Genomic DNA, 57,671 nt, shown 5'->3' with positions numbered 1-57,671 from the left:
GACCACACCGCCGACGAGCACCTTGTCGGCGAGACCCGGGACGGATGCGGGCACGGTGCCGCGCACGAGGTCGAGGCCGATCGCCTCGATCGGAGCCGCGGCGAGAACCGCGAGGTTGGCGTCGAGGGCCGCGTACGGGGCCGCGACGAAGATCGCCGGGCGCTCCGCGAGACCGCCGAGGACCGCGTATGCGCTCTCCGCGGCCGCGCCGAGCGCTGCCACGGACGCCGGCAGCGACTCGCTCACGAGCGCCGGCTCATCGAGCTGCACCCACTCCGCGCCGGCGGCCTCGAGTGCGCCGAGCACCTCGGCGTAGACCGCGACGAGGTCGTCCAGGCGCGACAGCGGGTCGAAGCCCTCCGGTGCCTCGTCGGCGGCCTTGGCGAGGGCGAGGAACGTGACGGGTCCCACGAGCACGGGGCGGGTGCGGAAGCCGGCCTCCGCCGCCTCCTGCACCTGGCGCACGATGCGGTCGCTGGACAGCGAGAAGACGGTGTCCGGTCCGATCTCCGGCACGAGGTAGTGGTAGTTCGTGTCGAACCACTTCGTCATCTCGAGCGGCGCGCGCTCGCCCTCGCCACGGGCGACGGTGAAGTAAGCTGGCAGGCCGATCGTGCCGTCGGCGGACCGCAGGTCCTCGAAGCGGGCGGGGATCGCACCCACGGTGACCGCGGCATCGAGCACCTGGTCGTAGTACGAGAACGACTCGGGGATCGCCGAGTCGGAGCGGCCGAGGCCCTGCGCAGCGAGACGCTCGCGCGTCGTCGCGCGCAGCTCGGCCGCGGTGCGCTCGAGCTCGGCCTCGTCGATCCGTCCGGCCCAGAACGCCTCGACGGCCTTCTTGAGCTCACGGCGACGGCCGATGCGCGGGTAGCCCAGGACGGTGCCCTCGGGGAATGCGGTCATGACGGTCCTCTCTGACGGAAGGGGGGAAGGATGCGGCCTAGTGCGCGCCGCTGGTCTCTGCGAACTGGAGGGCGCCGCCCGTGGGGGACGTCGCCCCGCCTTCGGGGAGGACCCCGGCGGCGGTGAGCACGTCCAGCACGGTGCGGTGCTGGTTGAACGCGTACAGGTGGATCCCCGGCGCCCCGCCGTCCACGAGCTCCCGAACGAGCTCCGCCGCGTGCGCGACGCCGATCTCGGTGCGGCCCTCGGCGGTCGGCTCGACCTCGAGGTCGATGGACAGCTCAGCGGGAAGCTCCTCGCCGCTGAGCTCCAGCACGCGGCGCAGGCGCGCGGGCGACGTGATGGGCATGATGCCGGGAAGGATCGGGATCGTGACGCCCGCACGACGTGCGCGCTCGACGAAGGCGAAGTAGTCGTCAGGGTGGAAGAACAGCTGCGTGATCGCGAGCGTCGCCCCCGCGGCCTGCTTGGCCAGCAGCGCGTCGATGTCCTGATTGCGGTACGTCGAGCGCGGATGCCCGTTGGGGTACGCCGCGACGGCGATGTTCACCTTCCGGCGGGGCGTCACCTGAACGGCTCCGGGAACGCCCGGGATCGGCCGCTCCTGGTAGGGCGCCCGCTCGGCCTGCGCCCTGTCGATGAGCTGAACCAGCTGCGCCGAGCTCTCCAGGTCGCCGAGGAACGGCTGGCTCTCATCCAGCGGCGGGTCACCGCGCAGGGCGAGGAAGCTGAGGATCCCTGCGTCGAGGAACTCCCGGATCAGCCGGGAGGCTCCGGCATACGTGTTGCCGACGCAGGTGAGGTGCGCGAGCGGCTCGACGGAGGTGTGCTCGCGGATGTAGCGCAGCACGTCGAGCGAGCGACCGCCGACGGATCCGCCAGCGCCGTAGGTCACGGAGATGAACCGCGGTGCGGCCGATGCGAGCTGCTGGATCGTCTCGTGCAGCGCCTCGATCGGCGCCGTGGTGCGCGGCGGATACAGCTCGAAGGAGATCGGGACGCGCGGAACGACGGCCCCGGCGGGGGCGAACGGCGGCGCGTCGAAGGACATCTCTCTCCTGGGTCGGGGCGGTCACCCCACGCTAGGCGGCGCCGCCACGCGACGCATGCTGTGTTTCGTCATGTGTCGGCGCTCCGGAAAGCCCGGCACGCAGCGCCGCACGAGACGGTGCCGGCCGGGTCTCCTAGGCTCGAATCATGACGACTCCGCACGGATCCTGGCCCTCCCCGCTGTCCGCGGCCGACCTCGCCGTCGCCGGCACGAAGATCGACGGAGCCTGCTACGCCGCGGGCGGGATCTGGTGGAGCGAATCGGTGCCGCAGGAGCGCGGGCGCATGCGGGTGATGCGCCGCGACGGCGCCGGTGCCGTGCGCGAGGTGCTGCGCGCGCCGTGGAGTGCTCGCTCCCGCGTGCACGAGTACGGGGGCGGCGCGTGGACGACGGTCGCCGAGGACGGCACGCTCCTCTTCGTCGACGGCGAGGACCAGCGCGTGCACCGGCTGGATCCCGACGCTGACGCACCCGTGCCGCTCACCGCGCCGGGTCCGCGCTACGGCGGTCTCAGGGTGCAGCAGGGGCGCCTGTTCGCCGTGCGCGAGGATCTGCGCGCCGCACCGCACCAGCGCGCGATCGTGGAGATCCCTCTCGACGGTTCCGCGGCGGCGGACGACGCCGCCGTCACCACGGTCCTCGGCGGCGACGGCTTCTTCGCCCACCCGGCGCTCTCCCCCGACGGGACCCGGCTCGCGCTCGTGACGTGGGGCGTGCGGCGGATGCCGTGGGAGGCGTCCGAAGCGCTCGTCGTGGATCTGGTGACGGGATCGCGGACCCCGATGCTGGGCCGCGCCGCGCTGCAGCCCGAGTGGCTCACCGACGATGAGCTGCTGTTCAGCCATGACGCGACCGGACGATGGAACCTGTACCGCGCGACGCCCGGCGGCGCACCCGCGACCGTCTCCCCCGCCGACGCCGACACCGGCGGCGGACTGTGGGTGCTCGGCCAGCGCTGGTTCCGCGTGCTCGAGGACGGCAGGATCCTGGCCGTCCGCACGAACGGATCCGACGCTCTCGTGCTCATCGAGCGGGACGGTACAGAGCGCGAACTGGCGGTCCCGTTCGACGGCGACCTCAGTCTGGAGGATGCACACGGATCCCTGGTGCTGATCACCGGACAGGGACGACGGGTCACGCCGGGGCTGTGGGAGCTGGACATCGACGCGGGCGTCGCGCGCGCGATCCGCGGCGGCGATCCCGTCGACTCCGCGTGGGTGCCCGGCGCGCGCCCGGTGAGCTTCGACGGACCGCACGGCCCCGTGCACGCGTTCGACCACGCCCCGGCGAACCCGGATGCCGACGCGGATCCGCAGGCGCTGCCGCCCTACGTCGTGCACGTGCACGGCGGCCCGACGGCCCATTCCTCGGGCGCGCAGGCGGGATGGATCACGTACTTCACGAGTCGCGGCATCGGCGTGCTCGAGGTGAACTACGGCGGATCCACCGGCTACGGCCGCGCCTACCGCGAGCGGCTGGACGGCGAGTGGGGCATCGTCGACGTGGACGACGTGCTGGCCGCGGCGCAGGGGCTCGCGGATGCCGGTCTCGCGGATCCGACCCGCATCGCGATCCGCGGAGGATCCGCCGGCGGCTGGACCGTGCTGTCCGCCCTCGTCCGCGGAGGGATGTTCGCGGCCGGTCTCGACCGGTACGGCGTCGTGGACCTGCGGCTGCTCGCCGAGGAGACGCACGACTTCGAGCGCTACTACCTCGACGGCCTCGTGGGACCGCTGCCCGAGGCCGAGCAGACGTACATCGACCGCTCGCCGCTCACCCACGCGGACCGCATCGACGTGCCGGTGCTGATCCTGCAGGGCGCCGACGACGCGGTCGTTCCGCCGTCGCAGTCGGAGGCGATCCGCGACGCGCTCGCCGCGCGCGGAGTGCCGCACGAGTACGTGCTGTTCCCGGGCGAGGGACACGGATTCCGGCAGGCGGACACGATCATCGCGGCTGCCGAGGCGGAGCTGCGGTTCCTGGGCTCAGCCTTCGGATTCGACCCCGTGCCTTAGGCGGCGGGTCACTCCCCGAGGCGGTTGCGCGAACGCATCGCGCGCTCCGCCTCGCGGGTGTCCTGACGCTCGCGCAGGGCCTGTCGCTTGTCGTACTCGCGCTTGCCCTTCGCGAGGGCGATCTCGACCTTGGCGCGCCCATCGGAGAAGTACAGCCGCAGCGGGATGAGCGTGTAGCCGCCCGCGGAGACCGCGTGCGAGAGCTTCGCGATCTCCTCCTTGTGCAGAAGGAGCTTGCGGATCCGCTTGGCCGAGTGGTTCGTCCAATGGCCCTGCGAGTACTCCGGGATGTGCACGGCGTCGAGGAACGCCTCGTTGCCCTTGATGAACGCGTATCCGTCCGTCAGGTTCGCACGCCCCTGGCGCAGCGACTTCACCTCGGTGCCGGTGAGCACGAGCCCCGCCTCGTACGACTTCTCCAGGTTGTAGTCGTGACGTGCGCGACGATTGGTCGCGATGACCTTCTCCCCGCGTTCCCTGGGCATGGTTGTCTCCTGCTGTTCGTATGACGGATCCGGCACGCGCCGGTCAGGCCCGAGAAGGCCAGCCCGCCAGTCTATACACGGAAGGGCCCCCGCCGCACGGGCGGGTCAGGCGCGCAACCAGCGGCGGATCGCGAAACCGGCGCTGAGCGCGGCGAGGACCACGCCGATACCGATGAGCACCGGCACCACGAGCATCGCCTCGTTCAGCCCGACCCAGGTCGTGATGAAGGAGACCCTCTTGGTGAGGTAGTCCTGCACGCCGAAGTGCACGCCCAGCAGCACCGCGGCGCTCGCGAGCACGGATCCGATCACGGCGGCGAAGACGCCCTCCAGGACGAACGGGGTCTGGATGAACCTGTTCGAGGCGCCGACGAGGCGCATGATCCCGATCTCCCGCCGTCGCGCGTACGCCGACAATCGGATCGTGGTGCCGATGAGCAGCACCGCGGCGATCAGCATCAGCACCGCGATCCCGACCGCGATGTAGGTCGCGACGGTCAGAGCGTTGAAGAGCGGATCCAGATACTCGAGCTGGTCCTTCACCTCGTCCACGCCCTTGACGCCGCTGAAGGCCTCGGCGATGACGGCGGACTGGGTCTGGTCCTTGAGGTTGACCTTGAAGACCGCGTTGACCTGATCGGCCGTGAGCACGCCGGCATAGTCCTTGCCGACGAGCTTCAGGGTCTCCTGATAGGCCTGGTCCGCAGTCTGGAAGCTGCTCTGGGAGATCAGCGGCTTGAGGGTGGAGCCGTCGAGCTCCGCCTGCACGGCCTTGATCTGGTCCTCCGTCGCGGTGCCGCCGATGCAGCCCGGCGACGTCGAGACCGACGAGCACATGTAGATCGCGACCTGGGCGCGGTCCTGCCAATAGGCGCGCATCGTGCCGATCTGCGCCTGCATCAGGATCGCCGCGCCCACGAAGGTGAGCGAGACGAACGTGACGAGCACGACCGAGATGACCATGGAGGCGTTGCGGCGCAGGCCCGTGAGCGCCTCGCCGAGGATGAGTCCGAACCTCATGACGTCGGACCCACTTCCTCGTCGTCGCCGGTATCGAGTCCGAGCCGGTCCGCCACGCCCAGTTCGGCGAGGTCGACGGCGGGGATCGTGATCGGATGCGTGGCAGGACGCGCGTCGTCGGACGGCTTGAGCGTCGCCTGCTGCGGCACGGTGGTCGGTGCCGCCGTCGCCGCGGCGTGGTGCTCCACGACCGGCGTGGGCGCGGAAGCCGGATCCGCGATCGCGGCCTCCGTCTGACGGTGCACCTCGCGCACGGTCTGGAGCGCGGCGGTGGCCGCGGCTCCGCGGATCGCCTCGGGCTCCAGGCGCGGAACGTTGGAGGTGTCGCCGTAGCCGCCGCCGACCTCGTCGCGCACCATCTCGCCGTCGCGCAGCTCGATCACGCGGCGCTGCATCTGGTCGACGAAAGCGGCCTCGTGCGTGGCCATGAGCACGGTCGTGCCACCGGCGTTGATCCGGGCGAGCAGCTGCATGATGTCGACCGAGGTGCCGGGGTCGAGGTTTCCGGTCGGCTCGTCGGCGAGCACGATCTGCGGACGGTTCACGATCGCGCGGGCGATCGCCACACGCTGCTGCTCACCGCCGGACAGCTCGTGCGGCAGGCGCTTCTCCTTGCCGCTCAGACCGACGAGCGCGAGGGCCTCTGGCACCGCCTGCTGGATGAAACCGCGGGAGGCACCGGTCACCTGGAGGGTGAAGGCGACGTTCTGGTAGACGGTCTTGGAGGGCAGGAGGCGGAAGTCCTGGAAGACGGATCCGATGCTGCGGCGGAAGTACGGGACCTTGCGGTTCGCGATGGACTTCAGGTCGCGTCCGAGCACGGCGACGCGGCCGGACGTCGGTGACTCCTCACGGAGGATCAGCTGCAGGCAGGAGCTCTTCCCGGATCCCGACGCGCCGACGAGGAAGACGAACTCGCCTCGCTGCACCTCGAAATCGACCCCGGACAGCGCGGGACGCTTGGTGCCGCGATAGCGCTTGGTGACGTTCTCGAATCGGATCATGGCGTGTCGAGCCTAAACGGGCGCCGCACGCAGCCCGCGAGCGACACCCCACCGCGGCGGGTTCCCCCGGCTATGAGGTGCCTGGGATCGTCAGGAGGGCTCGAGGCCGATCACGAAGGCGAGGAACGTCACGATCGCGCCGAACAGCGCCAGTCCCGCGACGGTCGCACCGACCGTGCGCCATGCTCTCGTCGTGCTCATCCCGCGCACCTCCTCGGACGGCTGGGGTAACCCCCGATTCTACCGCCGGAGGCGCTGCGGCCACCAGGAGTTCGTCGTCAGAGCCGGATGAAGATCGGCGGCCCGGAGCTCGCCCACGGGGCGTGGTGCTCGACGTAGCGACCCCAGTCCGGCGCGTCGATGATGCCGCCGGCGCCGTCCCAGATTCCGATGTGCCGCCCGGGCCACCACACGAGGTCGCCGGCGCGCGCCTCGTCGGCGGAGATCACGGTGCCCAGCGCCGCCTGGTTGTCGGCGCCGCGGGGAAGGCTGATCCCGAAGTGCCCGTACACGTACTGCACGAGGCCGTCGCAGCCGAAGGAGTCGCTGGGATCCGCGCCCCAGCCGTAGGGGACGACGCCTACGAACGTCTGCGCGTACGCGACGACCGCATCCCCGGAGAACTCCTGTGCGGGTGCGGGGGCCGCGGTCGTCGTGGAGCTCGCGGCAGCCGCGGGGGCGGCGCTCGGCTCGACGACGGGCGCCGGCGGGGTGTAGAGGACGTCGAAGACGGCCCGCGTCGTGCTCGGTTCCTGCGCGGCGGACGCGACCGTATAGGTCTGCGGGGCGACCACGAGCGACACCGTGTGCGCTGAGGACGCGGGTGCTCCCGGCGCGAAGGCGTACGCAGCCGTCGCCGCCACGGGAACGATCAGCGCCGCGATCGCGCAGCCGGCCGCCGTCTTCCGTGTCACAGTCATCGGGATTCTCCGTGTCACAGCCATCGGGTCACCACCCTATGACACTCGCGGGCGCCGCGCCCTGGCAAGTCCCTGAATCGTCGATGCCGACGGGTCAGTCGTCGTCGTCCTTGCGCTTGCGCCAGCGGATCCCTGCGGAGATGAAGCCGTCCAGGTCGCCATCGAACACGTTCGCCGGGTTGCCGGACTCGTGTCCCGTGCGGAGGTCCTTCACGAGCTGCTGTCCGTAAAGGAAGTAGGAGCGCATCTGGTCGCCCCAGCTCGCGGTGATGTTGCCGGCGAGCTCCTTCTTCTTCGCGGCCTCCTCCTCCTTCTGCAGCAGCAGAAGGCGAGTCTGCAGCACGCGCATGGCGGCGGCGCGGTTCTGGATCTGCGACTTCTCGTTCTGCATCGAGACGACGATGCCGGTCGGGAGGTGCGTGAGGCGCACGGCGGAGTCCGTCGTGTTGACCGACTGGCCGCCGGGGCCGGACGAGCGGAACACGTCGACGCGGATGTCGCCCTCGGGGATGTCGACCTCGGTCGCCTCCTCCATGAGCGGGATGACCTCGACCGCGGCGAACGACGTCTGGCGCTTGTCGGCGGATCCGAACGGGCTGATCCGGGCGAGGCGGTGCGTGCCGGCCTCGACCGAGAGCGTGCCGAACGCGTAGGGCGCGTCGACCTCTAACGTCGTGGACTTGATGCCGGCCCCCTCGGCGTAGGACGTGTCCATGACCTTGACGGGGAACTTGTGGCGCTCGGCATAGCGCAGGTACATGCGCAGCAGCATCTCGGCGAAGTCGGTGGCGTCATCGCCGCCCGCGCCGGAGCGGATCGTGATGATCGCCGCGCGCTCGTCGTACTCGCCGTCCAGCAGGGTCTGCACCTCGAGCTGGTTCACGGTCTCGGTGAGAGAGGCGAGCTCGGCGCGCGCCTCGACGACGGAGTCCTCGTCCTCCATCTCGTTGGCGAGCTCGATGAGCACCTCGAGGTCGTCGAGACGCTGCTCCACCTCGGTGACGCGCTTCAGGTCGGCCTGACGGTGGCTGAGTGCACTCGTCACCTTCTGGGCCTTCTCCGGGTCGTCCCAGAGGTCGGGCGCACCGGCTTCCTCACTGAGGCGTTCGATGTCGGCGCGGAGTCCCTCGACGTCGGCGACCTCGCGGATGTCACCGAAGGTCTGACGGAGGGCCGCGATTTCGGCGGAGAGGTCAAGTTCGAGCATGGCACCTCAGAGTATCGCGCGCGGCGATGCCCTGACGACCCATCGGCCTCGCCCCTCCGGAAGAGGACCGAGAACGGCCACAGGATCAGTCGTTGAACCCTGGTTGATTTCGTAGTTTTGTACTATATTCGGATCATGGAGAACACCGACGATCCGGCCCCGCGACTCGCGTCCGCGGCGGAGATCGTCGGCTTCGTGCTCGGCGATCTCGCCCGCAACGACCATGAGGTGAACCGCCGGGCGGCTCTGCGCTCGGAGCGGATCCTCGAGGTGATCGAACTGGCGCGCCGGCACCCCGACCTGTACACCGCCGACGCGGATCCCGGCTTCGCCGAGCGGGCGGCGGTCATGGACGTGGCGTTGCGGCTGCAGCTCTCCGAGGACCAGGTGCGCGCCATGCAGGCGACCGCCGAGTTCGCGATGACGCTGCTGCCGAACGTCTGGGAACGAGCCCGTTCCGGATTCGGCTCCCCCGCGGCCGTGCAGGACGTGGTCTCCCGCGTGCGGGTGCTTCAGGCGCCGATCGATGCACCGGACGACGTCCGGGCGGAGGCGCGCACGGCGATCGCGGCCGTCGACGAGGCGGCCGCCGAGTGGGTGCTGACCTGCCCTCCGGCGATGCTGCGGCGCAAGGTCCGCACCCTCGTGGACAGACTGCTCGGCGACCGCACCGTGCGACGTCATGCGCGCGCGATGGAGGACAGGGCGGTGACCTTGACCGAAGCCGGTGACGGCATGTCGTGGCTGAGCATCTACGGTCCGACCGCCGACCTGCACGCCGCCTATCACCGGCTCTCGGCGACCGCGAAGCACATGCAGAAGGCGGAGCGGGGCGACCGCACGCGGGATCAACTCCGTGCGGACCTCGCCGCGGCCTGGCTGAAGGGCGATGGCACCGCGACGGCGGTGACGACGAAGGTGTTCGTCACGGTGCCCGTGCAGCTGCTCGCGGGCGAGCGCCCTCCGGCAGAGCAGGCGGAGATCGTCGGCGTCGGTCCCATCGACCCGCTCACGGCCGCGCAGATCTTCCTCGACGCCGGATCCTTCCACCGCGTCATCACGGATCCGGTCAAGGGCGTCATCGTCGACATGGATCGCCGCACCTACCGCCCCACCCGGGCGCAGCGCGACTGGCTGATCCTGCAGCACGGCACCTGCTCCCGCGACGGCTGCACCCGCCTTGCACTCGATGCCGACATCGACCACGACCTTCCCTGGGCCGACGGCGGAACCACCGACATCCGCCGGCTGCGGCCCCTCTGCCCCCGGGATCATCGCCTGCGACATCGCACGCGAGCGAGGTATCGCACCCGGCCCGAGGAGCGCACGGTTCAGGTCATCACGCCGACCGGGTTCCGTACTTCCGCGCCTGCGCCGTTCTGAACGGCTCGGCCGCTCCGCCTCGGACGGTGCACGGGTCTACCGTGGAGACGTGGCGGAACGGTCGATCTCAGTGCTCTGGAAGTTCGGCCCGATGGTGTACCTGCCGACGCTGCTCTTCTCGCTCGGCGAAGGCGCGGTCCTGCCGCTCATCCCCGTGATCGCGGCGAGCCGGGGCGCGTCGCTCGCCTCCGCCGGCCTCATCGCCTCGGCCCTCGTGGTCGGACAGTTGTGCGGCAACATCCCCGCCGGCTGGCTGGTTGCGAAGGTCGGCGAGCGGTTCACGATGGTCATCGCGGGTGTGCTCTCGCTGATCGGCGTGATCGCGGGCGCCTTGGCGCCGAGCCTCGTCGTGTTCACGATCGCGGTGTTCGTGGTCGGCATGTCGGCTGCGGCGTTCGGCCTCGCCCGCCACGCGTTCATGACCACCCGGGTGCCGCTCGAGTTCCGCGCCAGGGCGCTGTCGCTGCTCGGCGGATCCTTCCGTGCGGGCATGTTCGTGGGTCCCTTCCTCGCCGCCGCGCTGCTCGCGCTGTTCCACACCGAGAATGCGACCCTCTGGTTCTTCGCCGTCCTGCTGGTCGCGCTGATCCTGCTCGTGCTGTTCGGGCCGGATCCCGAGGCGCAGGCCGCGGCCGCCGAGCGCGAACCGGACGCGGTCGAGGACACCGGCGAGGCGGTGAGCGGGTCGATCCCCACCATCGAGCGCGCGGGTGTCTTCCGCACGATGTGGCGCAACCGCGGTGTGCTGGGCCGCCTGGGTCTCGCGGCGGCGAGCCTGTCGGCGGTACGCGCGGCCCGCCAGGTGGTGCTGCCGCTATGGGGCATCTCGATCGGTCTGGATGCCTCCTCGATCGCGCTGGTCGTCGGCGTCTCCGGCGCGATCGACTTCGCCCTGTTCTACGCGAGCGGCCAGGTCATGGACCGCTTCGGCCGGCTCTGGGCCGCGCTGCCCGCGATGGTGCTGATGGGCGCAGGCTTCCTGGTGCTCTCGCTCACGCACGACGCGGCCACCAACGTGCTGTGGTTCGGCATGATCGCGGCCGTGCTCGGCGTCGGCAACGGACTGTCGAGCGGCATCCTGCTCACGCTCGGCGCCGACGTCGCCCCGCAATCCGAACCCGCGGCGTTCCTCGGATCCTGGCGCACGCTGACCGACGCGGGAGGTGCGATCGCTCCCCTGCTGTTCTCCGGCATCGCAGCGATCAGCTCGCTCGCGATCGGAGCCGCCGTCATCGGCGGGATCGGCGTGCTCGGCGCGGTGGGGTTCCTGCGGTGGATCCCGCGGTTCGTGCCGCGGCGACCTGCGGGCTGAGTCGGTCGCGGTCACTCCAGTGCCGTGCGACTGGTCCCCGTCGACTGGATCACGAGCATCGAAGGCACGAACTCGCTGAGCAGCGGGGGCGACCACGTCGCGCGCACGGTCACGCGCGCCGAGCGTCCGTCGGGACTGCCCGCAGAGACCAGCTCTGCGCCGTCGTCGATGATCCCGATCACCGCGCTCGCCTGATCCGCGATCTCCGCGTCGTCGAGCTCGGCGCGGATCGCCTCGCCCTCGACCTGCAGGCGGAAGCCGTCGGCTCCGGCGAGCGCGGCCGCGTCGGCCATCGAGTCGAGCCGCTTCTGCGCGATGTAGAGATCGGTCGCGCATACGCACACGTAGATCACGGCGATCGCCAGCACGAGATAGCCAAGGATGAGCGGCATCGTGCTGCCGCGGTCATCGTCGAGCAGACCGACACGATGCTCCCTTGCCCCCACCGCGTTCATCCGTCCATCCACGTGCGCGAGACCTTGTACGCCGAAGACGCCTGCACACGCACCCTGCTCACGCGGTCCAGGCCGAACACCGGCGGCACGAACGGCAACGCGACCTCCGCCGTCACCGTGACCACGACCGTCGCGCCCGCAGCCGGGCATCCGGTAGTGACCGGTGCGCAGCGGATGTCGACGTCGACGGTGTCCGCATCCATCCCGTACTCCTCGATCGCGGACCGCACGGTCGCGTCCGCCCAAGCGGTGGCGTCGGCGACGCCCCTCGCCGCACTCATCGTGCGCGCCGCGTGTCGCGCCGCGGACTCGACTCCCAGCATCTCCCCCTGGATCGCGCCGAGCGCGAGCACGAGATACACCAGCGGCACGAGCAGGATCACCCCGAGCCCGATGAACTCGAGCGCCGCGGATCCGGTCTCGTCCGACAGCTCGCGAGCAGATGCACGGCAGCTGGCGAGGTCACCCCTCCTCGGTGAAGGACTCCACGGGAGCACGACCTGTCACCTCCAGCCCCGAAGGCACTCCGAGCAGCCCGATGAGCGGCAGTGTCGTGCGCACGGTGACCTCCATGGTCGGCACGCCCAGCGCGGCCGTCTCGCGTACGGTGACGTTCTGCGCGTAGCCGCGTCCGACGGCGCGACTGATCACGAGCGCGGTGCGCTGCACACCCTCACCCGGCTCGGTGTCGGCGAGGGCTGCGACGTGCGCACCCTCGACCGCGGCATCGTGCACGACGTTGCGCACATAGACGGCCAAGGCGAACTGCAGCACGCCCAGCGTGAGCGTGGTCAGCAACGCCCCCACGAGCACGAACTCGACCGGGCTGGATCCGCGGTCGTCGCTTCTGGGGCTCAGTTCCGCCACGCGAGACATGGTCGGTCAGAGTCCGCTCACGCGCGCGATCGCCTGCTCGAACAGGTTCGTGAGCGCCGGCCCCGCGACGGCCCAGATCAGCACCACGAGCCCGGCGGTCATCAACGTGATCAGGACCCAGCCCGGCACGTCCCCGCGCTCCGGATCGTCGCGCGCATCGAGGCGCGGTGGAGCGGCGTGAAGCAACAGACGATCAGCGGCCATGAGTGAATCCCTTCGAGGAGAGGAGGGCGGTCTCAGCCGATGCCGAGCCGCAGGATGAAGACGCCGGGGAACACGGCGAAGAGCACGCTGAGCGGGAGGATCAGGAACACGAGCGGGAGCATCATGAGGATCTCCTTGCGCCCGGCCTGCTCGATGAGGTCCCGCTTGGTCTCCTCGCGTGCATCCGATGCCTGCGCCTGCAGCACCGCGGCCAGCGGGGCACCACGTTCGAGAGCGGCGATGACCTGATCCGCGGCACGGGTCAGCGGCGGGATCTGCAACCGTTGCGCGCACTCGCTCAGCGCATCGGCGAGCGAGGATCCCGTGTTGACGGCGAGGATCACGCCCCGCAGCTCCCCGCTCAGCTCGCCCGAACCGGCCTGACCCACGCGGCGGAGCGCATCCGGAAGCCCCTCCCCCGCGGACAGGCACAACGCGAGGAACTCCAGCACCGTCGGCAGCTCCTCGGTGAGCCGACGGACGCGCGCCTTCGCCCGAAGGCCGAGCAGTGCGTCGCAGCCGGCTCCGGCCGTGACCGCGGTCAGCACGGGGAGGAGCACGGCCGATGCCGACAGCCGACCGATCAGCACGAGAACGACCGTCGCACCGGCACCCGCTCCGAGTCCGAACAGCACCCAGACCAGTTGCCGGCTGCGGAAAGTGCGCGATCCACCGGACAACCCCGCCTGGCTCATCCGCCGGGCGACACCCACGTCGCCGCCGCCGAACAGCCCGAACACTCCGGTGATCCGCGCCGTCCAGGATCCGCCGGCGGGCATCCGCCACGGCAGCCGCGCGGCCGGATCCGCGAGGTCGGCGACATCGCGGACGTACGGTGCGATCCGCAGGCTGAGGTTCGCCCAGCGCCAGCGCGGGAAGGCCGCCAGCGCGAGCAGCACCCCCGCCGCCAGCAGACCGCCGAGCAGGACGGAGACGGCGATGTCGGACAGCGAGTTCATCGGAACCACCGCCGTGGTTCCGGCAGCCGGCCGATGCGCAGCATGATCCGGAAGGCGACGAACGACACTGCGGCGCCGCCGAGGATGAGCGCCACGCCTTCGGGGCTCGTGTACGCGCTGGCACCCTCTGGGCGCAGAAGAAGCAGCCCAAGGATCGCCCACGGCGCGATCGCGCCGAGCACCGCGGCACCACGGATCCAGGACTGACGCGCCTCCACCTCGGCGCGCAGAGCGGCCTCCGCCCGCACGGAGCCCGACAGCGCGCGCAGGACCGTCGTGAGCTCCGTGCCGCCGACTTCTCTCGCCATGCGAAGGGTCTCCACGATCCGGTCTCCGACAGGATCCGCGAGCGCCTCCTTGAGCTGCGCCGCCGCCGCGTCGAAGCGGCCCGTCGCATGCAGATCGCGCGCGAACGCCGCGAACGCGGGGCGCAGCGGAGCAGGAGCGGCCTCCTCCAGCGCGGCGACGGCATCAGGCAGCGGCATCCCCACCCTGATCGACGCGATCAGCAGGTCGCAGACGTCGGGCCACAGCCCGCGCCGCAACCGCAGCAGTCGATGACGCCGCGCACGCAGGAAGACGACCGGCATCGCGGCACCCGCGAGCGCCAGCACAAGGGCGAAGGCGGGCGTCCCCGTCATCAGCCACGCCACGGACCCCGCCACGAGCCCGCCCGCCACGACGCTCACCGCGAGCGCGCGGGCATCCGCCCGGAACCCTGCTTCACGGAGCAGCCGGGTCGAGGCGCCGCCGCGCGGAATGCGCACCGCGCGTTCCCCCGCGGGCCACAGCCACGGAGACGCCACCAGCACGACGCCGGCGGCGAGCAGCGCGCCCAGGAGCAGGGTCATGCGACGCCCCGGTGGCGGAACATGCCCGAAGAGGCATACGGCTCCGGCTCCGCATGGATGACACGATGCGTGATGCGTCCGCCGGCGTCGACGCCGAGAGGCTCGATCACCTCGGCGACACGTCGGGTGCCGTCAGCCTCGCGGCGGCAGTGCACGACGAGGTCCACGGATGCGGCGAGCGCCGGTGCGATGAACGCCCTGTCGATGTTGCGTCCCGCGAGCAAGGGCAGCATCGTGAGCTTGTCGAGCGCCTCCGCGGCCGAGTTCGCATGCACGGTGGCCGCGCCGGGGATGCCGGTGTTGAGTGCGAGCACCAGATCGAGCGCCTCGGCATCGCGCACCTCGCCGACAACGAGCCGGTCGGGTCGCATCCGCAGCGCCTCCTTCACGAGGCGGCGCAGCGTGATCTCCCCCGTACCCTCCAGGCTCGCCTGGCGACCCTGGAGGGCCACGAGATCCGGCGCCTGCACGCCCAGCTCGAACGTCTCCTCCACGGTGATCACCCGCTGTTCGCGGCATTCCGCGACGAGCGCGGCCAGGAGCGTGGTCTTGCCCGCATGAGTGGGCCCCGAGACCACCACGCTGCGGCCCGCGCGCATCGCGTCGGAGAGCATCACACCGACCGACGCGGGAACCATGCCCTGCGCGACGAGGGAGTCGAGACTCCGGTACCGCGGCAGGAACCGCCGGATGTTGACGGCCCAGGACCCATGGACGACATCGGCGATCGCGACGTGCAGCCGGGATCCGTCCGGCAGGGACGCATCGACGAACGGCTGCCCGATGTCGACCCGCCGCCCGGTGGAATGCAGCATGCGTTCGACGACATCGCGCAGTTGGGCCTCGGTCAAGGCGATCGGCACGCGCTCGCTGCGTCCCTCGCGGGCGATGAACACGCGTGAGGGACCGTTGAGCCAGATCTCCTCGATCGTGTCATCCTCGAGCAGCGGTTGCAGCGGCCCGTAGCCGGCCACCCCGGCGAGGATGTCCCGCACACAGGCCGCCTCGTCGTCGATCGTGGCGGTGCCGCGGGCGAGCGCGTGATCGTTGTGCCGACGCACCTCGAACTGAGCGATCCGCCGCGCCTCATCGGGATGGGCCGAAGGATCCGTCCGCTCGGCACGCAGCCGCGCACGCACCCTCTCGGTGACGGCAGCGGTGGTCGGACTCACCCCCGCATCGTCGCAGGATCCGCGGATCCGCCTCGGAAGTTATCCACAGGTGCCGCGGCTCAGCGCGCCGGACGCGCGTCTGACAGGTGTCAGCCCGCGCGGGCGACGTCGTGCAGCGCGTCCACCATCGGCAGCAGCTCGGGCTGCTCCGCGGCATCGGCGAGCACGCGCTCCAGGGTCTCGTCGTGCACCGGACGGGCGCGCTCGTACAGCTCCCGACCGCTCGGCGTGAGCTCGGTGTAGATCCCGCGCCGGTCGTCGACGCAGAGGATGCGGGTGAGCAGTCCCCTGTCTTCGAGCCGGTTCACCAGGCGGGTCGTCGCACTCGGGCTGAGCGCGGCGGCTCGGGCCAGCTGCTGCATGCGCATGTGCCAGCCGTCCTGCCGGTCCAGCGCCTCCAGCACGGTGTACTCGACCACCGAGAGCCCCGCCTCGGCCGACAGGGCGCGCTCCAGCTCGGCCTCGATCATGGCGTGCAGGGCAGCCATCGTGCGCCACCCGCGGGCGCGGATCTCGACGGCGTCATCGGCGATGCCCATGGACCCTCCTCAAGTAGTTGCTTGCGCTTTCTATTTGCGCGTGCAAGCATTGTGTTCACTCGCGCGAAATCCCGCGCCTGCAACTATCTCACTGTACCAGGAGCCCCTCCATGCCTCTCGGCCTGATCGCCCTCGCCCTCGGCGCCTTCGGAATCGGCCTCACCGAGTTCGTCATCATGGGCCTGCTGCCCGAGGTGGCCGCCGACTTCGCCGTCACCGAGACCGCCGCCGGCTGGCTCATCTCCGGCTACGCGCTGAGCGTCGTCGTCGGCGCGCTGTTCCTCACCGCCGCGACCACGCGCCTCCCCCGCAAGCCCGTGCTGCTCGCCCTCATCGTCCTCTTCATCATCGGCAACGCGCTCACCGCCCTCGCCCCCGACTACGGCCTCGCGATGGTCGGCCGCATCATCGCGGCCCTCACGCACGGTGCATTCTTCGGGATCGGATCCGTCCTCGCCGCCTCACTCGTACCCGCCGCGAAGAAGGCGGGGGCGATCGCGATCATGTTCACCGGCCTCACCGCTGCGAACGTGCTCGGCGTCCCCTTCGGCACGTTCCTCGGCCAGCAGTTCGGCTGGCGCGCGACGTTCTGGGCGATCGCGATCATCGGCGTCGTCGCGTTCGCCGGGATCGCCCTGCTCGTTCCTGCGACGCACGACATCGCGCCCACCCGCCTGCGTGACGAGCTCGGCGCCTTCCGCTCGAGCCAGGTGTGGTTCTCCCTCACCGTGACGGTGCTCGCCTACGGCGGCATGTTCGGCGCCTTCACCTACATCGCGTACACGCTCACCGAGGTCAGCGGCTTCGCGTCGGGCATGGTGCCCTGGCTGCTCGTACTGTTCGGCCTCGGCCTGTTCCTCGGGAACTGGGCGGGCGGCAAGGCCGCGGATCGGTCGATCGACGCGACCCTCATCGTCTTCATCGCGGCCCTCGTCGTCGTGCTCGCGGGCTTCGCGCTCGTCGCGTCGAACGGCCCCGCGACCACCATCGCCCTGTTCCTCATGGGCGGCTTCGGGTTCGGCACCGTGCCGGGCCTGCAGTCCCGGGTCATGGGCTACGCGTCCTCGGCCCCGACGCTCGCCTCCGGTGCGAATATCGGCGCATTCAACGTCGGCAACGCCCTCGGCGCCTGGGCCGGCGGAGTCGGCATCGCCGCAGGACTCGGATACACCTCCCCCATCTGGATCGGCGCCGGGATCACCGCACTGGCGCTCGTCGTGATGATCGCCGCAGCGACGCTCGCCCGACGCGGATCCGCGCGGCCCGACACCGCGGGCGCAGGCGCGCCCACCGCCACGAATCCGATTCCCGTCGCCGCGCACTGACGACGGCCGACCCGCCCGGCAGACCCCGACGCGCCGCCGATAGACTGGTCGCGCTCGCGGGAGTGGTGAAATCGGTAGACACGCAGGATTTAGGTTCCTGTGCCTTCGGGCGTGTGGGTTCAAGTCCCACCTTCCGCACGAAAGCATGAGGGGGCGGCCGCCTGGCTGCCCCCTCATGCGTCTCACGCGCGAAGATCGACCTCCGCGCGCCGGGTCGGCGACCGCACGGCCAGGACCAGCACCAGCGACAGCAGGGCCGCGACCGCTCCGAGGATCAGCACGGACCGGACGCCGGTCACACTGATGCTCAACGCTCCGAGGGCGGAGCCGAGAGCCACGCCGATGTTCGATGAGGAGACGAAGAGGCTGTTGCCGAACTCCGGCGCATCGGACGTCTCTCCCGCGATGAGGCTCTGGCCCAGAAGCAGCCCGCCGGAATGCACCAGGCTCCACGGGATCACGAGCAGGCCGATCGCCCAGGCCCAGGGGGCCACCAGAGCGAGCACGACGTAGAGCACCGCGTACGCGAGCAGGAAGCCCAGGAGTGTGGCTCGCAGGCCGCGCGCGATCAGCCGCGCGAAGAGGAAGTTCCCCCCGACCATGACGACGCCGAACACCAGCAGGAGAACGCTGACCATCGGTCCCGGCATACCTGCGACCGTGCCGAGCAGATCAGCGAAGTAGCTGTACGTGGAGAACATCACGACGAAGATCGCCGTGACCGTCGCGAGCTGCAGCCACACCCGGGGCCGTCGCAGGGTCCCCACCGAAACGCGCGCCGCGGTTCTTCCGGCGGCAGGCAGGGCGGGAACCCACAGGGCGATCCCCACCAGGGCGAGGACGTTGACGACTCCGGCCGCCGCGAAAGCCACGGGGAGGGAGAAGCGGTCCGCGAGGAACGACATCGCCGGCACTCCGAACGCGAACCCCAGCGTGACGCCGGCGAAGACGCGGGCCGCCGCCCCCGCCGCTTTGCCGGGCGCAGCCATGCTGCCGGCGGCGGTCAGGGCGAACGCGAAATAGACGGGATGCATCAGGGCCGGGAGGATCCGGAACACGACGAGCACCGGGAAGCTCTCCGAGACCGCGTAGACCGCGTTGGAGAGGGCGAACACGCCCATCGCGACGAGCAGGACACTCTTCCGGTCGAACCGTTCCGTGAGCAGCACGCCGAACGGCCCGCTCGCCGCGACGACCACGGCGAACACGCTCACCAGCAGCCCCGCCTCGGCCACCGAGACATGGGTGCGCGAGGCCACCAGGGGCAGCACCCCCACAAGCCCGATCTCGGTGCTGATGATGCCGAACACCCCCATCGACAGCGCCGTCATCGACAATCCACGTCTCATGTTGCCTCCATATATATAGATAAATAGATGTAAAACGCGAACAAGGAGCGCATGACGGAAGCCCCTGCCGGCGAGAGCCGTTCAGGCGGACAGGCGGCTGGAGCGAACTACAGCGAGCGACTCACGCGCTCGGCGAACTCGCGGATGGCGTCCTCATCGCGGCGGTAGTACGTCCAGCGCCCCGCCCGGAACGACCGCAGCAGTCCCGCGTCCTGGAGATTCTTGAGGTAGGTCGACGTCACCGACTGGGAGAGCCCGATCGCCTTCTGGATGTCCTGGACGCACACTCCGGCATCGACGTCCAGACCTTGGTCCGCGTACCGCTCGCGCCCGAAGCTCCGTTCCGGATCCTTGAGGAGTGCGAGGATCTCGCGCCTGGTCTCATTCGCCACGGCGCGATACACGCGATCCACCAGTACGCGATCATCTGCACTCACATATCTAAATTATCAGATGAATAGCCCCGCCGTGGTCGGAGCCCTCTCCCAGCCGCGCGACACCCGCGCCACCATAGAATTCAACTCAAGCCGCATCCCGCGGACGGACGGCGCACTGCGCGCCGCTGCAAGACCACCAGCGACGACTCCACGGACGGGAACCACCTGTGCACCACGCCGCCCTCATCCCCTGGCTCGACCCGAACGTCATCATCAACGGCGCCGGCCCCTGGGCACTCGCCGTGGTGCTGTTCATCATCTTCGCCGAGACGGGCCTGCTCATCGGGTTCCTCCTCCCCGGCGACACGCTGCTGATCATCTCGGGCCTGCTGACCCACACCAACCACGTGTTCGGGGTGGAGATCTGGGCCGTCGGCCTGCTGATCGCACTGGCGGCGTTCCTCGGCGGCGAGGTCGGCTACCTGATCGGGCACAAGGGCGGCCCCGCGGTCTTCGAGCGCAAGGAGTCCGGCTTGTTCAGCCGGAAGAACGTGGAGCGCACGAACCACTTCTTCGAGCGCTTCGGCGGTCTGACCGTGATCCTGGCCCGCTTCGTCCCGGTCGTGCGCACCTTCGCGCCTGTCGCGGCGGGCGTCGGGCACATGCCGTGGCGGAACTACAGCCTGTACAACCTCATCGGCGCACTCATCTGGGGCTTCGGGCTCACGTACGTCGGCTACCTGATCGCGTACATCCCCTGGATCGCGGACCTCGTCACCAAGTACATCGACGTGATCCTGCTCGGCGTCGTCGCGCTCACGCTCGCGGTCACCGTGTGGCACTATTTCAACGAGCGCCGCAAGGCGAAGAAGGAGTCCGCGGCGGGAGTCCCCGCCGTCGAGCCGGAGATCTGAGCCGGGCTCAGCCGGCGTCGCGGGCGGCTCCGTCCGCGACGCCCTTGCCGGACGCCTCGGCCCGCGCGGCCTTCGACTTCTCGACGCTCGCCCGCAGCGCTTCCATCAGGTCGATGACCTCGCCGCCCTTCTCGGCCGGCGCGAACGTCTCCTCGGTCTCGAAGGCCTCGCCCTTCTCGATCTTGGCGTCGATGAGCGTGCGCAGCTCGACCTGGTACTCGTCGACGAACGCGCTCGGATCGAAGTCGGCGGAGAACCCGTCGACGAGCGACGCCGACAGCTCCAGCTCCTTGTCGGAGACCGTGACCTCCTCCTGCAGGGCGGGGAAGTCGGCCTCGCGCACCTCGTCGGCCCACAGCAGGGTCTGCAGCACGAGCACGTCGCCGCGCACCCGCAGGGCCGCGAGCCGTGTCTTCTGGCGGAGCGTGAAGCGCACGATCGCGGTACGGTCCGTGGCTTCGAGGGTCTTGCGCAGCAGCACATAGGCCTTGGGCGACGTGGAATCCGGCTCGAGGTAGTAGGCCTTGTCCAGCGTCAGCAGATCCACCTGGTCCGAAGGCACGAACTCCACGACGTCGATCTCGCGGCTGCGCTCGGCGGGCAGCGACTCGAGGTCGTCCTTGGTCAGCACCACGGTCTGCGACTCGTCCTGGTACGCCCGGTCGATCTCCGAGTAGGCGACGGTCTCTCCACAGATCTCGCACACCCGCTTGTACCGGATCCGCCCGCCGTCCGCGTCGTGCACCTGGTGCAGCGAGACGTCGTGGTCCTCCGTCGCCGAGTACACCTTGACCGGCACGTTGACCAGGCCGAAGGTGAGCGAGCCCTTCCAGATCGTCCTCATGGCACCAGTACACACCACCGGCGCTCACGACGGATACCTCCGTGCGCACTACTGTGACCCACATGGCAGACGGCCCGCAGTTCGTGCGCATCGGAGAGCGGCGACTGCGCGTGACGAACCTCGACAAGGTGGTGTACCCCGAGACGGGGACCACCAAGGGCGAGGTGATCGACTACTACGCGCGGATCGCCCCGCAGCTGCTGCCCGTCGTCGCCGGCCGTCCTGTCACCCGCAAGCGCTGGGTGGAGGGCGTCGGCACCGCGGCGGATCCGCAGGGGTCCTTCTTCGCGAAGCAACTCGAACCGGGCGCGCCGGGGTGGATCCCCCGTCAGGAGATCCCGCACTCCGGCGGCGCGAAGGACTATCCGCTCGTCGACGAGGTCGCGACGCTGGTCTGGATGGCGCAGGTCGCCGCGATCGAGCTGCACATTCCGCAGTGGCGCTTCGCCCCGGACGGCGGCCGCGGCGACCCGGACCGCCTCGTGCTCGACCTGGATCCGGGCCCCGGCGTGACGCTCGCGCAGTGCGCCGAAGTCGCGCTGCTCGCCCGCGGGATCCTCACCGGCATGGGTCTGGATGCGGTGCCCGTCACGAGCGGGAGCAAGGGGATCCACCTGTACGCGCATCTCCCGGGAGATCGCACGAGCGACGAGATCTCCGCCTTCGCGCACGCCCTCGCGCGGGCGATCGAAGCCGATCGCCCGGACCTTGTGACGAGCGTCATGACGAAGACCCTGCGCGCAGGCAAAGTGTTCCTCGACTGGAGCCAGAACAACGGCAAGAAGACGACGATCGCGCCCTACTCGCTGCGCGGACGTCCGCAGCCGTGGGTCGCCGCCCCGCGCACCTGGGCCGAGTTGGAGGATCCGGACCTCCGCCAGCTGCGGTTCGACGAGGTGCTCGAGCGCGCCGGGAGGGGCCTGGATCCGTTCGCGGCGATTACAGCGGCCGCCACGGCGGCGGCTGACGCCCCGATTCGGGGCACAGATCACCGTTTTGGGGCGCGCCGCACCACAGAATCCGTGCGGGACGCGCCCCAAAACGAGGTTCCGCGCCCCAAAACGACTGTCGCCACGCTAGACGGAGCCACCGCCGCCGGGGACGGATCCCCCGTCCCCATGTACTCCCCGATGCTGGCCGAGCACGGGACCCCCGGCACGGCCCGGGGCCTCGGCTGGGCCGAGATCAAGTGGGACGGGATCCGCGCGATCGGCACCTGGTCGGACGGCCGTTTCCGGCTGCGCGCCCGGAGCGGCACCGACATCACCGACCGCTACCCCGAGCTCACCGCGGACGGCGCACCGGGATTCCCCGTCGGCGAGGCCGTGGTCGACGGGGAGATCGTGGCGCTGGATTCGGCGGGCCGGCCGAGCTTCCACCGCCTGCAGGACCGGATGCACCTCACCCGGGCGCGCGAGATCGAGCGCGAAGTCGTCCGCACCCCCGTGCGCTACCACCTGTTCGACCTCCTGCACCTGGAGGGCCACGACCTCACCCCGCTTCCGCTGCGGGACCGCCGGGAGCTCCTGGAGCAGATCGCCACGGATCTGCCCGCCCCGGTGCTCGTGCCGCCGGTGTTCGACGACGTCGACGCCGCCCTGGCCACGAGCGCCGCACTCGACCTCGAGGGGGTCGTCGTGAAGGATCCCGCCTCGCCCTACGCGTCGGGCGGCCGCTCCCCGCGCTGGCTGAAGATCAAGCTCACCCGGGCGCAGGAGGTCGTGATCGTCGGCATCCGTCCCGGCAAGGGCGACCGCACGGGGCGCATCGGATCCCTGCTGCTCGCGATCCCCGAACCCGGGCTGCCGTCCGGACTGCGCTACGTCGGCCGGGTGGGCACGGGCTTCACCGACCGGATGCTGCAGGATCTCGGCGCGCGGCTGGAGGCGCTGCGCACGCCGTCGCCCTCCGTCGACGGCGTCCCCGTCGCGGACGCCTCTGACGCGCTGTGGGTGAGCCCAGAACTCGTCGGAGAGGTCGAGTTCGCGAACTGGACCGACGACGGCGTGCTGCGGCACTCCCGCTGGCGGGGGCTCCGTCCCGACAAGCGGCCGGACGAGGTCGTCGTCGAGTCCTGACCCCCGGGCTCAGACGTGCGGCCTCAGGCGTGCACGGCCTCGCAGTCTCCGGCGTTTCCGGCGCCACTCTCATCGGGCTCGATCTGGAATGTGGAGTGCTCCACGTCGAAGTGCTCCGCGAGGCAGGTCTGCATCTGGACGAGGAGCGCTGCCGCTCCCCCGTCGGCGAGCACCGCAGGCTGCACCGAGACGTGTGCCGTGAACACCGGCGCGCCACGCGTGAGCTGCCAGACGTGCACGTCGTGCACCCCGGTCACGCCGGCATAGCCGAGCAGATGCTGACGGATCTCGCTGACGGCGGTGCCCTTCGGCGCCGATTCGGCGAGCACGGAGAACACCTCGCGCAGCAGTGCGATCGCGCGGGGGATGATCATGGCGGCGATCACGAGCGAGGCGATCGCATCGGCGGGCATCCAGCCGGTCGTGATGATGACGATCGCCGCGACGATGACCATGGCGGATCCGATGAGGTCCCCCATGACCTCGAGATACGCGCCTCGGACGTTGATGCTCTCCCGCTGCGCCGCACTGAGCAGCCACATCGAGATCGCGTTCGCGACCAGGCCGACCGCTGCGACGATCAGCATGAGGGATCCGGCGACCTCGACCTCTCCCGGATTCACCAGCCGGGTGATGCCTTCGAACGCCACCCACGCGGAGAGCAGGATCAGGATGATCGCGTTGATCAGCGCTCCGAAGACCTCGGCGCGCTGATAGCCGAAGGTGCGCCGGTCATCGGCCGGGCGCGCGGCGACGGCGCTCGCGATGAGGGCGATGACGAGGGCGGAGGCGTCCGTGAACATGTGCGCCGCGTCCGCGAGCAGCGCGAGGGACCCGCTGAGGATCGCACCGACCACCTGCACGATCATGATCAAGGACGTGAGCGTCAGTGAGATCGCGAGCAGACGGCGGTGGCCTGATGAGCGGATCCCCGTGGCGGGTGCGTGGTCGTGCATGCATCAAGGGTAGAGCCGGGATCCCCCGGTCGGAGGCGTTTTCGCCTAGTCGGGAATGGGGATGATTCTCACTTGCGCCGCACGTCGGCGGCGCAGCCTCAGAGCTCGGCGAGCAGGGGCACCAGCGCCACGAAGGCGCGGGCACGGTGCGACTGCGACTGCTTCTCCTCTGCCGCGAACTCGCCGACCGTGCGCTCGGCGCCGGCCTGTCCTTCCGGCAGGAACACGGGGTCGTAGCCGAAGCCGCCGTCGCCGACAGCGGCGTGCGCGAGGCGGCCCGGCCATTCGCCGCGGACCGTCCACTCGCGTCCGTCCGGAAGGACGAGCGCGATGACGCTGACGTAGTGCGCGGCGCGATGCGGATCCGCGATGTCGCGCAGCTGATCCAGCAGCAGCTCCCGGTTCGCGACGTCGTCCTTCTTCTGCCCCGCCCAGTAGGCGGAGAACACCCCTGGCGAGCCGCCCAGCACATCCACCGCGATGCCGGAGTCGTCGGCGAGCGCCGCGAGGCCGGTGTGCGCGGCCGCGGCGCGCGCCTTGATGAGCGCGTTCTCCTCGAACGTCACGCCGTCCTCGACCGGCTCCGGCCCGTCGTACCCGACGACCTCGAGATCGGGACGTGTGGCCGCCACGATCTGCCCGAACTCCGCGATCTTGTGCGCGTTGTGCGTCGCGAGGACGATCCTCACGCCTGCTCCTCGGCGAGCGCCGTGAGCTGGCGGTCGCGCAGATCGGCGCAGCCGTTGACGCCGAGCTCGAGCAGCGCGTCCAGCTCGCGCTTGTCGAAGGGCGCGCCCTCGGCCGTGCCCTGCACCTCGACGAACAGACCACGGCCGGTGACCACCACGTTCATGTCGGTCTCGGCGCGCACGTCCTCGACGTAGGCCAGGTCGAGCATGGGCTCGCCGTCGATGATGCCGACCGAGACCGCGGCGACCGAGTCGTGCAGGACCTGGGCCTTCTGCCCGATGAACTTCTTGCGGCGGCCCCACTCGATCGCGTCGGCCAGCGCGACGTACGCTCCGGTGATCGCCGCGGTGCGGGTGCCGCCGTCGGCCTGCAGGACGTCGCAGTCGATCACGATCGTGTTCTCGCCGAGCGCCTTGGTGTCGACGACCGCGCGGAGGGCCCGGCCGATCAGGCGCGAGATCTCGTGCGTGCGACCGCCGATGCGGCCCTTCACGCTCTCCCGGTCGTTGCGCTCGTTCGTCGCCCGCGGCAGCATCGCGTACTCGGCGGTGACCCAGCCCTTGCCCTTGCCGCTGAGCCAGCGCGGCACGCCGTTCGTGAACGACGCCGTGCACAGCACCTTCGTGTTCCCGAAGCTGATCAGCGCGGATCCCTCCGCCTGGGCGCTCCAGCCGCGTTCGATCGTGATGGGGCGGAGCTGGTCGACGGTGCGGCCGTCCTTGCGGATGGTGGACTCGGTCATGGGATCTCCTTGAGGTGGGGAAGGTCGATGACGCCGGTCTGCACGAGCCGGACGCCCCGCACCTCCTGGCCCATCAGGCGGTTGGCGAGGGCGGTGAAGTCGTCCGCGGACGCACCGGTCGCCTCGTACACGTAGTTGGGGCTGGCGTCGGCGGAGGCGAGGAGATCGCCGCGGACGAGCTGGCGGTAGACGTCGCCCGCGGTCTCGTCGTCGCTGGAGACGAGCGAGACGCCCTCCCCCATGACGTAGCCGATCGCACCGCGCAGGAACGGATAGTGCGTGCAGCCGAGCACGAGGGTGTCGACGTCCGCGTCGCGCAGCGGCGCCAGGTATTCCTCCGCGACCCGGAGCACCTCAGGGGTGTCGGTGATGCCGGCCTCCACGAACTCGACGAAGCGCGGGCACGCCGCCGCGAACACCGCGAGGTTCTCGTTCACCTCGAGCATGTCCTGATAGGCGCGGGATCCGATCGTGCCGACCGTGCCGATCACGCCGATCCGGCCGTTGCGGGTGGTCGAGATCGCCCGGCGGACGGCGGGGCCGATCACCTCGACGACGGGCACGTCGTAGCGCTCGCGCGCGTCGCGCAGCATCGCCGAGGACGCCGTGTTGCAGGCGATCACGAGCATCTTCACGCCCTGATCGACGAGCGTGTCGAGCACCTCGAGCGAATAGCGGCGCACGTCGGCGATGGGCTTCGGCCCGTAGGGCGAGTGCGCGGTGTCTCCGATGTAGACGAACGACTCCCTGGGCAGCTGCGCCCTGATCGCCCTCGCGACGGTGAGCCCGCCGACCCCGGAGTCGAAGATCCCGATCGGCGCGTCGTTCATGATGCTCCAGCCTAGTCGGGCGCACGCGTCCTCGCGCTTCGGACGGCCCGCCGCCCGTATGCTGATCGCCATGACCGCGTCCAGCGCCCTGAAGACCGATCGGTACGAGCTCACGATGCTGGAGGCTGCGCTGCGCGACGGCACCGCCGCGCGCCAGAGCGTGTTCGAGCTGTTCTCCCGGCGTCTGTCCGGGGGTCGGCGGTTCGGCGTCGTGGCCGGCACCGGGCGCCTGCTCTCGCTGCTGCGCGACTTCCGGTTCGGCGAGGACGAGTTGCGCTACCTGCGCGATGCGAAGGTCGTGGATGCGGCCACGCACCGCTACCTCGAGGGCTACCGCTTCTCCGGGACCATCCGCGGCTACCGCGAGGGCGAGCTGTACTTCCCCGGATCCCCGATCCTCACGGTCGAGGGCACGTTCGCCGACGCCGTGATCCTGGAGACCCTGGCCCTCAGCGTGCTCAACCACGACTCCGCCGTCGCGACCGCCGCCAGCCGCATGAGCATCGCCGCCGGAGAACGCCCGCTCGCCGAGATGGGCTCCCGACGCGCCGCCGAGGACTCCGCGGTCGCCGCCGCCCGTGCCGCCTTCATCGCCGGGTTCGGCGCCACCAGCAACCTCGAGGCCGGCCGCACCTGGGGCATCCCCACCATGGGCACCGCCGCGCACTCCTGGACGCTCCTGCACGACAGCGAGGAGGACGCCTTCCGCGCCCAGATCGACGCGCTCGGCACCAGCACCACGCTGCTCGTGGACACCTACGACATCCGTCGCGGGGTCGAGACGGCGATCCGCGTGGCCGGCACGGAACTGGGCGGGGTGCGCATCGACTCCGGCGACCTCCCGATCATGGCTGCCGAGGTGCGTGCACAGCTCGACGAGCTCGGCGCAATCGGCACGAAGATCACCGTGACGAGCGATCTGGACGAATACGCGATCGCCGCCCTCGCCGCCTCCCCCGTCGACTCCTACGGCGTCGGCACGTCGGTGGTGACCGGATCCGGATACCCGACCGCGAGCATGGTCTACAAGCTCGTGGCGCGCCAGGGATCCGACGGCGGCTGGGTCGCCGTGGCCAAGGCCTCGGCGGACAAGGCCTCGAAGGGCGGCCGCAAGGCGGCGTTCCGGATCCTCGCCGACGGCGTCGCCCAGTCCGAGCGCGTGCTCGTCGCGGACGGTTTCGAGGAACTCGGCGTCCAGGAAAGCTCGGACGGGCGGGCGCTCCAGGTGACCCTCGTCGAGGGCGGGGAGATCGACACCGCGTACGAGGGACCGGCCGGAACCGTCGCCGCGCGGGAGCACCACCTCAAAGTGCGCGAGGAGCTGCCGGTGCGCGCCCTCGCGCTCAGCAAGTCGGATCCGGCGATCCCGACCGAGTTCGTCGACGTCGCCTGACGTCGCCTGACGTCAGCCGACCATCGACTCGTAGATCTCCTTGCAGGTCGGGCACACCGGGAACTTCTCCGGATCCCGTCCCGGAGTCCACTTCTTGCCGCACAGCGCCCGCACGGGCTTGCCGGTCAGAGCGGACTCGAGGATCTTCTCCTTCTTCACGTAATGGGAGAACCGCTCGTGGTCTCCCGGCTCCTGCAGCTCCTCGTTGAGGAGCTGCTCGAGTTCGCGATCGAGGGTGGCGACGCCGCCCTGGTCCGGGGCATCCAGCGGGGTACTCATGACCGCGAGTCTAATCGCGCCCAGGCCGACCGGCGCCGCGATCGCGCGGATCTCTCACACCGTCTCGACGAACTCCATCAGCTGCGCGCCGCGGCGCTCGAACGTCCGGCCTCCGATCTGGACGCCGAGGAACAGCACCGCGGCCCCGACCAGCAGTCCGGTCCAGAGCACGGGCGCCGTGGAGACCTGGTCATCCGCCAGCGCGGGCCAGGCCAGCAGCAGCGCCGGCAGGCTCAGTACGGCCGCGCCCAGGAGCGTCCCCGCCTGCCCCAGCACACCGCCGCGGGCACGCTGCGGCTGCTGGAACGGGCTGTCGCCCGGGCGCGAGACCGCATAGGGCGCGACCGCGGACAGGATGCTGGACAGGCCGAGACCCGACAGCAGCAGGCTCGCGACCACGCCGATGAACAGCGGGAGCAGGGTCCATCGCCCGATCACCGCGAGTGTGACCGGGATCGCCACGGCGAGGGTCGGCACGGCGATCAGAAGGACGGGGATGAGACGGCCGAGCCGGTCCGGCACTCCCCTCACCCCGCTCGCAACGTGGATCCAGAAGGCGGTCGAGTCGTAGGCGACGTCGTTGTGCGGGAGCCAGCCGAAGAACAGCGCCATCACCGCGACCGGCAGCGCCGCCGCGATCTCGAGCGGCACGCCGGCGACGAGCAGCGGGACGATCGTCAGCACGCCCGCGATCGGGACGATCACGAAGTTCATGATGTAGCGGCGGTCGCGCAGCCAGTAGACGAGACTGCGCGCAGCCACGGCGCCGAAGGCGTTCGACGGCAGCAGAGCGAACCAGCCGAGCCCCGGCCGCTCGCGCACCGCGGTGGGCCGCTCGGTCGTGCTCAGCGCCCGACGCGCGAGCGCCAGCCACCCCGTCGTGACGATGGCCGCAGTCGCCACCGCGACGATCGCCGCGCCCCACACCCCGCCGCCGTGATCGGACAGCGCGAGGAACGGCATCGCAGCGGACGCGCCGAGCGGCGTGAAGCCGAGCACCCCTGCGACGGTGTGCAGAACCGGCGGAACCGCGCCCGCCCAGCCCAGAGAAGCCACGAACACGCACACCGGCACCGCGATGACGATCACGGCGAGTGCGAACAGCGACGTGAGCTCGCGGGAGCGGCGCTCTGGCAGCAGCCGCGCGCTCAGCGCCATCCCGACCCGCGCGGCCAGCACGGCCGTCGCGAGGGTGAGCAGCCCGGAGAGCACCGCGAGGATCCAGGGAACCCCGAACGAGATCGCCACGGTCACCACGGCTGCCTCCACCACGAGCAGCGCCAGGCTCGGCACGCTCACGAAGGCGGCGAGGGTGAGGACCACCGGAAGCCGGCGCTCGTCGACGCCGAAGACCACGAAGCGACGCGGATCCAGCTGGTCGACCGATCCCGCCAGGATCGGCGCCACGAAGAAGCCGAGGACCACGGCGGAGCTGCCGAGCACGATCACCGTGTGCGCGGCCGCCTCGGAGGTCTGCGCGAGGCTGCGGATGGCGACCACCGCCACCGTCGTCGCCGCGGCGGCGAGCAGCAGTGCCACGATGGTCCGCGCGACCCGGCTGCGGTCGCCGCGCAGCGCGCCGAGCGCCAGCATGAGCCTCAGTCGGAGAACGTGTGCAACCACTCGAGCCCCTCCACCTCGGCGCCCGCGCCGGACAGCTCCACGAAGCGCTGCTCGAGGGTCTGCCCCGCCCGCACCTCGTCGACCGTGCCTTCGGCGAGGACCTCGCCGCCGACGATGATCGCGATCCGGGCGCACACCTGCTCGACCAGATCCATGCCGTGGCTGGAGAGGATGACGGTGCCGCCGTGCGCGACGTAGGCGCGCAGGATGTCCAGGATGACTCCCGAGGACACCGGATCCACCGACTCGAACGGCTCGTCCAGCACCAGCACGCGCGGCGAGTGGATCATGGCGCCTGCGAGCATGATCTTCTTGGTCATTCCGGCGGAGTAGTCCGAGACGACGCGGCTGAGCGCGCCGGTGAGATCGAACGCCCTGGCCAGGTCGGCGACGCGCTTCTCGACGACGTCCGAGGGAAGACCCCGCAGCAGCCCGTAGTAGTGCAGCAGCTGACGCCCGGTCAGCCGGTCGAAGGTGCGCAGGCGATCGGGCAGCACGCCGAGCGCCCGCTTCGCGGCAGCCGGATCGGCGGTCTGGTCGATCCCGCTGATCCGCACGGTGCCCTCGTCGGGACGCAGCAGGCCGGCGATGATCGACAGAGTCGTGGTCTTTCCCGCCCCGTTGGGGCCGACGATCCCGTAGAAGGATCCGGCGGGCACCGTCAGGTCGATGCTCCCCACCGCCACGGCGTCGCCGAAGCGCTTGACGAGGCCGCGCACGACGAGCGCCTGCCCGTCGACGTCGGCAGCAGGATCCGGCGCGACCGCGGCGGCATCCTCCACGACATCCTCAATCGCCTCCGCAGGTGCGGTCTCGGCCTCGACCTCTTCGGTCGCGACATCCTCGTTCTCGATGACGGCGACCGTGGACGCGACGGATTCGGCCTCGACGACCTCCGCCGCGACCGGCTCGGCATCCGCGGCTCCGCTCGTGGCGGATCCCGCCGCCCCCGATTCGCTGTCCACAGGAGCATCATGCCCCGTGTCGGCGGGCTGTGGGGAGGGCTTTGCGCCCGAGTCCTCGACCGCTTCGATCGCGGGCTCCGCGACGACGGGCGGGTTCACCACCTCCAGAACGGCAGCCGCGGCCTGCGCGGCCACGGCAGCAGGTGCCGTCCGCGCTCCCCCTGCGGCCTTCGCCCGCGGAGCGCGCTTCGTGGCCGTCGTCTTCGGCGCGGTGCTCTTCGCAGCCGTCGTCTTCTCCGCGGCGGCTTTCGCCGCGGTCGTCTTCGCAGCAGCGGCCGTCGTCTTCGCGGCCGCGGTCTTCGCCGCCGTCGTGCGCGCGGTCCGGGCGGTCGTCGTGCGCTTCGGCGCGGACTCGCTCGCTTCCGGGTCCGTGACGCCCCCCGACGTCTCGGTGCCCGTGGCTGCGGCCTCGCTCTTCGCCGTCGCGGCCGTGCGCTTCGCCGTCGCGGCGGTCTTGGTCGCCCGCGGTGCGCGTGCGGTGCGCGGCGCCGCGGCCTTGACCGCGGCGACCTTGGCAGCGGACTCCTTCGCGTCCTCCGCCGCCGCCTCCGCCTTCGCGGCGCCGGCCTTCTCTGCTGCGGACTTCGCCGCCGCCGTGCGCGCGGCGCTCGTCCTGGCGGCCGTGCGCTTGGCGGCCACGGCGCGCGCCGCGGAGGCCTGGCTCTCGGCCTTCACGCGCGCCGTCTGCGCGGCCGTCGCCCGAGGGCTGGCGGACGCGGGACGACGGGCCTTTGTGGGCGGGGAAGAGTCCTTGGGCGCGCGAGGATCGTTGGGTGCTCCGGTCATGCCCTTCACGGTAGCAACCGACGAGCCCGCGAACCCGGGCGACGACCCGAAGTGACGGGATCCGAAGCATCGAATGTCGCCTATGCCGAACCTGGGAATGAACCGAGCAGTCGATAACGGAATGGCATCGCGCCCATTCTGACCATGATCCGCTCAGGGTCGGTCGATAGCATGATCACCGGCACGAGGAAGTGTCCCATCGGTGACGTAACCGTGAACACAAGTAACAGGAGCATTTCTGTGACTCTTCAGACCATCATTCTCGCTGCCGGGATGGGCTCGCGCCTCGGGCGCTCCCTCCCGAAGCCGCTGACCGAGCTCAACGACGGGCGTTCGATCATGCGGCAGCAGCACGACAACATCCACGCCGCGTTCGGCGACGACGTGCGCATTACGACGATCGTCGGCTACCGCGCCGAGACGATCATCGAGGCGTTCCCCGATGTGAACTACGTGCACAACGAGCGCTACGACGAGACCAACACGTCGAAGAGCCTGCTGCGCGGCCTCGCCGCGACCGGCCGCAAGGGCGTGCTCTGGATGAACGGCGACGTCGTGTTCGACCCGCGCATCCTCGGTCGCGCGATCTCCTTCATCGAGCGCGACCAGTCGTTCGTCACCGTCAACACCGCCAAGGTGAGCGATGAAGAGGTCAAGTACACCGTCGATGCCGAGGGCTACATCAAGGAGCTCTCCAAGACGGTCAAGGGCGGCATCGGCGAAGCCGTCGGCATCAACTACATCTCCTCGCGCGACAAGCAGGCGTTCATGCGCCAGCTGCAGCGCGTGGAGGACCAGGACTACTTCGAGCGCGGCCTCGAGCTCGCGATCGTCGAGAACGGCCTGCTGCTGGAGCCGATGGACATCTCCGACCTGTACGCGGTCGAGGTCGACTTCGCCGAGGACCTGGAGCGGGCGAACCTGTTCGTCTGACCCTCGCCTGCAACACAGAGAGCCCGTGCCGCGCCCGTCGCGTGCACGGGCTCTCTGCGTTGCGGGCGTTCTCGCAGCGCCGCGGACATAGGCTCTGCTCCATGGGGCGAAAAGAAGGCAAGGACGACAAGGCCATCCACCGGATCCACTCCCTGCCCGACGATGCGCCGTGGGCGGGCGGAGTCCCGCCTGCCGGTTCCTCGGAGCACCCGATGCACATCCGCGGTCTCGATCGCGTCCTGGCCGTGCAGCGGCCGCTCGTGCTCGCGCACATCCGCAGCATCCGCCTGCGCCACCCCGACGCCACCCCGGCGCAGGTCATCACCCTGCTCGAACGCCGCTACCTCGCCGCCGTCACGACCGGGGGTGCGGCCGTCGGAGCGACGGCGGTGATCCCGGGGATCGGCACGGGGGTGACGCTCGCCCTGTCCGGCGTCGAGACCGCCGGGTTCGTCGAGACGACGGCTCTGTTCGCCCAGTCGATCGCGGAGGTGCACGGCATCACCGTGACGAATCCCGACCGGGCAAGGGCTCTCGTGATGACCCTCATGCTCGGCAAGGAGGGGGTCGACCTGATCCGCCAGCTCGCGGGTCAGGCCGGCGGCAAGGGGCTGGGCAGATCCGCCTATTGGGGCGAGCTCGTGACGAAGTCGCTGCCGCGTGCCGCAGTCGGGCCGCTGGCCGACCGGCTGAAGAGCATGCTGATCAGGCAGTTCGCCGGCGTGGGCGGCGCGTCCCTCCTGGGCAAGGCGTTGCCGTTCGGCGTCGGCGCCGTGATCGGGGGTGCGGGCAACCACGTGCTCGGCCGACGCGTGCTGACCAGCTCGCGTCGTGCGTTCGGGCTTCCTCCCCAGTCGCTGCCCGCCGAGCTCGAACCGGTGCCGGGCGCGCAGCGCATCGAACGCCGGATCGCGCGCGGTGCGCAGCTGGCCGGAACCGCGGTCGCCGGGGCCGCCGGCAGTGCCGCGCGGGGTGTCGGCGTCGTCGGCCGGAAGGCCGCCGAGGTCGTGCGCCGCAAGCCCGCTCCGATCTCCGCTCCGGAAGGCCCCGGTCCGGAACTGCATCCTTCGCCGCCCGGCGAGCAGCTCTGACCGATCCGCACAATTCCCCGAGCGGGGAAGCTCTGCACAGCCCTCGTCGCCGCGGGGGATCTGTCGCCGCGATCGTCGGCGCCCGCTCCTAGCGTGGGGACATGAACCGCTCCCCCGACCCACCCTCGGCTCGACTCCCCGAGTCGGCGTATCCGGTTCCCTGGGCCGTCGACCGGCGTGACAGGACGCACCCGATGATCACCAACGGCGGCGGAGAGATCCGCTTCGTGCGCGTCTTCGCCCGCGCCTCCTCCGATCCGGGTCGCACTCAGCTCTGGGGACACGTGCGCGGAGGCGACCAGATGGAGGTGTGCCTCTGCGATGCGGATGTCGATGACATCGTGATCACCCTCGCCTGGTTCCGCCCCGAGGACGGGCTGGAGTACGTATGGCGGTTCGTCGTCTGAGCCGCGCGTCCCCGGTGTACGCTCGAATGCCCTCCCTGGGAGACACCTGAAAGAAGGACGGGACCATGAGCTCGGCACTGACCGGCAACGGCCGCACGACCCGCCTGGCGCTCCTCGTCGGCGTCGCCGCCGCGACCGTCGGCATCATCTACGGCTACGACTCGTCGAACATCGGCGGCGCGATGCTGTACCTCGCGAAGGACTTCCACCTCGACGCCGCCGCGCAGTCGTGGGTCACCACCACGGTCGTCGTCGGCGAGATCCTCGGCGCACTGTTCGGCGGGGCGCTCGCGAACAGGATCGGCCGGAAGCCGACGATGGTCGCCGTCGCATCGTGCTTCGCGCTGTTCTCGCTCCTCTCCGGCGTGGCCCCCGCACTGTGGGTGCTCGTGGTCGCGCGGTTCCTGCTCGGCCTGACGATCGGCATCTCGGTGGTCGTCGTGCCGGTGTTCGTGGCCGAGTCGGCCCCCACCCGCTCGCGCGGCGCATTCCTCGTGCTCTACCAGGTCGCCACCGTCTCCGGCATCATCCTCGGCTACCTCGTGGCGATGGCGCTCGCGCCCACCGAGAGCTGGCGCTGGATGCTCGGGCTCGCGGCGATCCCCGGCGTGATCATCACGATCGTGCTGCTCCGGCTGCCCGACACCGCGCGCTGGTACGTCATGAAGGGCCGCACCGCGGAGGCCCGCGCGACTCTGGCCAGGATCGAGGGTCCTGAGGTCGACGTCGATGCGGAGATCGAGACGATCACTGCGGGCTTCGCGTCCGCGCACGCCACGTCCTGGCGGGACCTGCTGCGCAAGCCCTTCCTCCGCGCGACGCTTTTCGTCGTGGGCCTCGGCTTCTTCGTGCAGCTCACCGGCATCAACGCGATCGTGTACTACAGCCCGCGCATCTTCGAGGCCATGGGCTTCACCGACGACATCGTCAAGCTCGGTCTCTCCGCCCTGGTGCAGGTCGCCGGCCTCGTCGCGGTGTTCATCGCACTGCTCGTGATCGACAGGATGGGTCGCCGTCCCGTGCTGCTCATCGGCATCGGCACGATGGTGCTGGCCAACCTGCTGCTCGTCATCGTGTTCGCGATCGGCGGCGGCCACTTCGACGGCGCGCTCACGATCGCCGGATTCATCGGCCTCGTCCTGTTCACCGCCGGCTTCACGTTCGGGTTCGGATCCCTGGTCTGGGTGTACGCCGGCGAGGCGATGCCCGCGCATCTGCGCTCCCTCGGCGCGAGCGTCATGCTGACGAGCGACCTCGTCGCCAACGTCATCGTCGGAGCGTTCTTCCTCACGATGCTGAACGCCCTGGGCGGCGCCGGCACCTTCGCCGTCTTCGGCGTCATCGCGATCATCGCGTTCTTCTTCGTGGCGTGGCTGGCGCCCGAGACCAAGGGCCGTCCGCTCGAGGACATCGGACAGTATTGGAAGAACGGCGGGCGCTGGTAGTCCGGCGCGCCCGGCACGGGCACCCTGGGGGCGCGCAGGTGCGACGTGAAAGGATCGACGGGTGAACCATCGCGAACCGTCCTCCCCCGGCGCGGGCGCCCCGCTGTCCGGCGCGGGCGTGTCCTTCGTGATGCCGGTGCTCAACGAACGCGCGTACCTCGAGCACGCCGTGGCGTCGGCCCTGGCGCAGGACGTGGACGGCCCGACCGAGCTCGTGCTGGCGCTCGGCCCCTCCTCCGACGGCACCACCGCGCTCGCAGAGCGCCTGGCCGCCCGTGAGCCGCGGCTGCGGATCGTGCACAACCCTGCCGCCGACATCCCGGTCGGCCTGAACGCCGCCATCCGGGCGAGCAGGTATCCGACGGTCATCCGCGTGGATGCGCACTCCGAGCTCTCGCCGGGATACGCCGCGCGCGCCCTGGCCACGCTCGAGCGCACCGGAGCGGCGAACGTCGGCGGGGTCATGCGCGCCGACGGGCGCACGCCGTTCCAGGCCGCCGTGGCCCGCGCGTACAACTCCCCGGTCGGACTCGGCGGCGGCAGCTATCACGGCGGGACGAAGGAGGGCAGGGCCGAGTCCGCCTACCTCGGCGTCATGCGGCGCACCGTGCTCGACGAGGTCGGCCTGTTCGACGAGTCGATCCGCCGTGGCGAGGACTGGGAGCTCAACCTCCGGATCCGCCAGGCGGGTCACACCGTGTGGTTCGATCCGCAGCTCGCCGTCACCTACTGGCCGCGTGAGAGCTGGACCCGGCTCTCACGCCAGTTCCGCTCCACCGGCGCCTGGCGCGGCGAACTGGTGCGCCGCTACGGCCGCAGCAACGGCGTCCGCTTCTTCGCCCCGCCCGCGCTGCTCGTGATTCTGGCACTCGCGGTCGTCGTCGGCGTCCTGCAGCTGACCGGGGTGCTCTCCGGTCTCGGCTCCGTGATCGCCTCCGCGGTCTATCTGCCCCTCGTCGCCTACGCGGCGCTGGTCATCGTCATGGCCCTGATTCCCGCTCGCCCCGCGGATCCTCCACGCAGCCCTCGGGAGCGCATGTGGACGCTCGCCGTCCTGCCGACCATGCACCTCTCCTGGGGCCTGGGGTTCCTCATGGGCGTCCTCCGCGGAGCGCACGACACGGTCGACACCTCACGGCTGGGCACGCGGAATACGCCGCTTCCCTGACGCCTCAGCCGGACGGCGTCAGGCGTCCAGCCAGCCGAGGTCCAGGATCCTGTCGACCACGCGCGCCGAAGCCGCGCCGTCGTCGCGACCGTTGAAATGGGCCTGCCACGCGACGTATTTCGGCGCATGCTCGGCGACCGCGGACACATCGGAGAGAGCCGACACCAGCTCCTCCTGGGTGCGCAGCAGCGGGCCCGGCGCGCGGGCCGCGAGGTCGAAGTAGAAGCCGCGCAGCTTGCCCCGGTAGTGCTCGAGGTCGGGAACGAGGAAGTACATCGGCTTGCCCGTGGCGCTGAAGTCGAACATGACGGAGGAGTAGTCGGTCACGAGCGCGTCGGCGACCAGCAGCAGCTCCGCGGTGTCGGGGTAGCCCGTCACGTCGATGACGCGGGATCCGGCCTGGTCCCGCCCTGGTCGGATCGTGCGGGAGTGCCCGCGCACGAGCACGACGGAGCCGGTGTCCGCGGCGAGCGCGTTCGGATCCACGAAGTCGACCATCTCCGACCGGTCATCGCGCCAGGTGGGCGCGTACAGCAGCACCCGCTCGTCCCCGCCGATCCCGAGCGCGGTGCGGATGCGGGCGGCATCCCCCGTCGCGAGCACGTCGTTGCGCGGATAGCCGTCGACCCAGATGGGCTTGCGCAGGAACGCGTACGCCTTGCGGAGCACGCGCTCGGCGTAGGGGTTCTGGGCGAGCAGGACGTCCCAGCGCCGCGACTCGCGCACGACGGCGAGCCAGCGCCGCGGGTGCAGTCCTGGACGATGCAGCGCGAGGCGCTTGAGCGGGGTGCCGTGCCAGGTCTGCAGCACGCGCTGACCCGGCTTGCGGTCGAAGCGGCGGCGCAGCCAGTCGTTCACGATGAGGAGCCGCGCGTCGGCGCGTGCGCGCCACCACTCTGGCGATCCTTCGACGACCGCGACAGCGCCCTCCGGAACCGGGACGGAGAGGTCCACGACGCTCCAGTAGCGGGTGACCTGAGGGGCACGCCGGGCGAGCTCCCGGTCGATCGCGCCCGGGTTGCAGCCGCTGGACTGGCCGTAGAACGACTCGAAGAACACCGCGTTCTCCCGTGCGCCGGGCAGCGCCGCATAGCGGCCCTCCAGGGCGAGCTTCCCCTCGGCGGTCTCGTAGACGGGGTCGACCGGAGGCGCGATCCGCACCGTACGATCCGAGGCGCTGACGCGGAGGCCGGCGAGCAGTACGGTCTCGATCGCGAGCCCGTCTGCCGCGCCGCCGTCCACGGTGAGCGCATACTCCCCGCTCGGCAGGGGCAGCTCGGCACCGCCCCAGCGCGAGGCCCGGAGCGGCAGCACGGCGCTCCACGCCTCTGGCCCGTCCTCGGCGATGCGCGCGGCCGCCACGGCACGGCGACCGGCGAGCTCGACCTCGGCGGGGGCGGATCCCTCCCCCGCGATCAGCAGCGCCTGCTGCTCCTCGTCGACGCGGACGGAGCTGACGCGGGGGGTCGTCATTCGGTTCCCTTCGGAGCGGGGGTGGGAGATGCGGGGATGGTCGCAGCGGCGCCCGTGCGGGCGAGGATCGCGGCGAGCACGCGCGCGGTGTTCCGGCCGTCGCGATGCGCGTGCATGCGCGCGCTGAGTTCTCGGGAGCGCCCGGCACGCCGGTCGAACTCCGCAGTGTCCTCGAGCGACGCCTGCAGCTGCGCGGATGCGGCGGTCCAGTCGGCGGCGGGATCCGGCCCTGAGACCTCGGCGTAGTCGCCGTAGAACCCCCGCGTGCGGGCGTACTCGGCGGGGTCGGGTGCCAGGTAGATCACCGGCATCGCGAGCAGCCCGACGTCGTAGGCCATCGACGAATAGTCGGTGACGAGCACATCGATCGCGGGAAGCACCGGCGTGATGTCCGGCACCACGGCGGATCCGATCGCGCGGACCCGATCCGTCGGGACGGGAGGACGGTATTCCCCCTCGCCGAGAGGATGCGAGCGCACCAGCAGCACGCTGTTGGTCCGCTCGAGGACGTCGAGGATCCGCGCCCATTCGGCGTCGTCCGGAACGGCCGGGTCCGGCGCTCCGTCGCGCCAGGTGGGCGCGTACAGCACCACGCGCGCGCCGTCCGGGAGCGCCCCGACCGCGGCGTCGCGCCGTGCGACCGCCTGAGACCGGCGAGAGGCAGCATCCCCCGCCGACAGCACGTCGACGCGCGGCTCGCCGGTCACGAGGACCTGCTGCACGCCGAGCCCGAACGCCGACTCCAGGCGGCCGCGCGAGCGATCAGAGGCGGCGGGCAACACGTCGATGCGCCGGGTCTGGGCCCGGTAGAGCAGGCCGAGCAGCTTCTGCAGCGGAACGAAGCCGGGCAGGAACGCGCTCTGCACGGTCGCCGGCGAGTCGAGGCCGATGCGCTTGAGCGGGATGCCGTGCCAGAGCTGAACGAGGTAGGCGCCGGAGCTCGCGTAGCGGTTCGCATCGCCGAAGCCGTGCGTGACCACGACCACGCGCGCGCGGGCGGTGGCCCACCAGCCGCGGAGGCCGTTCTTCGGAATGGCGCGGATGCCGAGGGCGGTGGCATCGCGCTGTTCGCGTGCGGATCCAGTCAGCCAGAGCGGGTCCAGCCCCGCGTCGACCGCCGCCTGCCAGAGGGCGAGTGCGCCGTCGCCGATCCCCGCTCCGCAGCCGATCACCCAGCCGCGTCCGCGCGGGACGATCAGGGTGCCCAGACGCCCGAGCAGGTACAGCGGGATCCTCAAGAGCTTGCCGGCGTTGCCCGCACGGAAGGAGAAGGACGCCACCCCGCGAGCCTACCGGTCGGGGGCGCCGGCGAGGAAAGAGGACGCCACCCCGCGACGGCGTCGCGGGGTGGCGTCCTTGTTCTGCTGCAGGGTTCAGGAGCGATGGTTCACTGGGCGAGCGTGCCCAGCGTGACCTTGATGTCCTGCGACTGTCCGTTGCGGTTGATCGTGAGCGTCGCGGAGCTGCCGCCGGCGACCGAGCGCACCTGTGCGGTGAGGTCGCTGGCATCGGTGATCGGGTTGCCGTTGAATCCCGTGACCACGTCGCCGGCCTGGATGCCCGCGCTGGCCGCGGCCCCTCCGCTGGAGACGGAGGCGATGGACGCGCCCACGACCGTGGCGCCCTTCTGGCCGCTCGCGTCCTGCACCGTCGCCCCGAGCAGGCCGTGCGTGGCGTTGCCGTCGGCGATGATGTCGTTCGCGATGCGCTTGGCGATGTTCGACGGGATTGCGAAACCGACGCCGATGTTGCCCGACTGCCCCGACGAGGAGGACGAGGATCCCGCGCTCGCGATCGCGACGTTCACTCCGATGAGCTTGCCGTCGCTGTCGACGAGCGCGCCGCCGGAGTTTCCGGGGTTGATCGCGGCATCGGTCTGGATCACCGAGATCGAGATCGTTGCCGCCGCGCTCTGGGATCCGGATCCGCGACCGGGGATGTCGAACTGGAACGGCTGCTGAGAGCCGTCCTGGTTCGGCGTCTGCTGCTGGTCCCCATTGGAGCCCTGCGACGGAGCGGCGGACGACTGGATCTGGATGCTGCGGTTGAGCGCGCTGACGATACCGGTCGTGACCGAGTTGGCCAGGCCCAGCGGGGCCCCGACCGCGACGGTCATCGACCCGACGTTGAGCTTGGACGAGTCGGCGAACTCCATCGGAGTGAGGCTCGAGCCGTCCTTCACCTGGATGACGGCCATGTCGTAGGTCGCGTCGACCCCGACGACGGTGGCGTCGAGGATGCGGCCGTCCGAGGTGGTCACCCTGATGGTGGGGTTCGAGACTTCGCCGTCCAGGGTCACCACGTGCGCGTTGGTGAGGATGTGGCCTTCCTTGTCGAGCACGATGCCCGATCCGGAGCCGGCCGCACTGGATCCGGAGACCTCGATCGTGACGACCGAGGGCACCGCCTTCGCGGCGATCGCCGTGGCCTCCGACACCGACTCCGGGTTGTTCACCGTGACGGTGCTGGGCCCCGTGCCCGTCTTCGTCGAGGAGGAGTTCGACGAGGTCAGCGCCCCGTAGCCGACGGCACCGCCGACGCCGGCGAGGCCGCCGACGAGTGCTGCGGCGATGATGATCGCGGCGATCTTGCCGCCGCCGACGCCGTTCCTGGTCTTGCGCTCCGGGGCCGGGGCTGCCGTCGCGGCGGCTCCGAACGCGGCACCGGTGTGCACGCCGGGGTTGACGGGCTGGGTCGGGTGCGCCTGGCCCGGGACCGCGTAACCGCCGGTGGGCGGGATCGGAGTCGTGGGGGCGGTGGCGCCATCCGGGGCGGGGACGCCCGAGGCGGCGGGTGTGGACGAGAACGCCGGGGGCACGGAGTGCCCGGCGTCCGGGTGAGGCGTCTGCTCGTTCATGTCTGCTCCTTTGAACCTTGCCCTTACAGACTGACGACCATTTCTGTGTTTTTCTTATGCCGGTTGGGAGATTCCGCTATGGCGTTACCCTGGGCGGCATGGGAATCCTGCCGGGCGCCTGGCGCCGTACGGCGGCCGGTGCCGGGCTGCTCTCCGCAGCCGGAGAGGTCGCCCCTACCATCTTCGCCGAGATCTCCGCCCTTGCGGGCCGCACGGGGGCGATCAACCTCGGGCAGGGCTTCCCCGACGAGGACGGCCCGACCGAGGTGCTCGAAGCCGCCCGTGCCGCGATCCTCGCCGGTGCCAACCAGTATCCGCCGGGGCGCGGGGTGCCCGACCTGTTGCGGGCGATCTCCGAGCATCAGCGCCGCTTCTACGGGCTCGACGTGGACCCCGACCGCGAGATCGTGGTGACCGCGGGAGCGACCGAGGCCATCGCGGCGGCCCTCCTCGCGCTCGTGGACGGCCCAGAGGACGAGATCGTGGTGTTCGAGCCGTACTACGACTCCTATGCGGCGATCGCCGCGCTCAGCGGCGCCACGCTGCGCACGGTGCCTCTGCGGCTGCCCGACTTCCAGCCGGATCCGGAGGAGCTCGCCGCGGCCGTCACCGACCGCTGCCGGGTGATCCTCGTGAACGATCCGCACAACCCCACCGGCGCGGTGCTGAGCGACGGGATCCGTGCCGAGATCGTACGGCTGGCGCACCAGCACGACGCGATCATCGTCACCGACGAGGTGTACGAGCACCTGTCCTTCACGGCGCCGCATGCGCCGATCGCGACCCTGCCCGGCGCCGCAGAGCGCACCCTCACGATCTCCTCGGCGGGCAAGACGTTCTCGGTGACGGGGTGGAAGATCGGGTGGATCCACGGTCCGGCCGAACTCATCACCGCGGTGCTCAGCGTCAAGCAGTTCCTCACCTACGTCAACGGCGGGCCGTTCCAGCCCGCCGTCGCCGTGGGTCTGCGTCTTCCGGACGCGTTCTTCACGGATGCGGCCGAGCGCCTGCGCGCGAAGCACGACCAGCTCGCGGCGGGCCTCGATGCAGCGGGCTTCGAGGTGCACCGCCCGGACGGCGGCTACTTCACGGTCGCGGACGCCTCGCCCCTCGGCGGAGCGGATGCCGACGCGTTCTGCCGGTCGCTTCCGGAGCGGATCGGCGTCGCCGCGATCCCGCTCACGGCGTTCGTGCGTCCAGAGCACCGCGACGCGTACCGCGGCCTGGTGCGCTTCGCCGCGTGCAAGCGCCCCGACGTGATCGCCGAGGCCGCCGAGCGCCTGGCCGGCCTGCGTGCAGGAGTGTGAGCGAGGTCAGCGCGGCACGACGCGGTAGCGGCGCAGCCGCAGCACGGGGTTGACCTCGCGCACCCGGGCGACGGTCGCGGCGTCGAGCTCGGCGACCGCGATCCCCTCCCCCGTGCCGACGCCGGCGATCACGACGCCCTGCGGGTCGATCACGGCCGAGTGCCCCACACCGACCGGGGCCGGGTGGTCCGCCGCGACCACGTAGGCGGTGCTCTCGATCGCGCGCGCCGCGAGCAGGGTGGTCCAGTGATGCTCTTTGAGCGGGCCGCGCACCCACTCCGCGGGCACGACGAGCGCCTCAGCCCCCGCGTCGACGAGAGTGCGCGCGACCTCGGGGAAGCGCAGGTCGTAACAGGTCATCAGTCCGAAGGTGAGGCCGTCCACGGCGAAGGTCGCCGCGGCGCCGACGTCTCCCGCCTCGATCCAGCGGGACTCCGACTGGCCGAACGCGTCGTACAGGTGCTGCTTGCGGTAGACGGCGAGCAGGCCCGTCCCGTCCACGGCGACGAGGGCGTTGCGGATCCGACCGGCGTCCGCGCGCTCGACCAGTCCCGCGACGATCACCACCCCGTGCCGAACCGCGAGCTGCCGCAGCCGCACGGTGAAGGCGTCATCCAGCTCCTCCGCATTCGCGGCGAGGGTCTCGTCCATCGGGTCGACGAAGTAGCTGGAGTACTCCGGCAGCACAACGAGCCGCGCACCGCGCTCCGCGGCTCGGGCGACGAGGTCGGCGATCAGCTCCCGGTTCGTCGCGCGGTCATCGACGGGCGCGAACTGGCACACGGCGACGGACACGGTTGCGGTGGTCATTGCTCCATCATCCCGCACCCTGTCGCGTCGGCGATCGGCGCGCACGGATCCTCCGGATCCCGCGATACGACCGGCCGACCGGAGGACAATGGAAGCACTGGCCCGCGGCACGTCACCGGAGCCGGAGGAGGCGGTTCCCATGATCCCGCTCATCACCCTGATCGTCGTGGTGCTCCTCGCGATCATCCTGTTCTTCATGTCCGCGCGGATCGTGCGGCAGTACGAGCGCGGCGTGGTGCTGCGCTTCGGACGGCTGCACAACGTGCGCGAGCCGGGGATCCGGTTCATCTTCCCGATCGTCGATGTCCTCATCCCGGTCTCGCTGCGCATCGTGACGATGCCGATCCAGTCGCAGGGCATCATCACGAAGGACAACGTCACCGTCGGCGTCTCCGCGGTCGCCTACTACCGGATCCAGGAGCCGGTGAAGTCGGTGATCGCGATCGAGAACGTCCGTGCCGCGATCGACCAGATCGCGCAGACCACGCTGCGGCGGGTCGTCGGACAGCACCATCTCGACGAGATCCTCTCCGACACCGCCGCGCTGAACGCGAACATCCGCGAGATCCTCGATGTCACGACGGTCGAGTGGGGTGTCGAAGTGACGCTCGTCGAGCTCAAGGACATCCTGCTGCCCGATTCGATGAAGCGCGCGATGGCGAAGCAGGCCGAGGCGGAGCGCGAGAAGAGGGCCAAGATCATCGCCGCAGAGGGCGAGGCGCTCGCCGCCGCCCAGCTGGGCACGGCGTCGGACACGATGATGTCGCACCCGCTCGCGCTCCAGCTGCGCACCCTGCAGACGCTGGTCGAGATCGGCGTCGACAAGAACACGCTCGTGATCGCGCCTGCGCCGCTCGTGAACTCGATCGGCGACGTGATGAACATGATCGACCGGGAGGCCGCCGTCGCGCAGATGCGCGCGCACTGAGGGCAAGCGAAAGGCCCCTGACTTGGATTTCTCCAGGTCAGGGGCCTTTCTTGTGTCGCATTCTCGTTGCGGGGACAGGATTTGAACCTGCGACCTCCGGGTTATGAGCCCGGCGAGCTACCGAACTGCTCCACCCCGCGGCACAAGAGATAGCCTAACACGGGATTTCGCACGGCGCGAATCGAGCGCTACTTCGTGGTGCTGCTGCCGCTCCCCTCGAGAGCGAGCAGGCGGTTCACCGCGTCGGTGAGCTTCTGGTCCTGCGCGGCGAACTCCGTCAGGTTGCCGGCCTTCAGCGCAGCGTCACGGGCGAGCATGGCCGCCTTGGCGTCGGCCAGAGCCGCCTGGAACGCGGCGTCGCCCGAGGGCGGCGTGGTCCCGGTGCCCGTCCCGGTGCCGGGAGTCGGCGTCGGGTTCGGCGTGGGCGTGATGTTGTTGTCGCCGCCCGCAGCGCCGGAGTCGCCGCCGAACAACTGGTCCAGCGCCTCGGTCAGCGTGTCGGCGAACGCGATCTTGTCACCGAAGGCGACGAGGATCTTCTGGAGACGCGGCACCTGGGTACCACCCGACGACTGCACGAACACGGGCTGCACGTACAGGAATCCGCCGCCGACGGGCAGAGTCAAGAGGTTTCCGTGGGTCACCTTCGACTGGCCCTGCTTGAGCAGGTTGAGCTGCTGGCCGACCGTCGGATCCGAGTCGAACGAGTTCTGCACCTGACCAGGGCCAGGCACCGTGGTGTCGGCATCGATCTCCAGCATCCGCAGTTTGCCGTACGAGTCGGACTTCTTGCCTGCGGTGGAGCCGGCGTCGGCGTCGACGGAGAGGTAGCCCATCAGCACGTTCCTGCTGTTCGCCCCCTGCGAGGCCGGGATGAAGGTCGTGTACATGGAGAACTGGGATTGGTTCTGTCCCGGCACCTTCATGGTCAGGTAGTACGGCGGCTGCAGCTCGGGGTTGGCCGAATCGCTCTGCGGGTCGTTCGGAGTCTCCCAGAGGTTGTCCTGCCGCGCGAACGAGGCCGCGTCGGTCACGTGATACGTGCCGAGCATCGCGCGCTGCACCTTGAACAGATCGGTCGGATAGCGCACGTGGCTCATGAGCTGCCCCGACATGTCGCTGATCGACTTCAGGGTCCCCGGGTAGATCTTCTGCCACGTCTTCAGCACCGGGTCGGTCGGATCCCAGGCGTACAGGGTGACCTTGCCGTCGTACGCGTCGACGGTGGCCTTGACCGAGTTGCGGATGTAGTTGATGTCGTCCGTCACGAAGCCGGGCTGCGTGTTCACGGAGTCGCTGATCGCCTTGGGCAGGTTGGCCGTGGTCGAGTACGGGTAGCTCGAGCTCGTGGTGTAGCCGTCCACGATCCACACGATCCGCCCGTCCACGATGCTCGGGTACGGGTCGCTGTCCAGCGTCAGGTACGGTGCAGCCTTCTGCACGCGGGTCGCCGGATCCCGGTCGTAGAGGATCTGCGAGTCCGCGTTGACGCTGTCCGAGAAGAGGATCTGCTCGGACTGGAACTTCAGCGCGTAGAGCAGCTTCGTGAAGAAGTTGCCGACGCGCGGTCCGCCGTCGCCCGTGAAGGTCGTCTTGGTCTGGTTCTCGCTCGAGTCCTGTCCGCGCGGATAGTCGATCTCGACGGGCGAGGTGCCCTTCGGCGCGCCCACGATCGAGTACGCCGGGGAGTTCTCGCCGAAGTACACCCGCGGTTCGAACTTCGCGCTGCTGGTCAGCGTGCCGGAGGTCGGGATCCCCCGCTCCAGGAAGACGGGTTCGCCGTCATCGGTGCGCTGGTTGCCCGCCGCGGCGACGAGCCCGTAGCCATGCGTGTAGACCAGCGTGCTGTTGTTCCAGGTGGGGCTGGGGATCCGGCTCGTATCGATCTCGCGCACCGCGACCACGGCGTCCTGGGTCTTGCCGTTGAGCGTGTAGCGGTCCACATCGAGCTTCGACGGGAACTTGTAGTAGCTGCGGTACTGCTCGAGCTGCTGGAACGTCGGGCCGATCACGTTCGGATCCATGATGCGGATCGACGCCGTGGTGTCGGCGTCGCTGCGCAGCTGCCCGGTCTCGGCCGTGGTCTGCGCCTTGAACGGCGTGGTGTCGACTCCGTCGATGCCGTAGGCGGCCTTCGTCGCCTTGAGGTTGCGCTCGTAGTACTGCGCCTGCAGCTGGTTCTGGTTCGGCTTCACCTGGAAGGTGGTCACCGCCCACGGATAGGCGATGCCCAGTACGAGAGCCGCGACGATGAGCAGTGCGGTCGCCGCCAGCGGGAAGCGCCAGTGCCCGATCACGGCCGTGACGAAGAACAGCACGGCCACGAGCGCGGCGATGATCGCGAGGATCGACAGGCCGGGGATCACGGCGTTCACTCCGGTGAAGGCGGCGCCCGTGATCTTGTCCTCGGCGGTGGTGAGGGTCTTGTACCGGTCGACCCACAGACTCACGGCCTGCGTGAGCAGGTAGATGCCGGCGATCACGGCCAGCTGCACCCGTGCCGCCTTGGAGATCCGCAGCTCGCCCTGACCGATCCGCACCGAGCCGTACAGGTAGAGCACGAGGGCCGACACGAGAAGGCACAGGATCAGCACCGCGGAGATGAAGCCGAGGAGCGCCTCGTAGAAGGGCAGGTCGAACAGGTAGAAGCCGGTGTCCAGGTGGAACTGCGGGTCTGTCTGGCCGGTCGCGGTGCCGTTGGCCCACTGCCACACGGTCTCCCACTGCCCGGCGGCGGCGAATCCGGAGAAGAGGCCGAAGAAGACCGGCATCCCCCACATCGCCAAGCGGCGCAGCGGCTCCACGACCTCCTGGTACCGGTCCAGCTGCGAGCTCAGCCGCACGTAGACGGGTCGCATCCGGTACGCGAGCTGGATGGCGATGAACATCGGCACCGCCATGCCGAGGAACCCGATGACGAACATGGTGGCCGTCGCGATCCACCGGGTGGTGAGCACCTGCGCGAAGTTCAGCTGGTCGTACCAGAGGAAATCGGTGAACATGGACGCGAACACGAAGAACGCGGCGATGAGCACGGCGAGGATCACCACCGTCGCGAGGACGATGCGTCGGGCAGTACGGGGCGCGGCCGGTGCAGGTGAGGTGGTCACCGTCCCATCCTAGGTCGGCCCCTTCGCGGGATCCTGAGCCGGGCGGTTCCCGGCTTCGCCCTTCGCGAACGCGCGCGCTACTTCTTGACGTCCGCGGCGGTGCAGGTGGGCAGCGCCGCGACGTCTCCCCCGTCGGCGATGACCTTCAACGCGTCCAGCGACTGCTTCAGGGTGTCGGTGCGCACCACCGTGAGCCCGGACGGGACGTGCCCGTAGACCTCATCGCAGTTGGACCCGGGGGCGAGGAAGTAGGCCGCGCCCGCCGCGCGCGCGCCGTAGAGCTTCTGCCGGATGCCGCCGATCGGGCCGACGGTGCCGTCGCCGGTGATGGTGCCGGTGCCGGCGACCTGCTTGCCGCCGTTGAGCGCTCCCGGCGTGAGCGTGTCGATGATGCCGAGCGCGAACATCATGCCGGCGCTCGGACCGCCCACGTTGTCCAGCTGCAGCTTCACGTCGATCGGGAAGTGGTACTTCTGCTGCAGTGTGATGCCGAGCAGCCACCGGCTGGTCCCGCTCTCGGTCTGCTCCTTCGGGGTGACCGAGACCTCCTGCTGCGCGCCGTCGCGCTCGATCAGGAGGGTGACCGGCGCTCCTGCCGACTGCTGGATCTCGGCGCGCATCGCGTCCGTGTCCGCCGGATTCGCCCCGTTCACCGCGATCACGGTGTCACCGGCCTTGAGGATCCCGTGCGCGGCCCCGTCGTCGGTCACCGAGGCCACCTGGATCGTGACCGGCACGTCGTGGCCGAGCTCGCGCAGCGCGGCCGCGGTGGCCTCCTGCTGCGAGTCGACCATCATCAGCTGGTTGGCCTGGTCGCGCTGCGTGGAGGTGACGCCCTGGGGGAACACGGCGTCCACCGGAACGACGGCCTTGGACGGTTCGAACCACGCCAGCACGAGCTGCATCCACGACGGCGGGTTCTCCCGGTTGCCCACGACCTGCACGGTCGTGAGATCCAGCGCTCCCTTGGTCGGATGCGTCTCCGCGCCGGTGACCGAGATCAGCGGAACGCCCTTGCCCTTCGCGTCCTTGACCTCGCCGAGCGTGTTGAAGACAGGGCCCGGCTGCTCGATCACGTACGGCAGCGGAAGGAACGTCAGCACCAGCAGGGCGGCGAGCGACGCGATGAACGCGATCAGCCCGATCCTGGTCCGGCGGGAGGCGCGCCGCGCGGCCTTGGTCGCGATCGCATCGGGCACTTCGTGCCCGGTCTGCTCGGGGCCGCTCGACGCGGGACTGATCGTCACAGGGCCTCCAGGCCGGGGTGTCGGATGCTCGTTCGCGAGCGGCGTACAGCGGAGCGGTCCGTTCCCGGCGCATCCTGTGGTGGTGCAACTAGCGTAGTCAGCACGGGCTATACACGTGCTGAGAGGGCTTCCGATGGCTGAGAACGACCCGAACTCCGACGACTTCCTGCAGTTCCTCCGCCGCATGCTCGGCGGATCCGCGGAGGACTTCGACCTGAGTGCCCTGCAGGGCATGGAGGGCCTGAACCTCGACCCCGCGATGATGCAGCAGATGATGCAGCAGATGCAGAACGCCATGAGCGGCGACCCCTGGGAGACCACGCTCAAGCAGGCGCTGCACATCGCCAACCGCGACGGCCTCGGCATCGACACGGGCTCCCGCTCCTCGATCGCGGACGCCTTCGCGCTCGCGGATCTCTGGGTGGGCGAGGTGACGACGATCTCCGAGCTCGGCTCGGCGCCGCGGGCGCTCACGCGCGGCGAGTGGGTCGAGCAGACCCTTCCGATCTGGAAGGAGGTCGCTGCTCCCGTGTCCACGAGCATCGCGGACGCGCTGATGAGCGCCCTCGAGGGGCAGACCCCCGAAGACATGCAGGGCATGGTGCAGGGCGCGGGACGCCTCATGCGCGGAATCGGCAGCTCGGTGTTCGCGATGCAGTTCGGGCAGGTGCTGGGCAATCTCTCCCTCGAGGTCGTCTCCGGCGGCGATGTCGGGATCCCCGTGCTGCCGGCGGGCACCGCCGCCGTCATCCCGCAGAACCTGGCCGCATTCGGCGAAGGCCTGGAGATCCCGGAGGACCAGATCGCGCTGTACCTGGCCGCCCGCGAGATCGCGTACGCGCGGCTGTACCGGCACGCGCGCTGGCTGCACCTGCACGTGATGACCCAGATCACCGAGTTCGCGAAGGGCGTGACGGTCGACGTCGACAAGCTCGAGGACGTCGCGGGCCGGCTGGATCCGTCCAACCCCGAGGAGCTCCGCGAGGCGATCGAGGGCGGGGCGCTGCTGCCTGAGCTGTCGGACGCGCAGCGCGAGGCGCTGGAGCGGCTGGAGAACCTGATCGCGACGATCGACGGATGGGTCGACGTGGTCACGACGCAGGCCACCTCGCGGCTGCCGGACAGCGTGCGGATCGCGGAGGCGGCGCGCCGTCGCCGCGCGGCGGGTGGGCCGGCCGAGGACGCTCTGGGCGCTCTGGTCGGATTGAAGATCCGTCCGCGGCGGCTGCGCGAGGCCGCCGCGATGTGGCGCGCCGTCACCGACGCGGTCGGTGTGGAGGCCCGCGACGCCCTCTGGGACTACCCGGACCTGATGCCGGATGCCTCGGACATCGACGATCCGGCCGCACTCGTCGCGCGGCTGCAGGCACGTGCCCGCGGCGAGCAGCCCGCGCCGGACGAGATGGACGAGGCGCTCGAGCGGCTGCTCAGCGGCGAGGACTTCGGCGGGCCGGCGGACGCGGACGACCATGCGGAAGACGGCCCCGCCGAGGGCGGTCCCGACGACGCGGATTCGGGCGACGCCGGCGGATCGGGTGACGGGTCCGGCGAGAAGCCGGTCTGAGCGAGTTCTCCACCGTTTTCGCATCCTGCTCCCGAGCGGGGCGCGGATCCGGTCATGATCGGGCATGCCCACGATCCGACTCGACCCCGCGCACCCCGTGCTGTGGCGCGACGCCGACACCGTGCAGCTCGGAGCCGACCCTGTGCTGACGCTGCCCGTCGGGGCGCCCTGGATCCCTCGCATGCTCCACGAACTCGCACGAGGGATCCCCGCTCGCACCTTCGAAGTGGTCGCGCACGGGATCGGCGCCCCGCTGCCCGCCGCCCGCCGGCTGCGCGCTCAGCTCGCTCCCGTGCTCGTCGAGGTGCTCCCCCGGCACTCGGCGCGCCTGGTGCCGTCGCCCGTCGTCGGTGCCCGCACGCTGCTCCGGCTCGAGGAGGCGCTCGCCGATCACGGTGTCGACGTCGTGGTCGGCTACGATGCGGTCGCGGTGCTCGTCCGGCACGGGGCCGTGCCCGCGCGGGACGCCACGACCCTGCTGTCCGCGGACAGGGCGCACCTGCCCGTGGCCTTCGACGCGGGCGGATCGACCGTCGGCCCCCTGGTGACGCCGGGGCGCACACCGTGCCTGTCCTGCCGTGACTCCCACGATCGCGACCGCGACCCGGCGTGGGCGGCACTGCACGTGCAGCTGCTCGAGCGGGATCCCGGCCGCATCCCGCTGGGCGGGATCGCGGCCGCCGCGCAGGCGATCGCTGAGCTGCTCGCGGCACGACGCGAGGCGGTGCGAGACGGATCGGGCCGGATGATCCGGATCAGCTCTGAGGGGCGACGATCATCGCGGACGGCCGGATTTCACTCAGACTGCCTCTGCCGATCTCCGCAAGGAAGCGCGACGGACGTCGTCCTGCACGATCGACGTCTCTGGACCACGACATCGTCAGCGTTGTCGCGGCCCGCGTGACGCCGACATAGGCCAGCCGCCGCTCCTCGTCGATCTGCTCGAAGCCGGTCGCATACGAGATCGGCAGCAGGCCCTCCGAACAGCCGATGAGGTAGACGTGCGGCCACTCCAGGCCCTTCGCGGCGTGCAGCGTCGACAGGGTCACGGTCCGCAGCACGGGCTCGTGCTGATCCTTGGCGCGCGCGAAGAGGTCGTCGGCGAAGGCGCGCATGGTCGTGCCCGTTGGCGCGTCCTCGGCGAGGCGCAGCACCGCGCGACGAGCCTCCCAGGCGTCGCGCAGCGCGCCCCCAGCCTCGGGCGGATCGTCCGTGTAGCCGAGCCCGCGCAGCACGTCGCGCACGGCGCCGAGGAAGGAGTGCTGCTGCGGGGCGACGGCGGAGGCGCGCAGCGCCTGCACGGCCTGGCGCACCTCCGGCAGGTCGAAGAAGCGCTTGCCGCCCAGCACCGTGGCGGCGACCCCGGCCCCGGCGAGCGCCTGCAGCACGGCCGCCGATTGCGAATGGGCGCGGTAGAGCACCGCGATCTCCTCGGGCGGCACGCCGGCGGAGATGCGCGCGGCGATCGCCGCGGCGACTCCTCTGGCCTCCTCCGCGTCGTCGTCGAATGCCACCACGACCGGATCCGGCACGGCGACGGCGGGCGGCTCCGCGACGGCCGCAGCAGCGGCGGGCACGAGTTCGAGCGCGCCGGGACGGCCCTTCATGAGCGCGTTCGCGACCCCCAGCACGCCCGCGGCCGAGCGGTAGTTGGTCTCGAGCCGCACGACGGTCGCATCCGCATGGCGGCGCTCGAAGTCGAGCAGGTAGTGCTGGTCGGCGCCGGCGAAGGAGTAGATGGTCTGCGAGGCGTCCCCGACCACGCACAGGTCTCCGCGCTCACCGAGCCACAGCTCGAGCAGGCGGTGCTGCAGGGGCGAGACGTCCTGGAACTCGTCGACGGTGAAGTGCCGGTACTGCTCGTGCACGGCGGCGGCGACCCTGGGCTCCGCCTCGAGCATGCCCGCGCACGCGAGCAGCACGTCCTCGAAGTCGAGCTGATGCCGGTCGTCCTTCAGCGTCTCGTAGGCGCCGGAGAGCTCGGCCACCTGCCCGGCATCCAGACGCCCGATCGACCGCCCTCGTCGGGCCGCCTCCTCGATCGACATCATGGATACCTTGCGCCACTCGATCGCCGAGGCCAGGTCGCGCAGCGTCGCCGTGTCGGGCCGGAGGCGCAGCATATCCGCGGCCTGGGCGAGCAGCCGCACCTTGTTGTCCACGATCGCAGGAGCCGGGGATCCGGCCAGCTGCGGCCAGAAGAAACCGAGCTGGGAGAGGGCGGCGGCGTGGAAGGTGCGCGCCGCGACGCCCTGCACGCCGAGCGCACGCAGGCGTCCGCGCAGCTCCCCCGCGGCCTTCGCGGTGAACGTCACGGCCATGACACGTGAGGGCGTGTACGCGCCGGTCTCCACGCCGTGCGCGATCCGGTGCGTGATCACGCGGGTCTTGCCGGTGCCGGCGCCGGCCAGCACCGCCACCGGTCCGCGCAGCACGGACGCGGCTTCACGCTGGCGTTCGTCGAGGCCGTCGAGCGCGCTCACCGTCGATACCAGTCGACGATGAGGCGGTGCGCGATGGAGGCCTCGCCCGGGAGACCGACGGGGCCGTTCCCGGCGAGAGCGGATCCGATCTCGGCGCGGGTGAGCCAGCGCACGTCGATGATCTCCTCGCCGTCGCCGTGCACCTCGTCCTCGTCCAGGGCGGTGGCGTGGAAGCCGACCATGAGCGAGCGCGGGAACGGCCACGGCTGCGAGGAGAAGTACTCCAGGGCGCGCAGGCGCACCCCAGCCTCCTCGAACAGCTCGCGGTGCACCGTGGTCTCCAGCGACTCCCCCGCCTCGACGAATCCGGCGAAGCAGGAGTAGAAACGCCCCTTCCACTGCGCGTTGGCTCCGAGCAGCAGGCGTTCGCCGTCGACGCTCTGCACGGCCACGATCACGGCGGGGTCGGTACGCGGGAAATGCTCGCGCCCGCAGGATCCGCAGTGCCGGGACCAGCCGCTCTGCCGCAGCTCGGCCGGGTTCCCGCATGCGGGGCAGAAGGCCGCGTCCCGCAACCAGCCCGCCAGGGCGATCGCGGCGACGACCAGCTCGGCATCGGCTGCGTCGACCACGGGAAGCGCCTCGCGCAGGTCGCTCCAGCGCGGCGCCCAGGATCCGTCCGCATCCGTGTCGTCCTCGGGATCCTGCAGCGCGAGGAGCAGACCGGTGCCGTCCGGACGGCGTCCGAGGAGCGCCCACTCACGGGTGCGGGCGAGCACCGGGTCCCCCGCGTGCAGGACGATCAGGCCGTCGCCCAGGGGCACGCGGCGCTCGCGCACGACGAGCACTCCGGTGCGGGCGTCGGCGCGGAGCCGGTCGATCGTCTGGGGATCGACGCGCCATTCCGCGGCCCTGTCGAGGACGGTGGCTTCGTCGGCGTTCGGTTCGGGGATGGTCTCCGGCACGGTCTCGACTCCCCTTCTCACAGGCGTGGCGGGCCCTGTGCGGACGAGGCTCGACCTACCCTGGTGACATGGCTCGCTCACCCTTCACTCTAGCCGCGGCGGTCACGGCGGCGGTGCCCGGAGCCGATGTCGTCGGCGCCCGTGCCCTCTCGTCCGACGGCGACGCCCGTTTCGACTCCGCCGTGGCGACGCTGGCCGACGGCACCGAGGTCGCGATCCGCGCGTCGAACGACGACGAGACCGCCTCCGAACTCGCCAAGGAGAGCCTGGCGCTGCGCGCGCTCACGCCCGGCGCGCGCTCGATGCTGCGCTTCGCCGCACCGGAGCACCTCGGCGACGGACGCGTCGGAGACACGCGCGCCCTGGTCACCACGCTGTTGCCCGGCTTCCAGATCGACGCCGCGGACGTGCCGTCCGGCCCCGGCGCCGCCGTCGCGATCGGCAAGGCGATCGCCGGCGTGCACGCGCTGCCCGTCTCCGTCGTGCGCAACGCCGGCCTGGCCGAGCGGACGCCGGCCGAGGCCCGCGAGGACGTACGCGTCCTCATCGATCGGGCCGCCTCGACCGGACGAGTCTCGGCGCGTCTCACGGTCCGCTGGCGCGAGGCCGTCGAGGCCGACGACCTGTGGCGCTTCGAATCCGCAGTCACTCTGGGTGGCGCGCATGCGGAGTCTTTCCTGTTCGCGGACGACGACGAGCGCGGCCCCCGGGTCACCGGCGTCGTGGGCTGGCATGCACTGTCGATCGGCGACCCCGCCGTCGACCTCGCCTGGCTGACCATGGCTGCCGACGCGCGCTCCGACGTGCTCGACGCCTACGCGTCGGCGACGCTGCGCGCCCCCGACGAAGGTCTCTCCCCGCGGGCGCGTCTGCTCGCCGAGCTCGAGCTGGCGCGCTGGCTGCTGCACGGGCACGACACGCACCGCGCGGACATCGTCGACGACGCCGCACAGCTGCTGGACGCCCTCGCCGACGGTGTCCACGACGACCTGGCCCCGCGCGCGGGAGCCGGCGCCGGCGTGGACGAGGCGATGTCCGCCCTGGACCGCGTACCCGCCACAGGCGCGACCAGGATCGACACCTCGATGCAGACCGACACCTACGACGCGAGCGCGTTCGCCGGGATCTCGATGGACGACACCTCCGCCTTCGGGCCGCGCGGCGGCACTCGCTCCGAGGCCGAGGCCTCGGAGCAGGGCGAGCAGGATCCTGCAGCGGACGATGCCGCGCGGGAGGATCTGACGGCGACCGGTGCGATCCCGGACCTGGATCCGAACGCCACCGAGGATCTCGGCGACCTGCGCGAGTCCTTCTCCTCCACCGACAGCGACCCTCGCGGCAGCCTCCCGGACGAGGATGAGGACGAGGATCGCCCGGCGCGCCCCGGCACGCTGCTGCCGAGCGAGGGCGGCATCGCGGGCTCCGACCCCGACGTCGCCGAGGCTCACCGCGCGGCGCGAGCCGCGTTCCAGCGCTGGACCAGCGCCTCCTCCGAGTAGACGACGTCGCCCCGCAGCACGAGGTCGTCGGCGACGTAGAACAGCGCCACGTCGATCTCGTCCAGGGGCACGCCGAACCGGCGGTGGTAGGCGAGCCGGTACAGCGCCAGCTGCAGCATGCGCTCCTCGCGCTCGGCCGCGGTCGCCGGGGGCCTGCCGGTCTTCCAGTCGACGATCTCGATCCGTCCGCCCCGGTCCTCGCGCCGGTAGACGGCGTCGAGCTTGCAGATCACGATGCGCGCGGGCTCGCCCTCGCCGACGGGCAGGGCGAAGTCGATCTCGGTCTCCACGGCGATCGGCTGGAGCGACGCCCATTCGCTGCGCTCGAAGATCTCCCGCAGGCGCGCGAGGTCTTCGGCATCCGCGCGGGCGATCTCGTCCCCTGCCACGCCGGCAGGGCTCGCTTCTCCCCCGGACAGCGAGGCGAGATCGTCGTCCAGATCCCACAGCGCGTCGTCCAGAGAGGTTCCGACGCCGACGGATCCCGAGCGGTGCTCGACCCACGCGTGGAAGAGCGTGCCGAGCCGGGTCTGCCGGTAGGGGCGTTCCGGCATGGGCCGGGCGATCGTGCGGATCGTGCCGCCGTAGTCGGTGACGTAGTCCTTGAAGCGTGAGGCGGGTACGCGCGTGGGCGCGTCGGCGATCGTCCCGCGCTGGCGGGCCGCCCGCTCGGCGAGCAGTCGCTCGAGCTCCTCGCTCGGTGCCGGGGTCTCCGGATCCGCCATCGCGCGGCGCACGTCCTCGGCCGCGCCCGCGACCCGATCCCTGCGCCCGCCGAGCGGATCCATCGGCCACACGCTCGTGCGGGCCGTGCCCTCGTACGGGTTGTCCTCGGACTCCGGGCCGGGCAGGGGGTCGAGGCCGAGCTCGTCGATCGCATCCAGCAGGTAGGGACTGGGCTTGCGCATGTTCTTCTGCCCTGACCAGTGCGAGCCGGTCAGGAGCAGATCGGTGCGCGCCCGGGTGACGGCCACGTAAGCGAGCCGGCGCTCCTCGGCGCGCTGGTAGTCGCGGTAGTCGTCCTTGAACCGGCGGAGCGCGCCGCCGTGCGGGTAGGCCTTGGTGACGCCCGCGGCGAGCGAGTCGAGGGCCGCCTTCTCGCGCTTGCGGGGGTCGTCGCCGACGGCGTCCCCGGCCGATTGCGGATCCCAGGTGAACCGCGGCAGCGCGTCGCAGTCGCCGCGCAGTGCGAACGGCACCACCCCGAACCCGAACCAGCCCTGCGCGTCGGAGATCCGTCCCGGCAGCTCGTCCTCGACGAGCCGCACCACCGCAACCGCGTCCCACTCCAGGCCCTTGGAACCGTGGATCGTGAGCAGCTGCACCACGCCGGGCTCCGGCGGCTCGGTGCGGGGCATGAGCTCGTCCGTCATCTCGGTCTTGTCCAGCCAGGCGAGCAGGCTCGAGATCGTGCCGCGGTCGTCCGCGACGAGGAACGCTCGCACCTCGTCGCCGAAGGCGCGCAGCTGGGTCGCCGCGACCCTCGCCGGGCCTCGCGTCTCGTTCACGGCGAGCTCGATGTCCAGCCGCAGCTCCGTCTCGATCGTGCGGATGAGCTCGAGGATCGGCTGGCCCGCGGCACGGCGCAGTCGCTCCAGCATCTCGCCCGCCGCGCGCAGCCTCGCGCGGCCGGTGGGGCTGATCCGCTCCAGCAGCCGGTAGTCGTCGCGGGCGGAGCGCACGAAGTCGACGGCATCGACGATCGAGACGGCCTCGTCGGCGCCGCGCGAGGAGCGCAGGCGCTGCTTGAGCTCGTCGGTCAGTGGCGCGAGCGAGCCGTCCCGCACGGCGAGCTCGCGCGCCAGATCGTACAGCGCTGCCATGTCGGCGACGCCGATCGCGAAGCGCGGCCCGACGAGGAGGCGGATCAGCGCCGATCCCGCGGTCGGATCGTGGATCACCCGCAGCGCCGACACCACATCGACGACCTCGGGCGTCGCCAGGAGCCCGCCGAGGCCGAGGATGCGGTGCGGGATCCCCTGAGCGGCAAGGGCTCCCGCGAACGTCTGCATGTGCCGCTTGGAGCGGAACAGGATCGCCCCGGTATGTTGACGAGCCTCGTGCGGGCGTCCCGCCTGCGCCTCGTCGTGCGCGGCGCGGCGCTCGGCGAACCACGTCGCGACCGCCGCGGCCTCGTCGTCCGCGGTCTCGCCGTACTGCACCTGCACCCGGCCCGCGCCGGATCCCGGACGCGGTTCGAGAGCCGGGACGTCGAGCCCAGGGCGCTGGAGCGGGAGCAGCAGGCGGTTGGCCACGTCGAGGATCCGCTCGTCGTTGCGCCAGCTGGTCATCAGGCTGTACGTCTCGGCGGTCCGCTCCGCGGCGAAGGTGCGCCCGAACGCGTACAGGTTGTCGGCGCTCGCGCCGCGCCACCCGTAGATGGACTGGTGCGGGTCCCCCACCGCCATCACTGCGCCGTCGCGGAACAGTGCGGCAAGGAACCGGGTCTGGATCACGGAGGTGTCCTGGTACTCGTCCAGCAGGACGACCCGGTGCTGCGCGCGCAGCTCCGCGCGCACGTCGGAGGACGCCTGCACGATGTCGAACGCGCCGCCGACCTGGTCGGCGAAGTCGAGGACGCCGCGGCGCCCCTTCTCCGCGATGTACTCGCGGACCAGATCCGCGAGGATCGGCATCGTCCGGAGGTTCTCCACGGCCTTGGCCACGTCGGCGTTGCCGCGATAGGGCTCGAAATCGTGGGCCTGCTCGACCGCGATGCGGACCATCGCCTCCAGGTCGACGCGATGGTCGAGCACGTCGCCCGCGAGGCGCTGGACGGCGTCGATCACGCCGTTCAGCGAGCGGTCCACCTCGTCGAGCCCCGGAAGATCCGCGCGCAGCACGACGGCGCGGGCGATGAGCCACGACGCCGACTGGCTGAGCATCGCGGAGTCGGGATCCCGTCCGATGTGCGCCGCGTGCTCGCGCACGATG

The 57,671-nt window shown here is 70.8% G+C and carries 50 protein-coding genes and 2 tRNA genes (2 of these 52 cut by a window edge); 17 read left to right on the top strand and 35 right to left on the bottom strand.

Features of this window, described 5'->3' with window-relative positions:
- On the bottom strand, positions 1–906 hold the beginning of the coding sequence (gene metE, locus RS86_RS11170; RefSeq protein ID WP_045272297.1) for a 5-methyltetrahydropteroyltriglutamate--homocysteine S-methyltransferase. The gene continues 1,416 nt to the left of window position 1, outside the view; only the first 906 of its 2,322 coding nucleotides appear in the window; it begins with the start codon at positions 904–906; its stop codon lies off the left edge, out of view.
- Between the two features lie 37 nt (positions 907–943).
- On the bottom strand, positions 944–1,957 hold the full coding sequence (locus RS86_RS11165; RefSeq protein WP_045272296.1) for a methylenetetrahydrofolate reductase: 1,014 nt from the start codon (positions 1,955–1,957) through the stop codon (positions 944–946).
- 146 nt (positions 1,958–2,103) lie between these two features.
- On the opposite strand from RS86_RS11165, the gene RS86_RS11160 reads away from it, so the two are divergent.
- A complete protein-coding gene (locus RS86_RS11160; protein WP_045272295.1) occupies positions 2,104–3,972 on the top strand; it encodes a prolyl oligopeptidase family serine peptidase in 1,869 nt (622 codons plus the stop codon).
- An 8-nt stretch (positions 3,973–3,980) separates the two neighbouring features.
- Here the strand turns inward: RS86_RS11160 and smpB are convergent, their stop codons facing one another.
- The 5 genes from smpB to prfB all read right to left on the bottom strand — a co-directional run bounded on the left by smpB (position 3,981) and on the right by prfB (position 8,608).
- Positions 3,981–4,457 (bottom strand): SsrA-binding protein SmpB, encoded by a 477-nt coding sequence (smpB, locus tag RS86_RS11155; protein WP_045272294.1) that lies wholly within the window; start codon positions 4,455–4,457, stop codon positions 3,981–3,983.
- A 105-nt stretch (positions 4,458–4,562) separates the two neighbouring features.
- Entirely contained in the window at positions 4,563–5,477 is a 915-nt protein-coding gene (ftsX, locus tag RS86_RS11150) for a permease-like cell division protein FtsX (RefSeq protein ID WP_045272293.1), read from the bottom strand.
- Positions 5,474–6,481 carry a cell division ATP-binding protein FtsE gene (gene ftsE, locus RS86_RS11145; RefSeq protein ID WP_045272292.1) on the bottom strand — a complete coding sequence of 336 codons (1,008 nt, stop codon included), beginning with the start codon at positions 6,479–6,481 and terminating at the stop codon, positions 5,474–5,476. Before ftsE ends, ftsX begins: the two co-directional genes overlap by 4 nt.
- A 278-nt stretch (positions 6,482–6,759) precedes the next feature.
- Positions 6,760–7,401, bottom strand: a complete 642-nt coding sequence (locus tag RS86_RS19900) for a C40 family peptidase (RefSeq protein ID WP_052680213.1) — start codon at positions 7,399–7,401, stop codon at positions 6,760–6,762.
- A 94-nt stretch (positions 7,402–7,495) separates the two neighbouring features.
- Entirely contained in the window at positions 7,496–8,608 is a 1,113-nt protein-coding gene (prfB, locus tag RS86_RS11135; protein ID WP_045272291.1) for a peptide chain release factor 2, read from the bottom strand.
- 135 nt (positions 8,609–8,743) lie between these two features.
- Between prfB and RS86_RS11130 the strand changes: the two genes are divergently transcribed.
- Positions 8,744–9,991: an HNH endonuclease signature motif containing protein gene (locus RS86_RS11130; protein WP_045272290.1), complete on the top strand. Its 1,248-nt coding sequence runs from the start codon at positions 8,744–8,746 to the stop codon at positions 9,989–9,991.
- Positions 9,992–10,082: 91 nt separating this feature from the next.
- Positions 10,083–11,303 (top strand): MFS transporter, encoded by a 1,221-nt coding sequence (locus RS86_RS11125; protein WP_045272372.1) that lies wholly within the window; start codon positions 10,083–10,085, stop codon positions 11,301–11,303.
- An 11-nt stretch (positions 11,304–11,314) separates the two neighbouring features.
- Here RS86_RS11125 and RS86_RS11120 read toward each other — a convergent pair whose 3' ends face one another.
- From RS86_RS11120 to RS86_RS11085, 8 genes are all read right to left on the bottom strand, one after another.
- A complete protein-coding gene (locus RS86_RS11120) occupies positions 11,315–11,758 on the bottom strand; it encodes a hypothetical protein (RefSeq protein WP_045272289.1) in 444 nt (147 codons plus the stop codon).
- Complete coding sequence (locus tag RS86_RS11115; protein WP_235281753.1) at positions 11,755–12,255, bottom strand: TadE family protein; 501 nt, start codon at positions 12,253–12,255, stop codon at positions 11,755–11,757. The genes RS86_RS11120 and RS86_RS11115 overlap by 4 nt, the downstream gene beginning before the upstream one ends.
- The gene (locus RS86_RS11110; protein ID WP_235281752.1) at positions 12,221–12,625 is read right to left on the bottom strand and encodes a TadE/TadG family type IV pilus assembly protein; all 405 of its coding nucleotides are present in this window, start codon (positions 12,623–12,625) and stop codon (positions 12,221–12,223) included. The genes RS86_RS11115 and RS86_RS11110 overlap by 35 nt, the downstream gene beginning before the upstream one ends.
- A 15-nt stretch (positions 12,626–12,640) precedes the next feature.
- Entirely contained in the window at positions 12,641–12,838 is a 198-nt protein-coding gene (locus RS86_RS11105) for a hypothetical protein (protein ID WP_045272287.1), read from the bottom strand.
- Positions 12,839–12,870: 32 nt separating this feature from the next.
- Positions 12,871–13,797: a type II secretion system F family protein gene (locus RS86_RS11100; RefSeq protein WP_045272286.1), complete on the bottom strand. Its 927-nt coding sequence runs from the start codon at positions 13,795–13,797 to the stop codon at positions 12,871–12,873.
- On the bottom strand, positions 13,794–14,648 hold the full coding sequence (locus RS86_RS11095; protein WP_045272285.1) for a type II secretion system F family protein: 855 nt from the start codon (positions 14,646–14,648) through the stop codon (positions 13,794–13,796). The genes RS86_RS11100 and RS86_RS11095 overlap by 4 nt, the downstream gene beginning before the upstream one ends.
- Positions 14,645–15,820 carry a CpaF family protein gene (locus RS86_RS11090; protein ID WP_045272284.1) on the bottom strand — a complete coding sequence of 392 codons (1,176 nt, stop codon included), beginning with the start codon at positions 15,818–15,820 and terminating at the stop codon, positions 14,645–14,647. Before RS86_RS11090 ends, RS86_RS11095 begins: the two co-directional genes overlap by 4 nt.
- 89 nt (positions 15,821–15,909) lie before the next feature.
- Entirely contained in the window at positions 15,910–16,359 is a 450-nt protein-coding gene (locus RS86_RS11085) for a MarR family winged helix-turn-helix transcriptional regulator (protein WP_045272283.1), read from the bottom strand.
- Between the two features lie 110 nt (positions 16,360–16,469).
- On the opposite strand from RS86_RS11085, the gene RS86_RS11080 reads away from it, so the two are divergent.
- The gene (locus RS86_RS11080) at positions 16,470–17,684 is read left to right on the top strand and encodes an MFS transporter (RefSeq protein ID WP_045272282.1); all 1,215 of its coding nucleotides are present in this window, start codon (positions 16,470–16,472) and stop codon (positions 17,682–17,684) included.
- 56 nt (positions 17,685–17,740) lie between these two features.
- Positions 17,741–17,822, top strand: a tRNA-Leu gene (locus RS86_RS11075).
- 44 nt (positions 17,823–17,866) lie between these two features.
- On the opposite strand, the gene RS86_RS11070 is transcribed toward RS86_RS11075, so the two are convergent.
- Positions 17,867–19,033 (bottom strand): MFS transporter, encoded by a 1,167-nt coding sequence (locus RS86_RS11070; RefSeq protein ID WP_045272281.1) that lies wholly within the window; start codon positions 19,031–19,033, stop codon positions 17,867–17,869.
- 107 nt (positions 19,034–19,140) lie between these two features.
- Complete coding sequence (locus tag RS86_RS11065) at positions 19,141–19,470, bottom strand: ArsR/SmtB family transcription factor (protein ID WP_045272280.1); 330 nt, start codon at positions 19,468–19,470, stop codon at positions 19,141–19,143.
- A 167-nt stretch (positions 19,471–19,637) separates the two neighbouring features.
- Here RS86_RS11065 and RS86_RS11060 point away from each other — a divergent pair, with 167 nt between their 5' ends.
- Entirely contained in the window at positions 19,638–20,324 is a 687-nt protein-coding gene (locus RS86_RS11060; RefSeq protein ID WP_045272279.1) for a DedA family protein, read from the top strand.
- Between the two features lie 7 nt (positions 20,325–20,331).
- Here RS86_RS11060 and RS86_RS11055 read toward each other — a convergent pair whose 3' ends face one another.
- Positions 20,332–21,168 carry a Ku protein gene (locus RS86_RS11055; RefSeq protein ID WP_045272278.1) on the bottom strand — a complete coding sequence of 279 codons (837 nt, stop codon included), beginning with the start codon at positions 21,166–21,168 and terminating at the stop codon, positions 20,332–20,334.
- 62 nt (positions 21,169–21,230) lie between these two features.
- On the opposite strand from RS86_RS11055, the gene ligD reads away from it, so the two are divergent.
- Positions 21,231–23,246: a non-homologous end-joining DNA ligase gene (ligD, locus tag RS86_RS11050; protein WP_045272277.1), complete on the top strand. Its 2,016-nt coding sequence runs from the start codon at positions 21,231–21,233 to the stop codon at positions 23,244–23,246.
- Between the two features lie 23 nt (positions 23,247–23,269).
- Here the strand turns inward: ligD and RS86_RS11045 are convergent, their stop codons facing one another.
- The 4 genes from RS86_RS11045 to murI form a co-directional block, all read right to left on the bottom strand.
- Complete coding sequence (locus tag RS86_RS11045) at positions 23,270–24,202, bottom strand: cation diffusion facilitator family transporter (protein WP_045272276.1); 933 nt, start codon at positions 24,200–24,202, stop codon at positions 23,270–23,272.
- 98 nt (positions 24,203–24,300) lie between these two features.
- Positions 24,301–24,891 carry an RdgB/HAM1 family non-canonical purine NTP pyrophosphatase gene (gene rdgB / locus RS86_RS11040; protein WP_045272275.1) on the bottom strand — a complete coding sequence of 197 codons (591 nt, stop codon included), beginning with the start codon at positions 24,889–24,891 and terminating at the stop codon, positions 24,301–24,303.
- Positions 24,888–25,634, bottom strand: coding sequence for a ribonuclease PH (gene rph / locus RS86_RS11035; RefSeq protein ID WP_045272274.1), 747 nt, complete (start codon positions 25,632–25,634; stop codon positions 24,888–24,890). Before rph ends, rdgB begins: the two co-directional genes overlap by 4 nt.
- Positions 25,631–26,464, bottom strand: a complete 834-nt coding sequence (gene murI / locus RS86_RS11030) for a glutamate racemase (protein WP_045272273.1) — start codon at positions 26,462–26,464, stop codon at positions 25,631–25,633. Before murI ends, rph begins: the two co-directional genes overlap by 4 nt.
- Before the next feature lie 70 nt (positions 26,465–26,534).
- Here murI and RS86_RS11025 point away from each other — a divergent pair, with 70 nt between their 5' ends.
- Entirely contained in the window at positions 26,535–27,857 is a 1,323-nt protein-coding gene (locus RS86_RS11025) for a nicotinate phosphoribosyltransferase (RefSeq protein ID WP_045272370.1), read from the top strand.
- Between the two features lie 12 nt (positions 27,858–27,869).
- Here RS86_RS11025 and RS86_RS11020 read toward each other — a convergent pair whose 3' ends face one another.
- Genes RS86_RS11020 through RS86_RS20810 form a run of 3 tightly spaced genes read right to left on the bottom strand, consistent with a single transcriptional unit; the run spans position 27,870 to position 31,510 of the window.
- Complete coding sequence (locus RS86_RS11020) at positions 27,870–28,136, bottom strand: DUF3039 domain-containing protein (RefSeq protein ID WP_045272272.1); 267 nt, start codon at positions 28,134–28,136, stop codon at positions 27,870–27,872.
- Positions 28,137–28,190: 54 nt separating this feature from the next.
- On the bottom strand, positions 28,191–29,759 hold the full coding sequence (locus RS86_RS11015; RefSeq protein WP_045272271.1) for a hypothetical protein: 1,569 nt from the start codon (positions 29,757–29,759) through the stop codon (positions 28,191–28,193).
- Complete coding sequence (locus RS86_RS20810) at positions 29,735–31,510, bottom strand: ABC transporter ATP-binding protein (protein WP_200892791.1); 1,776 nt, start codon at positions 31,508–31,510, stop codon at positions 29,735–29,737. Before RS86_RS20810 ends, RS86_RS11015 begins: the two co-directional genes overlap by 25 nt.
- Positions 31,511–31,750: 240 nt before the next feature.
- Here RS86_RS20810 and RS86_RS11000 point away from each other — a divergent pair, with 240 nt between their 5' ends.
- The 5 genes from RS86_RS11000 (at position 31,751) to RS86_RS10980 (ending at position 36,554) form a co-directional block, all read left to right on the top strand.
- A complete protein-coding gene (locus tag RS86_RS11000; RefSeq protein WP_045272270.1) occupies positions 31,751–32,443 on the top strand; it encodes an NTP transferase domain-containing protein in 693 nt (230 codons plus the stop codon).
- A gap of 101 nt (positions 32,444–32,544) precedes the next feature.
- Entirely contained in the window at positions 32,545–33,534 is a 990-nt protein-coding gene (locus RS86_RS10995; protein ID WP_045272269.1) for a hypothetical protein, read from the top strand.
- A 101-nt stretch (positions 33,535–33,635) separates the two neighbouring features.
- Positions 33,636–33,941, top strand: coding sequence for a hypothetical protein (locus tag RS86_RS10990; RefSeq protein WP_045272268.1), 306 nt, complete (start codon positions 33,636–33,638; stop codon positions 33,939–33,941).
- A 65-nt stretch (positions 33,942–34,006) separates the two neighbouring features.
- Positions 34,007–35,386, top strand: coding sequence for a sugar porter family MFS transporter (locus tag RS86_RS10985; RefSeq protein WP_045272267.1), 1,380 nt, complete (start codon positions 34,007–34,009; stop codon positions 35,384–35,386).
- A gap of 130 nt (positions 35,387–35,516) precedes the next feature.
- Positions 35,517–36,554, top strand: coding sequence for a glycosyltransferase family 2 protein (locus RS86_RS10980; protein WP_045272367.1), 1,038 nt, complete (start codon positions 35,517–35,519; stop codon positions 36,552–36,554).
- A gap of 18 nt (positions 36,555–36,572) precedes the next feature.
- Here RS86_RS10980 and RS86_RS10975 read toward each other — a convergent pair whose 3' ends face one another.
- From RS86_RS10975 to RS86_RS10965, 3 genes are all read right to left on the bottom strand, one after another.
- Positions 36,573–38,027, bottom strand: coding sequence for a CDP-glycerol glycerophosphotransferase family protein (locus RS86_RS10975; protein ID WP_045272266.1), 1,455 nt, complete (start codon positions 38,025–38,027; stop codon positions 36,573–36,575).
- Entirely contained in the window at positions 38,024–39,307 is a 1,284-nt protein-coding gene (locus RS86_RS10970) for a CDP-glycerol glycerophosphotransferase family protein (protein WP_045272265.1), read from the bottom strand. The genes RS86_RS10975 and RS86_RS10970 overlap by 4 nt, the downstream gene beginning before the upstream one ends.
- A 107-nt stretch (positions 39,308–39,414) precedes the next feature.
- A complete protein-coding gene (locus RS86_RS10965) occupies positions 39,415–40,884 on the bottom strand; it encodes a S1C family serine protease (protein ID WP_052680209.1) in 1,470 nt (489 codons plus the stop codon).
- Between the two features lie 98 nt (positions 40,885–40,982).
- Here RS86_RS10965 and RS86_RS10960 point away from each other — a divergent pair, with 98 nt between their 5' ends.
- Entirely contained in the window at positions 40,983–42,191 is a 1,209-nt protein-coding gene (locus tag RS86_RS10960; protein WP_045272264.1) for an aminotransferase class I/II-fold pyridoxal phosphate-dependent enzyme, read from the top strand.
- Between the two features lie 6 nt (positions 42,192–42,197).
- Here RS86_RS10960 and RS86_RS10955 read toward each other — a convergent pair whose 3' ends face one another.
- Entirely contained in the window at positions 42,198–43,001 is an 804-nt protein-coding gene (locus RS86_RS10955; RefSeq protein ID WP_045272263.1) for a carbon-nitrogen hydrolase family protein, read from the bottom strand.
- Positions 43,002–43,140: 139 nt separating this feature from the next.
- On the opposite strand from RS86_RS10955, the gene RS86_RS10950 reads away from it, so the two are divergent.
- Positions 43,141–43,929: a slipin family protein gene (locus RS86_RS10950; RefSeq protein WP_052680208.1), complete on the top strand. Its 789-nt coding sequence runs from the start codon at positions 43,141–43,143 to the stop codon at positions 43,927–43,929.
- Positions 43,930–43,995: 66 nt separating this feature from the next.
- On the opposite strand, the gene RS86_RS10945 is transcribed toward RS86_RS10950, so the two are convergent.
- The 3 genes from RS86_RS10945 to RS86_RS10935 all read right to left on the bottom strand — a co-directional run bounded on the left by RS86_RS10945 (position 43,996) and on the right by RS86_RS10935 (position 48,238).
- Positions 43,996–44,069 (bottom strand) — tRNA-Met (locus RS86_RS10945).
- 48 nt (positions 44,070–44,117) lie between these two features.
- On the bottom strand, positions 44,118–47,039 hold the full coding sequence (locus RS86_RS10940) for a UPF0182 family protein (protein ID WP_045272262.1): 2,922 nt from the start codon (positions 47,037–47,039) through the stop codon (positions 44,118–44,120).
- Between the two features lie 77 nt (positions 47,040–47,116).
- Complete coding sequence (locus RS86_RS10935) at positions 47,117–48,238, bottom strand: S16 family serine protease (protein WP_045272364.1); 1,122 nt, start codon at positions 48,236–48,238, stop codon at positions 47,117–47,119.
- 181 nt (positions 48,239–48,419) lie between these two features.
- On the opposite strand from RS86_RS10935, the gene RS86_RS10930 reads away from it, so the two are divergent.
- Positions 48,420–49,850, top strand: coding sequence for a zinc-dependent metalloprotease (locus RS86_RS10930; protein WP_045272261.1), 1,431 nt, complete (start codon positions 48,420–48,422; stop codon positions 49,848–49,850).
- Positions 49,851–50,605: 755 nt separating this feature from the next.
- Here the strand turns inward: RS86_RS10930 and RS86_RS10920 are convergent.
- Both RS86_RS10920 and nudC read right to left on the bottom strand, forming a co-directional pair.
- Complete coding sequence (locus RS86_RS10920) at positions 50,606–52,333, bottom strand: ATP-dependent helicase (RefSeq protein ID WP_045272259.1); 1,728 nt, start codon at positions 52,331–52,333, stop codon at positions 50,606–50,608.
- Complete coding sequence (nudC, locus tag RS86_RS10915; RefSeq protein ID WP_045272258.1) at positions 52,330–53,238, bottom strand: NAD(+) diphosphatase; 909 nt, start codon at positions 53,236–53,238, stop codon at positions 52,330–52,332. The genes RS86_RS10920 and nudC overlap by 4 nt, the downstream gene beginning before the upstream one ends.
- Before the next feature lie 68 nt (positions 53,239–53,306).
- Between nudC and RS86_RS10910 the strand changes: the two genes are divergently transcribed.
- Complete coding sequence (locus RS86_RS10910) at positions 53,307–54,737, top strand: phosphotransferase (RefSeq protein ID WP_045272257.1); 1,431 nt, start codon at positions 53,307–53,309, stop codon at positions 54,735–54,737.
- On the opposite strand, the gene RS86_RS10905 is transcribed toward RS86_RS10910, so the two are convergent.
- Positions 54,683–57,671 carry the 3' portion of an ATP-dependent DNA helicase gene (locus tag RS86_RS10905; RefSeq protein WP_235281758.1) on the bottom strand. Its footprint extends 533 nt past the window's final position, so the window shows 2,989 of its 3,522 coding nt (coding positions 534–3,522); the start codon falls outside the window, past its right edge; its stop codon occupies positions 54,683–54,685. The genes RS86_RS10910 and RS86_RS10905 overlap by 55 nt on opposite strands.

Origin of the sequence: Microbacterium azadirachtae (assembly GCF_000956505.1) — a bacterium.
Classification (GTDB): Bacteria; Actinomycetota; Actinomycetes; order Actinomycetales; family Microbacteriaceae; genus Microbacterium; species Microbacterium azadirachtae_A.
Note: the sequence above shows the minus strand (reverse complement) of the source record. Positions and strands in the feature narration are given on the sequence as shown.

Excerpts from the sequence above, each read along its gene's own strand:
- RS86_RS11020 (WP_045272272.1), bottom strand. The coding sequence starts at position 28,136 with ATGAGTACCCCGCTGGATGCCCCGGACCAGGGCGGCGTCGCCACCCTC.
- RS86_RS10910 (WP_045272257.1), top strand. The coding sequence starts at position 53,307 with ATGGCTCGCTCACCCTTCACTCTAGCCGCGGCGGTCACGGCGGCGGTG.
- RS86_RS10930 (WP_045272261.1), top strand. The coding sequence starts at position 48,420 with ATGGCTGAGAACGACCCGAACTCCGACGACTTCCTGCAGTTCCTCCGC.
- RS86_RS19900 (WP_052680213.1), bottom strand. The coding sequence starts at position 7,401 with ATGACTGTGACACGGAAGACGGCGGCCGGCTGCGCGATCGCGGCGCTG.
- RS86_RS11070 (WP_045272281.1), bottom strand. The coding sequence starts at position 19,033 with ATGAGACGTGGATTGTCGATGACGGCGCTGTCGATGGGGGTGTTCGGC.
- smpB (WP_045272294.1), bottom strand. The coding sequence starts at position 4,457 with ATGCCCAGGGAACGCGGGGAGAAGGTCATCGCGACCAATCGTCGCGCA.
- RS86_RS10980 (WP_045272367.1), top strand. The coding sequence starts at position 35,517 with ATGCCGGTGCTCAACGAACGCGCGTACCTCGAGCACGCCGTGGCGTCG.
- RS86_RS11095 (WP_045272285.1), bottom strand. The coding sequence starts at position 14,648 with ATGACCCTGCTCCTGGGCGCGCTGCTCGCCGCCGGCGTCGTGCTGGTG.
- ftsX (WP_045272293.1), bottom strand. The coding sequence starts at position 5,477 with ATGAGGTTCGGACTCATCCTCGGCGAGGCGCTCACGGGCCTGCGCCGC.
- RS86_RS11125 (WP_045272372.1), top strand. The coding sequence starts at position 10,083 with ATGGTGTACCTGCCGACGCTGCTCTTCTCGCTCGGCGAAGGCGCGGTC.
- RS86_RS11105 (WP_045272287.1), bottom strand. The coding sequence starts at position 12,838 with ATGGCCGCTGATCGTCTGTTGCTTCACGCCGCTCCACCGCGCCTCGAT.
- murI (WP_045272273.1), bottom strand. The coding sequence starts at position 26,464 with ATGAACGACGCGCCGATCGGGATCTTCGACTCCGGGGTCGGCGGGCTC.
- ligD (WP_045272277.1), top strand. The coding sequence starts at position 21,231 with ATGGCAGACGGCCCGCAGTTCGTGCGCATCGGAGAGCGGCGACTGCGC.
- RS86_RS11055 (WP_045272278.1), bottom strand. The coding sequence starts at position 21,168 with ATGAGGACGATCTGGAAGGGCTCGCTCACCTTCGGCCTGGTCAACGTG.
- RS86_RS10990 (WP_045272268.1), top strand. The coding sequence starts at position 33,636 with ATGAACCGCTCCCCCGACCCACCCTCGGCTCGACTCCCCGAGTCGGCG.
- RS86_RS10995 (WP_045272269.1), top strand. The coding sequence starts at position 32,545 with ATGGGGCGAAAAGAAGGCAAGGACGACAAGGCCATCCACCGGATCCAC.
- RS86_RS11045 (WP_045272276.1), bottom strand. The coding sequence starts at position 24,202 with ATGCACGACCACGCACCCGCCACGGGGATCCGCTCATCAGGCCACCGC.
- RS86_RS20810 (WP_200892791.1), bottom strand. The coding sequence starts at position 31,510 with ATGACCGGAGCACCCAACGATCCTCGCGCGCCCAAGGACTCTTCCCCG.
- RS86_RS11165 (WP_045272296.1), bottom strand. The coding sequence starts at position 1,957 with ATGTCCTTCGACGCGCCGCCGTTCGCCCCCGCCGGGGCCGTCGTTCCG.
- RS86_RS11025 (WP_045272370.1), top strand. The coding sequence starts at position 26,535 with ATGACCGCGTCCAGCGCCCTGAAGACCGATCGGTACGAGCTCACGATG.
- RS86_RS10965 (WP_052680209.1), bottom strand. The coding sequence starts at position 40,884 with ATGAACGAGCAGACGCCTCACCCGGACGCCGGGCACTCCGTGCCCCCG.
- rph (WP_045272274.1), bottom strand. The coding sequence starts at position 25,634 with ATGACCGAGTCCACCATCCGCAAGGACGGCCGCACCGTCGACCAGCTC.
- RS86_RS10955 (WP_045272263.1), bottom strand. The coding sequence starts at position 43,001 with ATGACCACCGCAACCGTGTCCGTCGCCGTGTGCCAGTTCGCGCCCGTC.
- RS86_RS11130 (WP_045272290.1), top strand. The coding sequence starts at position 8,744 with ATGGAGAACACCGACGATCCGGCCCCGCGACTCGCGTCCGCGGCGGAG.
- ftsE (WP_045272292.1), bottom strand. The coding sequence starts at position 6,481 with ATGATCCGATTCGAGAACGTCACCAAGCGCTATCGCGGCACCAAGCGT.
- RS86_RS10975 (WP_045272266.1), bottom strand. The coding sequence starts at position 38,027 with ATGACGACCCCCCGCGTCAGCTCCGTCCGCGTCGACGAGGAGCAGCAG.
- RS86_RS11085 (WP_045272283.1), bottom strand. The coding sequence starts at position 16,359 with ATGGGCATCGCCGATGACGCCGTCGAGATCCGCGCCCGCGGGTGGCGC.
- RS86_RS10960 (WP_045272264.1), top strand. The coding sequence starts at position 40,983 with ATGGGAATCCTGCCGGGCGCCTGGCGCCGTACGGCGGCCGGTGCCGGG.
- RS86_RS11080 (WP_045272282.1), top strand. The coding sequence starts at position 16,470 with ATGCCTCTCGGCCTGATCGCCCTCGCCCTCGGCGCCTTCGGAATCGGC.
- RS86_RS10985 (WP_045272267.1), top strand. The coding sequence starts at position 34,007 with ATGAGCTCGGCACTGACCGGCAACGGCCGCACGACCCGCCTGGCGCTC.
- RS86_RS11100 (WP_045272286.1), bottom strand. The coding sequence starts at position 13,797 with ATGAACTCGCTGTCCGACATCGCCGTCTCCGTCCTGCTCGGCGGTCTG.
- RS86_RS11160 (WP_045272295.1), top strand. The coding sequence starts at position 2,104 with ATGACGACTCCGCACGGATCCTGGCCCTCCCCGCTGTCCGCGGCCGAC.
- RS86_RS10950 (WP_052680208.1), top strand. The coding sequence starts at position 43,141 with ATGATCCCGCTCATCACCCTGATCGTCGTGGTGCTCCTCGCGATCATC.
- prfB (WP_045272291.1), bottom strand. The coding sequence starts at position 8,608 with ATGCTCGAACTTGACCTCTCCGCCGAAATCGCGGCCCTCCGTCAGACC.
- RS86_RS11120 (WP_045272289.1), bottom strand. The coding sequence starts at position 11,758 with ATGAACGCGGTGGGGGCAAGGGAGCATCGTGTCGGTCTGCTCGACGAT.